The 57,671-nt window shown below is 45.0% G+C and carries 51 protein-coding genes and 2 tRNA genes (1 of these 53 running past the window's edge); 29 read left to right on the forward strand and 24 right to left on the reverse strand.

Annotated elements, in window-relative coordinates; translation table 11 throughout:
* Positions 1–296: 296 nt before the first annotated feature.
* Positions 297–1,832, forward strand: a complete 1,536-nt coding sequence (locus tag A7D14_RS05295) for a bifunctional ADP-dependent NAD(P)H-hydrate dehydratase/NAD(P)H-hydrate epimerase (protein WP_067031035.1) — start codon at positions 297–299, stop codon at positions 1,830–1,832.
* A gap of 3 nt (positions 1,833–1,835) precedes the next feature.
* On the opposite strand, the gene A7D14_RS05300 is transcribed toward A7D14_RS05295, so the two are convergent.
* Both A7D14_RS05300 and A7D14_RS05305 read right to left on the reverse strand, forming a co-directional pair.
* A complete protein-coding gene (locus A7D14_RS05300; RefSeq protein WP_067031038.1) occupies positions 1,836–2,249 on the reverse strand; it encodes a hypothetical protein in 414 nt (137 codons plus the stop codon).
* Between the two features lie 154 nt (positions 2,250–2,403).
* Entirely contained in the window at positions 2,404–4,959 is a 2,556-nt protein-coding gene (locus A7D14_RS05305; protein WP_067031041.1) for an ATP-dependent Clp protease ATP-binding subunit, read from the reverse strand.
* A gap of 262 nt (positions 4,960–5,221) precedes the next feature.
* On the opposite strand from A7D14_RS05305, the gene gyrA reads away from it, so the two are divergent.
* Positions 5,222–7,708, forward strand: coding sequence for a DNA gyrase subunit A (gyrA, locus tag A7D14_RS05310; RefSeq protein ID WP_067031044.1), 2,487 nt, complete (start codon positions 5,222–5,224; stop codon positions 7,706–7,708).
* Positions 7,709–7,780: 72 nt separating this feature from the next.
* Positions 7,781–9,043 carry a tetratricopeptide repeat protein gene (locus tag A7D14_RS05315; protein ID WP_067031046.1) on the forward strand — a complete coding sequence of 421 codons (1,263 nt, stop codon included), beginning with the start codon at positions 7,781–7,783 and terminating at the stop codon, positions 9,041–9,043.
* A 53-nt stretch (positions 9,044–9,096) separates the two neighbouring features.
* Here the strand turns inward: A7D14_RS05315 and A7D14_RS05320 are convergent, their stop codons facing one another.
* Both A7D14_RS05320 and A7D14_RS05325 read right to left on the reverse strand, forming a co-directional pair.
* On the reverse strand, positions 9,097–9,846 hold the full coding sequence (locus A7D14_RS05320; protein WP_067031048.1) for an NlpC/P60 family protein: 750 nt from the start codon (positions 9,844–9,846) through the stop codon (positions 9,097–9,099).
* Between the two features lie 20 nt (positions 9,847–9,866).
* Positions 9,867–11,042: an acetyl-CoA C-acyltransferase gene (locus A7D14_RS05325; RefSeq protein ID WP_067031051.1), complete on the reverse strand. Its 1,176-nt coding sequence runs from the start codon at positions 11,040–11,042 to the stop codon at positions 9,867–9,869.
* A gap of 113 nt (positions 11,043–11,155) precedes the next feature.
* Here A7D14_RS05325 and A7D14_RS05330 point away from each other — a divergent pair, with 113 nt between their 5' ends.
* From A7D14_RS05330 to A7D14_RS05345, 4 genes are all read left to right on the forward strand, one after another.
* Entirely contained in the window at positions 11,156–13,192 is a 2,037-nt protein-coding gene (locus tag A7D14_RS05330) for an HD family phosphohydrolase (RefSeq protein ID WP_067031054.1), read from the forward strand.
* A 114-nt stretch (positions 13,193–13,306) separates the two neighbouring features.
* Positions 13,307–13,390: transfer RNA gene (locus A7D14_RS05335), tRNA-Ser, on the forward strand.
* Between the two features lie 261 nt (positions 13,391–13,651).
* A tRNA-Pro gene (locus tag A7D14_RS05340) sits at positions 13,652–13,726 on the forward strand.
* A 227-nt stretch (positions 13,727–13,953) separates the two neighbouring features.
* A complete protein-coding gene (locus A7D14_RS05345) occupies positions 13,954–15,228 on the forward strand; it encodes a site-specific integrase (protein ID WP_067031057.1) in 1,275 nt (424 codons plus the stop codon).
* A 159-nt stretch (positions 15,229–15,387) separates the two neighbouring features.
* On the opposite strand, the gene A7D14_RS20350 is transcribed toward A7D14_RS05345, so the two are convergent.
* From A7D14_RS20350 to nirK, 4 genes are all read right to left on the reverse strand, one after another.
* Positions 15,388–15,510 (reverse strand): hypothetical protein, encoded by a 123-nt coding sequence (locus A7D14_RS20350; RefSeq protein ID WP_255307390.1) that lies wholly within the window; start codon positions 15,508–15,510, stop codon positions 15,388–15,390.
* Between the two features lie 459 nt (positions 15,511–15,969).
* Positions 15,970–16,680: an SCO family protein gene (locus A7D14_RS05350; RefSeq protein ID WP_067031060.1), complete on the reverse strand. Its 711-nt coding sequence runs from the start codon at positions 16,678–16,680 to the stop codon at positions 15,970–15,972.
* 10 nt (positions 16,681–16,690) lie between these two features.
* A complete protein-coding gene (locus tag A7D14_RS05355) occupies positions 16,691–17,470 on the reverse strand; it encodes a formylglycine-generating enzyme family protein (protein WP_067031063.1) in 780 nt (259 codons plus the stop codon).
* A gap of 14 nt (positions 17,471–17,484) precedes the next feature.
* Positions 17,485–18,924, reverse strand: coding sequence for a copper-containing nitrite reductase (nirK, locus tag A7D14_RS05360; protein WP_067031181.1), 1,440 nt, complete (start codon positions 18,922–18,924; stop codon positions 17,485–17,487).
* 406 nt (positions 18,925–19,330) lie between these two features.
* On the opposite strand from nirK, the gene A7D14_RS05365 reads away from it, so the two are divergent.
* The 5 genes from A7D14_RS05365 (at position 19,331) to A7D14_RS05385 (ending at position 25,451) form a co-directional block, all read left to right on the forward strand.
* Positions 19,331–21,532, forward strand: a complete 2,202-nt coding sequence (locus tag A7D14_RS05365; RefSeq protein WP_255307391.1) for an FUSC family protein — start codon at positions 19,331–19,333, stop codon at positions 21,530–21,532.
* Between the two features lie 185 nt (positions 21,533–21,717).
* The gene (locus A7D14_RS05370) at positions 21,718–22,329 is read left to right on the forward strand and encodes a DUF6088 family protein (RefSeq protein ID WP_067031070.1); all 612 of its coding nucleotides are present in this window, start codon (positions 21,718–21,720) and stop codon (positions 22,327–22,329) included.
* Positions 22,322–22,615 carry a nucleotidyl transferase AbiEii/AbiGii toxin family protein gene (locus A7D14_RS20195; RefSeq protein WP_255307392.1) on the forward strand — a complete coding sequence of 98 codons (294 nt, stop codon included), beginning with the start codon at positions 22,322–22,324 and terminating at the stop codon, positions 22,613–22,615. The genes A7D14_RS05370 and A7D14_RS20195 overlap by 8 nt, the downstream gene beginning before the upstream one ends.
* 79 nt (positions 22,616–22,694) lie before the next feature.
* On the forward strand, positions 22,695–23,339 hold the full coding sequence (locus A7D14_RS05375; RefSeq protein WP_255307393.1) for a nucleotidyl transferase AbiEii/AbiGii toxin family protein: 645 nt from the start codon (positions 22,695–22,697) through the stop codon (positions 23,337–23,339).
* Positions 23,340–23,654: 315 nt separating this feature from the next.
* Positions 23,655–25,451 carry a ParB/RepB/Spo0J family partition protein gene (locus A7D14_RS05385; protein ID WP_067031076.1) on the forward strand — a complete coding sequence of 599 codons (1,797 nt, stop codon included), beginning with the start codon at positions 23,655–23,657 and terminating at the stop codon, positions 25,449–25,451.
* 279 nt (positions 25,452–25,730) lie between these two features.
* On the opposite strand, the gene A7D14_RS05390 is transcribed toward A7D14_RS05385, so the two are convergent.
* The 3 genes from A7D14_RS05390 to A7D14_RS05400 all read right to left on the reverse strand — a co-directional run bounded on the left by A7D14_RS05390 (position 25,731) and on the right by A7D14_RS05400 (position 28,073).
* A complete protein-coding gene (locus A7D14_RS05390; protein ID WP_067031079.1) occupies positions 25,731–26,492 on the reverse strand; it encodes a LytR/AlgR family response regulator transcription factor in 762 nt (253 codons plus the stop codon).
* Positions 26,489–27,523 (reverse strand): sensor histidine kinase, encoded by a 1,035-nt coding sequence (locus A7D14_RS05395; RefSeq protein ID WP_176712367.1) that lies wholly within the window; start codon positions 27,521–27,523, stop codon positions 26,489–26,491. The genes A7D14_RS05390 and A7D14_RS05395 overlap by 4 nt, the downstream gene beginning before the upstream one ends.
* A gap of 136 nt (positions 27,524–27,659) precedes the next feature.
* The gene (locus A7D14_RS05400) at positions 27,660–28,073 is read right to left on the reverse strand and encodes a hypothetical protein (protein WP_141673227.1); all 414 of its coding nucleotides are present in this window, start codon (positions 28,071–28,073) and stop codon (positions 27,660–27,662) included.
* A 276-nt stretch (positions 28,074–28,349) separates the two neighbouring features.
* Here A7D14_RS05400 and A7D14_RS05405 point away from each other — a divergent pair, with 276 nt between their 5' ends.
* Positions 28,350–29,939 carry an FMN-binding glutamate synthase family protein gene (locus A7D14_RS05405; protein WP_067031087.1) on the forward strand — a complete coding sequence of 530 codons (1,590 nt, stop codon included), beginning with the start codon at positions 28,350–28,352 and terminating at the stop codon, positions 29,937–29,939.
* 634 nt (positions 29,940–30,573) lie between these two features.
* Here the strand turns inward: A7D14_RS05405 and A7D14_RS05410 are convergent.
* The gene (locus tag A7D14_RS05410; protein WP_067031184.1) at positions 30,574–31,332 is read right to left on the reverse strand and encodes an SOS response-associated peptidase; all 759 of its coding nucleotides are present in this window, start codon (positions 31,330–31,332) and stop codon (positions 30,574–30,576) included.
* Positions 31,333–31,450: 118 nt separating this feature from the next.
* Between A7D14_RS05410 and dinB the strand changes: the two genes are divergently transcribed.
* Together dinB and A7D14_RS05420 are read left to right on the forward strand one after the other, a co-directional pair.
* The gene (gene dinB / locus A7D14_RS05415; RefSeq protein WP_067031090.1) at positions 31,451–32,665 is read left to right on the forward strand and encodes a DNA polymerase IV; all 1,215 of its coding nucleotides are present in this window, start codon (positions 31,451–31,453) and stop codon (positions 32,663–32,665) included.
* 1 nt (position 32,666) lies between these two features.
* A complete protein-coding gene (locus tag A7D14_RS05420; protein WP_067031093.1) occupies positions 32,667–35,648 on the forward strand; it encodes a DNA polymerase III subunit alpha in 2,982 nt (993 codons plus the stop codon).
* A gap of 174 nt (positions 35,649–35,822) precedes the next feature.
* Here A7D14_RS05420 and A7D14_RS05425 read toward each other — a convergent pair whose 3' ends face one another.
* From A7D14_RS05425 to A7D14_RS05440, 3 genes are all read right to left on the reverse strand, one after another.
* A complete protein-coding gene (locus tag A7D14_RS05425) occupies positions 35,823–36,308 on the reverse strand; it encodes a hypothetical protein (protein ID WP_067031096.1) in 486 nt (161 codons plus the stop codon).
* Between the two features lie 103 nt (positions 36,309–36,411).
* Entirely contained in the window at positions 36,412–36,807 is a 396-nt protein-coding gene (locus A7D14_RS05430; protein WP_141673229.1) for a hypothetical protein, read from the reverse strand.
* A gap of 193 nt (positions 36,808–37,000) precedes the next feature.
* Entirely contained in the window at positions 37,001–37,228 is a 228-nt protein-coding gene (locus tag A7D14_RS05440; protein WP_067031103.1) for a hypothetical protein, read from the reverse strand.
* A 212-nt stretch (positions 37,229–37,440) separates the two neighbouring features.
* Here A7D14_RS05440 and A7D14_RS05445 point away from each other — a divergent pair, with 212 nt between their 5' ends.
* The 7 genes from A7D14_RS05445 (at position 37,441) to A7D14_RS05475 (ending at position 41,699) form a co-directional block, all read left to right on the forward strand.
* Complete coding sequence (locus tag A7D14_RS05445; RefSeq protein WP_067031187.1) at positions 37,441–37,794, forward strand: single-stranded DNA-binding protein; 354 nt, start codon at positions 37,441–37,443, stop codon at positions 37,792–37,794.
* 62 nt (positions 37,795–37,856) lie between these two features.
* Positions 37,857–38,306: a JAB domain-containing protein gene (locus A7D14_RS05450; RefSeq protein ID WP_067031105.1), complete on the forward strand. Its 450-nt coding sequence runs from the start codon at positions 37,857–37,859 to the stop codon at positions 38,304–38,306.
* A 141-nt stretch (positions 38,307–38,447) separates the two neighbouring features.
* Positions 38,448–38,603, forward strand: a complete 156-nt coding sequence (locus A7D14_RS05455) for a hypothetical protein (protein WP_255307394.1) — start codon at positions 38,448–38,450, stop codon at positions 38,601–38,603.
* A 214-nt stretch (positions 38,604–38,817) separates the two neighbouring features.
* Positions 38,818–39,048: a hypothetical protein gene (locus A7D14_RS05460; protein ID WP_141673231.1), complete on the forward strand. Its 231-nt coding sequence runs from the start codon at positions 38,818–38,820 to the stop codon at positions 39,046–39,048.
* A 24-nt stretch (positions 39,049–39,072) separates the two neighbouring features.
* On the forward strand, positions 39,073–39,657 hold the full coding sequence (locus A7D14_RS05465) for a BfmA/BtgA family mobilization protein (RefSeq protein WP_067031111.1): 585 nt from the start codon (positions 39,073–39,075) through the stop codon (positions 39,655–39,657).
* A gap of 2 nt (positions 39,658–39,659) precedes the next feature.
* A complete protein-coding gene (locus A7D14_RS05470; protein ID WP_067031114.1) occupies positions 39,660–39,989 on the forward strand; it encodes a DUF5712 family protein in 330 nt (109 codons plus the stop codon).
* Between the two features lie 429 nt (positions 39,990–40,418).
* On the forward strand, positions 40,419–41,699 hold the full coding sequence (locus A7D14_RS05475) for an NAD(P)/FAD-dependent oxidoreductase (protein ID WP_067031117.1): 1,281 nt from the start codon (positions 40,419–40,421) through the stop codon (positions 41,697–41,699).
* A gap of 89 nt (positions 41,700–41,788) precedes the next feature.
* On the opposite strand, the gene A7D14_RS05480 is transcribed toward A7D14_RS05475, so the two are convergent.
* Complete coding sequence (locus A7D14_RS05480; protein WP_067031120.1) at positions 41,789–43,057, reverse strand: chloride channel protein; 1,269 nt, start codon at positions 43,055–43,057, stop codon at positions 41,789–41,791.
* Between the two features lie 282 nt (positions 43,058–43,339).
* Between A7D14_RS05480 and A7D14_RS05485 the strand changes: the two genes are divergently transcribed.
* The 7 genes from A7D14_RS05485 (at position 43,340) to A7D14_RS05515 (ending at position 51,950) form a co-directional block, all read left to right on the forward strand.
* Positions 43,340–44,317 (forward strand): LysR family transcriptional regulator, encoded by a 978-nt coding sequence (locus A7D14_RS05485; protein ID WP_255307395.1) that lies wholly within the window; start codon positions 43,340–43,342, stop codon positions 44,315–44,317.
* A 35-nt stretch (positions 44,318–44,352) separates the two neighbouring features.
* The gene (locus A7D14_RS05490) at positions 44,353–44,988 is read left to right on the forward strand and encodes a peroxiredoxin (RefSeq protein ID WP_067031123.1); all 636 of its coding nucleotides are present in this window, start codon (positions 44,353–44,355) and stop codon (positions 44,986–44,988) included.
* On the forward strand, positions 44,985–46,778 hold the full coding sequence (locus A7D14_RS05495; protein ID WP_067031126.1) for an assimilatory sulfite reductase (NADPH) flavoprotein subunit: 1,794 nt from the start codon (positions 44,985–44,987) through the stop codon (positions 46,776–46,778). Before A7D14_RS05490 ends, A7D14_RS05495 begins: the two co-directional genes overlap by 4 nt.
* Before the next feature lie 13 nt (positions 46,779–46,791).
* Positions 46,792–48,456 (forward strand): NADPH-dependent assimilatory sulfite reductase hemoprotein subunit, encoded by a 1,665-nt coding sequence (locus tag A7D14_RS05500; RefSeq protein WP_067031194.1) that lies wholly within the window; start codon positions 46,792–46,794, stop codon positions 48,454–48,456.
* Between the two features lie 18 nt (positions 48,457–48,474).
* On the forward strand, positions 48,475–49,626 hold the full coding sequence (locus A7D14_RS05505; protein ID WP_067031129.1) for a trans-sulfuration enzyme family protein: 1,152 nt from the start codon (positions 48,475–48,477) through the stop codon (positions 49,624–49,626).
* A 90-nt stretch (positions 49,627–49,716) separates the two neighbouring features.
* Positions 49,717–51,006 (forward strand): O-acetylhomoserine aminocarboxypropyltransferase/cysteine synthase family protein, encoded by a 1,290-nt coding sequence (locus tag A7D14_RS05510; RefSeq protein ID WP_067031197.1) that lies wholly within the window; start codon positions 49,717–49,719, stop codon positions 51,004–51,006.
* Between the two features lie 11 nt (positions 51,007–51,017).
* Entirely contained in the window at positions 51,018–51,950 is a 933-nt protein-coding gene (locus tag A7D14_RS05515; protein ID WP_067031132.1) for a ketopantoate reductase family protein, read from the forward strand.
* 374 nt (positions 51,951–52,324) lie between these two features.
* Here the strand turns inward: A7D14_RS05515 and A7D14_RS05520 are convergent, their stop codons facing one another.
* The 8 genes from A7D14_RS05520 to acnA all read right to left on the reverse strand — a co-directional run.
* Positions 52,325–52,840 (reverse strand): hypothetical protein, encoded by a 516-nt coding sequence (locus tag A7D14_RS05520; RefSeq protein WP_067031135.1) that lies wholly within the window; start codon positions 52,838–52,840, stop codon positions 52,325–52,327.
* Positions 52,841–53,080: 240 nt separating this feature from the next.
* Complete coding sequence (locus tag A7D14_RS05525) at positions 53,081–53,479, reverse strand: group III truncated hemoglobin (RefSeq protein WP_067031138.1); 399 nt, start codon at positions 53,477–53,479, stop codon at positions 53,081–53,083.
* 121 nt (positions 53,480–53,600) lie between these two features.
* Positions 53,601–53,960 carry a DUF488 domain-containing protein gene (locus A7D14_RS05530; RefSeq protein ID WP_067031141.1) on the reverse strand — a complete coding sequence of 120 codons (360 nt, stop codon included), beginning with the start codon at positions 53,958–53,960 and terminating at the stop codon, positions 53,601–53,603.
* A gap of 35 nt (positions 53,961–53,995) precedes the next feature.
* Positions 53,996–54,700, reverse strand: coding sequence for an SDR family oxidoreductase (locus A7D14_RS05535; RefSeq protein ID WP_067031144.1), 705 nt, complete (start codon positions 54,698–54,700; stop codon positions 53,996–53,998).
* Positions 54,701–54,704: 4 nt separating this feature from the next.
* The gene (locus A7D14_RS05540) at positions 54,705–55,172 is read right to left on the reverse strand and encodes a carboxymuconolactone decarboxylase family protein (protein ID WP_067031147.1); all 468 of its coding nucleotides are present in this window, start codon (positions 55,170–55,172) and stop codon (positions 54,705–54,707) included.
* A gap of 11 nt (positions 55,173–55,183) precedes the next feature.
* Entirely contained in the window at positions 55,184–55,498 is a 315-nt protein-coding gene (locus A7D14_RS05545) for a carboxymuconolactone decarboxylase family protein (protein ID WP_067031150.1), read from the reverse strand.
* A gap of 24 nt (positions 55,499–55,522) precedes the next feature.
* Positions 55,523–55,939, reverse strand: coding sequence for an OsmC family protein (locus A7D14_RS05550; RefSeq protein WP_067031153.1), 417 nt, complete (start codon positions 55,937–55,939; stop codon positions 55,523–55,525).
* A gap of 60 nt (positions 55,940–55,999) precedes the next feature.
* On the reverse strand, positions 56,000–57,671 hold the 3' portion of the coding sequence (gene acnA / locus A7D14_RS05555) for an aconitate hydratase AcnA (protein WP_067031156.1). It continues 1,097 nt past the right edge of the window; 1,672 of the gene's 2,769 nt are visible here — the last part of the coding sequence; its start codon lies beyond the right edge, outside the window; its stop codon occupies positions 56,000–56,002.

The following is a 57,671-nucleotide window of genomic DNA, read 5'->3' on the forward strand; positions in this document are numbered from 1 at the left end:
TGGCCACTGAAGTGCCACCAAATTTTAAGACTTTCATGATGAAATAGTGTTGAAAAAATATTGAAAAATAGATTAAAAAAACGGACGGAAATATATAGCAGATTTACCCCAAAGGGGTGGTGGTAATCAAAGTGAAGATAGATGAAAAAGATTCCATCTGAAGAAGATTACTATCCGTTTGTTTAACTTGCATTGTTCTGTTATGAGGTGATAAAAGTAGTATTTTTGGTTACTTCATCAAATCTTACAACGTATTTTTTGCGAAATCCATACAAATAATCAAATTTTTGTGTTGAATGAAAATTTTTTCCGCCCAACAAATCTATGATGCTGACAAATTCACCATAGATAAACAGCAAATTACCAGTGATGCCCTCATGGAAAGGGCCGCCACCAAATTGTTTGAATGGATTCATGCCCGATTGCGAGGTACCAGCGTCCAAATAAAGTTGTTCTGTGGTATTGGCAACAATGGTGGGGATGGGATGGTCTTGGCCCGACTGCTGCATGAGCATGGGTATGCCATTCAGGTGCATGTGGTGAACTACAGTGAAAAACGTTCCAGAGATTTTCTTTTGAATTTGGAACGGTTGAAGGAAATGAAGGTTTGGCCGGATTTTATCAATGAGGATAGTGATTTGCCCGAGATTTCACCAAACGATATTGTGGTGGATGCCATTTTTGGAATTGGATTGAACCGTGCCCCCGCTACTTGGGTGGGGAATTTGATACAGCACATCAATACTTCCCATGCGTTTGTGTTGGCGGTGGATATCCCTTCGGGATTGCCCATGGATAGAAGCCCATGGAAGCCAGCGCATGTAATCGACGCGAGTTATGTGTTGAGTTTTCAGGTGCCCAAACTGGTGTTTTTTCTTCCAGAGACCGGGGTTTTTATCAATCAATGGGAGTTGTTGGACATTGGTTTGGATGTTGGGTTTCTGGGGAAAACCGAAACCGATTTTGAACTTATTGGTAGGCCTGAGATAGTTCCTTTGTACCGACCCCGACTTAAATTTTCACACAAAGGAACCTACGGGCATTCCATGATCATTGGGGGGAGCTATGGTAAAATTGGAGCGGTACAGTTGGCGAGCAGTGCCTGTTTGTCCACTGGCAGCGGATTGGTCACGGCCTATGTGCCTAAATGTGGGTATCAGTCACTTCAAACGGCAATCCCGGAGGTGATGGTTGTAACGGATGAGGATGAAAAGACCATTTCCCAAATAGTACTTCCTTTTGTTCCGGATGTGATAGGGATAGGTATGGGAATCGGTACCGGAGAAAAAACGGTCAAAGCTTTTGGTGCTCTTTTAAAGGAAATGAAATCTCCTATGGTCATTGATGCTGATGGGCTCAATATCCTATCTAAAAACCCTAAAATGTTGAAGGATGTTCCCAAAGATTCCATTTTAACGCCGCATCCCAAAGAATTGGAGCGACTTATTGGAAAATGGAACGATGATTTTGAGAAACTTGATAAGGCCAAAACCTTTTCTTTGAAAAACGAGGTGGTGTTGGTGATAAAAGGGGCCCACACCATAGTTTTTTATAATGGTAAAGGGTATGTGAACACCACGGGCAATCCCGGAATGGCCACGGCAGGCAGCGGCGATGTGCTTACCGGAATGATCACTGGATTGGTGGCCCAAGGATATGCACCTTTGCATGCAGCCATCTTTGGTGTGTACCTGCATGGTTTTGCTGGTGATATATGTGCCTCACAAAATGGTTATGAAGCCGTAAAAGCATCAGAAATCAGTAATAGGATAGGGCAGGGATATGTGGAAATTCTAAGCCCATCCGAAGCCGAGGAACGGGAAAAGGCCTAGATCCTATTTTTTGTTTTTGCCAGATTTTACCCTTTTTCTGACCCAAGCCAAAGCATTTTCAAACTCAATAAAGAATTCCATGTTCTTTTTGTAGAACAGTTTCTCTATTTTAAAGTTGTGCATGTCTATTTCCTTTTTGGAGACAATGGCAAATGCCTTAAGATTTTCCAAACCGCGCAAGTAATTATATATTGTTGGGTCTACGGCATAGGAGTTTTTACGTTGGCTGATATAACCAAAATTCCTGTTTCTAAAGTGTATTTCCGAAATCCCAATGATTTGATAAGCGCGCTCAAGTGTTACTGTGGCACCTTCATCAAAGGTAGCGACCATGTAATCATCAAATACCTGTACGGTTCCAATATCCAACTGGTATTCGCGTACCACGATGGTCTTCTTAGTAGAAGTAATTCTCATTCCCCAAATAGTTATAGTGTCTCGAAACGAAAATATGGCGAATGCTCAGTGAGCTGAAAAAAATTAGATTAAAAGCAATATTATCGTTTGTACTACATTTGGGATACAAAAAAAGCTGACGGATGTCAGCTTTTTTCAATCGTGTTTTTGGGTGTTATTTTTCAGTTTCAGGCGATTTTTCAATTTTCTTTATTTTGATGGTGAGCTCTTCTTTTTTCTCATCCAAGTCCATAAAGATGCTGTCACCTTCGTCTATTTTGGAGTTTACAATTTCCTCGGCCAAGGCATCCTCAATATACTTTTGAATGGCTCTTTTTAGAGGTCGTGCTCCATACTCTTTGTCAAAACCTTTTTCAGCAATATAGTCCTTGGCCTTGTCAGAAAGGTTGAGTTCATAACCAATATCCTTGATTCTGTCGTACAACTTGTCCAATTCAATATCAATGATTTTGTGGATGTCCTCCCTTTCCAAGGGGTTGAACACAATTACATCATCAATTCGGTTGAGGAATTCTGGTGCAAACGCCTTTTTAAGGGCATTTTCAATGACACTTTTCTGATGGGTATCGGCCTGCGCTTTTTTGGCCGCAGTGCCAAAACCGATGCCTTGTCCAAAATCCTTCAATTGACGTGCTCCAATGTTGGATGTCATGATAATGATGGTGTTCCTGAAATCAATTTTTCTTCCCAAACTGTCGGTAAGGAAACCATCGTCCAAAACTTGGAGCAGCATATTGAACACATCTGGGTGCGCCTTTTCAACTTCGTCCAGAAGGATTACGGAGTAGGGCTTACGGCGCACTTTTTCGGTCAATTGCCCACCTTCTTCATAGCCCACATATCCCGGAGGTGCACCCACCAGTCTGGAGATGGCGAATTTTTCCATGTATTCGCTCATGTCTATTCGGATAAGGGCATCTTCGGAATCAAAAAGCTCCTTGGCCAAAATCTTGGCCAACTGCGTTTTACCAACTCCCGTCTGACCTAGGAATATGAACGAACCAATGGGTTTGTTGGGATCCTTCAATCCGGCTCGGTTACGTTGAATGGCCTTGGCCACTTTGGCCACGGCATCATCTTGACCAATGACAAAACCTTTGATCAATTTGGGCAACTCTGCCAATTTGTTGCTTTCGGTCTGTGCAATTTTATTTACGGGAATACCGCTCATCATGGAGACCACATCGGCTACATTATCCTCGGTAACGGTTTCACGGTGAAGCCTACTTTCTTCTTCCCAAAGCTCTTGGGCAGATGCCAATTCCTTTTCAAGGCGTTTTTCATCGTCCCGGAGCTTGGCGGCCTCTTCATACTTCTGTTTTTTGACCACGCTGTTCTTTAATTCGCGCACGTCTTCCAACTGACTTTCCAACTCCAAAATCTGCTTGGGAACGTCCATGTTGACAATGTGTACGCGAGAACCAGCTTCATCCAGGGCATCGATGGCTTTATCTGGTAAAAAGCGGTCCGTCATATATCTGTTGGTCAACTTTACACAGGCCAAAATGGCCTCATCGGTATAGTTGACATTGTGGTGGTCTTCGTATTTGCCCTTGATGTTCATTAAAATTTCGATGGTTTCCTCAACTGTGGTGGGTTCTACCATCACTTTTTGGAAACGACGCTCAAGGGCACCATCTTTTTCAATGTATTGTCTGTATTCATCAAGTGTTGTAGCTCCAATACATTGGATTTCACCCCTGGCCAACGCAGGTTTGAACATGTTCGAGGCATCCAAACTGCCTGTGGCACCGCCAGCGCCCACAATGGTGTGAATCTCATCGATGAACAAAATGATGTCATCGTTCTTTTCGAGTTCGTTCATCACCGCCTTCATACGCTCCTCAAACTGACCACGATATTTGGTACCTGCGACCAACGAAGCCAAATCCAATGTGACCACACGTTTGTTGTAAAGGATGCGGGAAACTTTTTTGTTGATGATGCGCAGTGCCAGACCTTCGGCTATGGCGCTTTTACCAACACCGGGTTCACCAATGAGCAGTGGATTGTTTTTCTTTCTTCTGCTCAATATCTGGGATACACGTTCAATTTCTTTTTCACGCCCAACAACAGGATCCAGTTTGTTATCCTCGGCCAAACGGGTAAGGTCACGCCCAAAGTTGTCCAAGACCGGGGTCTTGGATTTCTTGGTCCCTTTTTGGCTTGAGCCGGAACCAAACGTACTTTCTTTGGCATCCCCAGCATCATCTGGATCGCTGGGAAACGATTCTGCCTGTGGGGAATCTATATAATCATCATCACTGGTGATCATGGATTTAAACTGTTCTTTGACGTTATCATAGTCCACTTTTAATTTGTGCAACAATTTGGTTGTGGGATCATTTTCATTTCTGAGAATGCACAACAACAGATGTGCGGTATTGATGGAGGAGCTTTGGAAAAGCTTGGCCTCCAAAAAAGTGGTCTTCAGCGCACGCTCGGCCTGCCGGGTGAGGTGAAGGTTTTTCTTATCCTTTTGCATGGTTCCCGTGTTCGGATTTGCCGGACTGAGGATTTCCACCTTTCTTCTTAGGTGGTCCAAATCCACATCCAAGGCATCCAATATGTTAATGGCCTTGCCATTTCCATCTCTTAAAAGACCGAGCATAAGGTGTTCAGTGCCAATAAAATCGTGTCCCAATCTCAAGGCTTCTTCCTTGCTATATGCTATTACGTCTTTTACTCGGGGGGAAAAATTATCATCCATACCTTTCTTTTTCAGCAATTAAAATTAATAAAAGTATTGTTACTGTGGTCAAATACCGTACCCTTATTCGATAAACTAGTATTAAATGTCGAAATAATGGACACTTTTTAGGTGGTTTAACATAGCTTTATTACAATCTGGTGATGAAGGTGGAAAATGTTGATAATTTTTTTAATAAAGTAGGCTCCAACTGTTTTGAAGGGGCTTATTTTCTGTATATTGCCATGATATTTTAACCACTAAAAAACAATAAGATTTTAGCATGGCGGAAGGAGAAAAGTTAATTCCTATCAATATAGAGGATGAGATGAAATCTGCCTACATTGATTATTCAATGTCGGTCATTGTGTCACGTGCCCTGCCAGATGTTCGTGATGGACTAAAACCAGTTCACCGAAGAGTACTTTTTGGAATGCACGAACTTGGGGTAAGATCTAACAGTTCGCACAAGAAATCTGCCCGTATTGTTGGGGAGGTATTGGGTAAGTACCACCCGCATGGTGATACATCGGTTTATGATACCATGGTACGTATGGCCCAGGAATGGAGCCTTAGGTACATGCTTGTCGATGGGCAGGGAAACTTTGGTTCCGTTGATGGAGATAGCCCAGCGGCCATGCGTTATACCGAGGCCAAAATGCGGAAAATTGCAGAGGAGATGTTGGCCGATATCGATAAGGATACGGTTGATCATCAGCTCAATTTTGACGATTCCCTGCAAGAACCTACCGTTCTTCCCACTCGGGTTCCCAATCTTTTGGTGAACGGAGCTTCGGGTATTGCCGTGGGGATGGCCACCAACATGCCGCCTCACAACCTATCCGAAGTGGTGGATGGAACCATTGCCTATATAGACAACCATGATATTGAAATAGATGAGTTGATTACCCACATCAAAGCCCCAGATTTTCCCACAGGAGGAATCATTTATGGGTATGATGGGGTAAAAGAAGCCTTCCATACAGGAAAGGGGCGCGTGGTAATGCGTGCCAAAGCTTCCTTTGAAGAAGTGCAGGGAAGGGAATGCATCATTGTTACCGAGATTCCGTATCAGGTGAACAAGGCGGATATGATCAAAAAGACCGCCGACCTTGTCAACGAAAAGAAAATAGATGGGATCGCATCCATACGGGATGAATCCGATAGAAAGGGCATGCGCATTGTGTACATCCTAAAGCGGGATGCCATTCCAAACATTGTGTTGAACACCTTGTACAAGTACACGGCGCTCCAATCTTCTTTCAGTGTCAACAATATTGCCTTGGTCAAAGGAAGACCACAGTTGTTGAACCTTAAGGAAATCATCCATCACTTTGTGGAACACAGACATGAGGTGGTGGTCCGTAGGACCAAATTTGAATTGAAGAAGGCCGAGGACCGTGCTCATATTCTTGAAGGGTTGATCATTGCTTCGGATAATATTGATGAAGTAATCGCCATTATCAGGGCATCCAATAATGTGGATGAAGCCCGCACCAGTTTAATGGAGCGTTTCAAGTTGACCGAGGTTCAGGCCAAGGCCATTGTGGAAATGCGTTTGCGTCAACTTACCGGTCTGGAACAGGACAAATTGCGTGAGGAGCATGCCGAACTTTTGAACACCATTGAGGATCTAAAAGATATTCTTGAAAAGAAGGAACGCAGAATGCAAATCATCAAAGATGAGCTTCTTGAAGTTAAAGAGAAGTATGGTGACGACAGAAGATCGGAGATCAACTACGCCGGTGGCGACTTGAGCATTGAGGACATGATTCCGGATGAACAAGTGGTCATTACCATTTCCCATGCAGGCTACATCAAAAGAACACCTTTATCTGAATACAAAACCCAAAATAGGGGAGGTGTGGGTCAAAAGGCCTCATCCACCCGAAACGAGGATTTCTTGGAACATCTTTTTGTGGGCACCAACCACCAGTACATGCTGTTCTTTACCCAAAACGGAAAATGTTTCTGGATGCGGGTGTATGAAATCCCTGAAGGAAGCCGAACTTCAAAAGGGAGAGCTATCCAGAACCTGGTCAATATAGAGATGGACGACAAAGTGAAGGCCTTTATCTGTACCCAAGACCTCAAAGATGAGGACTATGTGAACAGTCACTACGTGATTATGGCCACCAAAAAGGGTACGGTGAAGAAAACTTCATTGGAACAATATTCAAGGCCTAGACAAAATGGCATCAACGCTATTACAATTAAGGATGGCGATGAGCTTTTGGAGGCCAAATTGACCACAGGGACCAGCCAGATTTTCCTTGGATTGAAATCAGGAAAAGCCATTCGTTTTGAAGAAAGCAAAACCCGACCAATGGGTAGAAATGCCTCAGGTGTTCGTGGAATAAGATTGGCCGATGACAAAGATGAGGTAATCGGTATGATTTCCGTACACAATTTTGAAGATGATATCCTGGTCGTTTCAGAAAATGGATACGGTAAAAGATCCAATTTAGAGGACTATCGCGTAACCAATAGGGGCGGGAAGGGAGTCAAGACCATTTCCATCACTAAAAAAACAGGTGGACTGGTTGCCATTAAAAATGTAACAGATACCGATGATCTAATGATTATCAACAAATCTGGTATTGCCATTAGAATGAGTGTGGAAGACCTTCGTGTTATGGGAAGGGCCACACAGGGCGTTCGTCTCATCAACTTAAGGGATGGGGATTCCATAGCCGCAGTGGCCAAGGTCATGAAAGAAGATGAATCTCTTGATGACACCGATGTCCTTGATATAGAGGTCAATGACTAAGATGGCATGGCAATTGATATATGTAAAGAAAATAATTAATAATCCGTAAACACTAAATAATTACATTTTAACATGAAGACTAAAGTTTTAATACTATTAGCCATAGGAATTTCAACGATGGGCTTTTCCCAGAAGAGTGAGATCAGGGATGCTGAAAAAGCACTGAAAGATGGTGATGCCGCTGCGGCAAAAACAGCTTTGGAAGCTGCCTCATCTACCATTGATGCCGCTGATGAAAAATTACAGGCTCAATATTATGCCGTGAAAGGTAATATATATTCCGATTTGGCATCCAAAGGAGACGCTTCGGCTTTCCAGCCCGCTATAGATGCCTACAAAAAAGTAATTTCCGTTGAAGAGGCAAGTGGAAAAGAAAAGTACACCACTGTGGCAAGACAGAAATTATCAGAAATGACAGCCGATTTGGTAAATGCAGCAGTTGAGGACAACAACAACCAGAAATTTTCCGAAGCAGCAGAAAAATTGTACTTGAGTTACAAACTAAGCCCTGCTGACACCGTTTATCTATACTATGCCGCAAGCAGTGCCGTAAACGGCCAGGACTATGAGAAAGCCTTGCAATACTACAATGAACTCAAGGACCTGGGCTATGATGGTAGTGGGGTAACCTATACAGCGGTCAATGTGGAGACCGGCGAGGTTGAAACCATGGACAAGAGCACCAGAGATTTGTATGTAAAAGCAGGCACCCACAAAGACCCCAAAGAAGAAAAAAGTCCTTCAAAAAAACCAGAGATAGTTAAGAACGTTGCCTTGATCTACCAACAATTGGGAGATTCCGATAAGGCGCTTGAAGCCTATGCTGAAGCAAGAGAGGCCAACCCAGAGGATGTGAACCTCGTCTTGGGAGAGGCCAATTTGTACTATTCCCTTGGTGATAAGGACAAGTTTAAGGAACTTATGGCCCAAGCTTCTGAAATGGCTCCTGACAATGCCGATTTGTTGTACAATATTGGGGTCATCAATATGGAACAGGGAAATTTACAGGATGCCAGGGATGCCTACAAGAAAACCTTGGCCATCGATCCAGGATACATCAATGCCCTGTTAAACCTTTCCACAACCTATGTGAACGAAGGTAACGGACTTATCGATGAAATGAATGTCCTTGGTAGCTCCAAGGCAGATATCGCCAAATACGATGAGTTAAAGGCTAAAAAGGACAGTTTGTTCAGGGAAGGGGCAAAAGTTTTGGAAGATGCCGTAAAAACCAATCCTGATAACCAAAGTATTTTAACCCAGTTGAAAAACATCTATGGAGCTTTGGGTGATACCGAAAACTTCATGAGAGTCAAAAAACTTTTGGGGGAATAGTTTTTCCTTTGCAGAAAAAGAATAAGAAGGGCCGCAATTTGCGGCCTTTTTCTTTAGAGTATTTTTTTGATGACCCTGAGCTTGTGGGTATATAACTTCTCTTGTGTGTTGAAAATGCCTGTGTGATCTATACGATCTATGCGCACATGGCCGTGCACATGAATAATATAATTGTCTTTTAATATGATGCCCACGTGGTCAATAACACCTTCGTTGTCATCAAAAAAGGCTAAGTCGCCCGGCTCACTCTCTTCAATAAAACTGAGCGCTTCCCCTTGTTTGGATTGCCCTTCCGCATCCCGTTCCAACATATAGCCATTGATTTTGTACACCATTTGCGTAAACCCTGGGCAATCTATGCCAAAAGGGGTCTTACCGCCTTTCAAGTAAGGTGCGTTCAAATACAGGAAGGCCGTATCAACCAGATTTGACTTTGGATTTTCACCTTCCATGACCGTTCCCTCAAAAGAATGGTTCAGCAATTCGGAAGAAGAAATCATGGAGCCCAACAAAATGGGAAGCAACATGCCATTGTTGGCACAGATATGGGAAATGATATCGGAAGAAATCTTCTTATCCCCATTAGCCAATTCATCATACCCATTTTCAGTGATAAAGGTAAATTGATGATTTGAAATCCAACCCTCGCACCGATCATGCGCCACACGAATCCTGCTCCATTTTTTTCTACTTTCCAGGACCTTGAAATGTTCCCCGTACAAAAGTTGGGAAACCATTTCGGTACAATCGTCAGGCTGAACCCTAATCGGGACAATGCTCAAATGGCAGATTCCATATTGCATCTATTGGCTGAATTGGATAACTAAATTCTTTCAAGGACAATTGCAGAAGCTCCACCACCACCATTGCAAATGGCCGCAGCGCCCAGTTTGGCATTGTTCTGCTTCAATATATTGAGCAGGGTAATGGTGATCCTTGCCCCGGAACAGCCCAATGGGTGGCCCAAGGAAACTGCTCCTCCGTTCACATTTACATTGGCATCGGTAAGTCCCAAAAGTTTTGTATTGGCCAAGCCCACAACGGAAAAGGCCTCATTGAATTCAAAATAATCCACATCGGAAATGGCAACGCCTGCCCTTTCCAATGCTTTTGGCAAGGCTTTGGCCGGTGCTGTGGTGAACCATTCGGGCTCTTGGGCTGCATCAGCATACCCTTTTATAAAAGCCAAGGGCTCCAATCCCAGTTCCTGTGCTTTTTCCTCGCTCATCAATACCACCGCTGCCGCTCCATCATTTATGGTGGAAGCATTGGCGGCCGTAACGGTACCATCTTTGGTGAAAGCGGGCCGCAATGCCGGAATTTTGTCCAGCTTCACGTTCTTGTATTCCTCATCTTCATTCACAATGATGGGCTCGCCCCTACGTTGGGGAACCTCCACAGGAACCACTTCATCACTGAATTTTCCCGCTTTCCATGCTTCTGCTGATCTCTTATACGATTGAATGGCGTAGGCATCTTGGTCCTCTCTGCTAAATTTATGTTCAGTGGCACAAGCATCGGCACAAACCCCCATGGCATTTTGATCATACGCATCCACCAGTCCATCTTTTTGCATACCGTCCACCAAAGTTGCCGGACCGAATTTTACACCGTTGCGCATGTAGGCATAATGGGGAATGAGGCTCATATTTTCCATACCCCCGGCCACTACAATGGAATTTTCGCCCAAAGCAATGGACTGGGCCCCTAGCATAATGGCTTTCATTCCCGAGGCGCAAACCTTATTCACGGTTGTACAGGGAACCGTATTGGGGATACCCGCATAAATAGCGGCTTGCCGTGCAGGAGCTTGCCCCGTACCGGCCTGTACCACATTTCCCATTAAGACTTCCTCTACCAGTTCGGGCTTAAGACCTATTTTTTCCAATGCTCCCTTAATGGCAATGGAACCCAGTTTTGGGGCTGGTACAGTGGACAAAGCGCCCATAAAACTCCCAATTGGGGTCCTTGCGGCGGAAACAATAACAACTTTGTTCATATGTGCATTTTTACTGATGCGAAAATACTAAAATTAAATCCAAAAGGTCCAGAATCACCCAGAGGCCTACTTCTTATTTATATTTTCTATTTTTGATGTGAACTGCACACAGAATGGGAAAGACTTTAGACAATGTATATAAGCATCAATCGCTCGCCTACAAGTATTTTCTATATCTGATTTCTGTAGGGCTCATTGTATTCTTTTTTCCAAAAGGAGGGAAGTTCAAATATGATTTTCAAAAGGGAAAGCCTTGGCAATATGAGAATCTCTATGCTCCCATTGATTTCTCCATCAAAAAGACCCAGGATGAGATAGCCCAGGAGCAACAGTTGCTTCGCAACAGAAAGACGGATTATTACACTTTTGATGCTTCCATAGTGACCACTGTCAAGAACGATGTGGAACAAGAGTTGAATGGTCTGTTCCAATCAAACCCATTTACCCGGCAGCAACAACAAACGCTATCGAATAACGGAGAAGCCATAATTGACAGCATTTATGAGCTTGGGGTATTCCAAGACCTACCTTCATCAAACTCCATTGTATTGGTGAAGAACAACGAGGCCATACCTTTGGATCCCAATGATTTTATGGATGTTCAGGAAGCCAAGGAACGGGTCGGCAGTATTTTATCAAAAAGGAATTTTCAAGGAGCTTCAAGGCTTGGAAATATCATCCAACGAAATGTGAGGCCCAATCTCTCTTTTGATGGGGCACTTACAGAAAGGGCATTGGAAGAAGAGCTCTCCAAGATTTCATATACCAGGGGCGAAGTTTCCGAAGGAAGATTGATCATAGCCAAGGGAGAGGTTGTTGAGGCCGAAAACTTCAAAATCCTCAGTTCCTTGAAGGATGAGTATGAATCCGAATTGTGGCGGGGCAACAATTACTATTTTATTCTTTTGGGGTATACCATTTTGGTAGCCTTGGTTTTGATTATGCTATTCTTGTTTTTAAAGCGGTATCGGAACGAAATCTTTAAGAACAACAACAAGGTCACCTTTATCTTTTTCAACATCCTGCTTATGGTCTTGGCCACCACCTTGACGGTAAAGAATTATGAAAGCTATGTGTATGTAGTGCCCCTTTGTATCCTTCCCCTTGTACTGAAAAACTTTTTTGATGCCCGGTTGGGGCTGTTCGTGCATGTGCTGACCGTACTGATTCTTGGGTTTGTGGTGCCCAATAGTTTTGAGTACATCTTTTTGCAGATCATTGCAGGTATCGTTACCATTTTAACGGCATCGGAGCTCTATAAAAGGGCCAATCTTTTTATATCGGTAGGGCAGATTACCCTGATTTACATTATTGGCTATTTTGCGTTCCATGCCATCCATGAAGGAAATCTTGAAAATATAGAGTGGATATTGTTCGGGGTTTTTGTTTTGAACGGACTTTTGACCCTTTTTGCGCAACCCTTGATCTATATGTTTGAAAAGATTTTTGGTTTGGTGTCCGATGTTTCCCTGCTGGAACTTTCCGATACCAATTCCAAATTATTGAAAGAACTCTCGGATAAGGCACCGGGAACCTTTCACCATTCCTTACAAGTGGCCAATTTGGCCGAAGCAGCAGCCAATGAGATTGGGGCAAATGCCATGTTGGTCAGGGTGGGTGCCCTGTACCATGATGTCGGTAAAATGGAAAAACCGACGTACTTTACCGAAAACCAAATCACCAATGTAAACCCCCATGATGACCTTCCGCCAAGAGAAAGCGCAAAAATCATTATAGACCACGTTATCAAGGGAATTGAAATTGCCCGCAAGAACAATATACCGGATCGGGTGATAGATTTTATACGCACCCATCACGGTACTACCTTGGTATATTATTTTTTCAAGAAGCAGCAAGAGTTGGAAACCGATGTTGATCCTGAGGATTTTAAATATCCCGGACCCATTCCATTTTCCAAAGAAACAGCTGTTTTGATGATGTCAGATGCTGTAGAAGCCGCATCCAAAAGTTTAAAAAACCCAACTTTCACCATTATAGACGAATTTGTGGATAAAATAGTTAAGGGTCAGATGCAGGCCAATCAGTTTTTAAATGCCAACATTACCCTCAAAGAAATTGAGATGGTGAAGAAAGTATTGAAACAAAAGCTCACCAACATTTACCATTTGCGTGTGGAGTATCCAGAGTAGTGATGCTGGAAATCAAATGGTTTTAAAAAAAATGAAAAATAGTTGCGATCTTTCGGATGAAAAGGTACATTTGCATCCGCATTTTTAGATGCACGTTCATATAATAAATGAATAGGAGAGGTGCCGGAGTGGTAACGGAGCAGATTGCTAATCTGTCGGCGGGTAACTGTCGCCTGGGTTCGAGTCCCAGTCTCTCCGCTTTTTCCTTTTAAATATTTGGAATATTTTCAGGGAGTAGTACAGTGCCAAGCATGGTGTAGACTCCGCCCGGTTCCCGATGTAGATTATAGGATTGTTTGGAATTTGGGTATTGAAATTTAGAATATTGGCATTTATGTCATTTTTCGGGGTGTAGTACCTCGACAAGCTCGGTATAAACTCCGCCCGAGCGGGCTACTTAAACGGTAGTGCTTTTTTGGAGTTTGATATTTAGAACATTTCAGCCAATGGGCTGTATTTCGGGGTGTAGCGTAGCCCGGTTATCGCGCCTGCTTTGGGAGCAGGAGGTCGCAGGTTCGAATCCTGCCACCCCGACTTTTAGGGTTTTAGCAGAAACCTAAAAAAGGTTAATCAAATGAATTTCAGGAAATTACATATTTTTTGAATTCATTTGATTGCCTTTAAAACCAAAACAAAAGTTACCTATTCGGTTACCTGATTATAACCGATTTTTTTCACTACTTTGGTAACCCATCAGCATTTGACTTTCGTTTCGATTTGACTTTCAAAAAAAATCGAATATTCACCTAAAACGAGAGTCTATGGACACTTCAAGAACTTTCAGCATTCATTTTTGGCTGAACCTGGCCAAGAAAAACGATGATTTGGCACCCATTTATGCGCGGGTGACCGTGGATGGAAAGCGTGCCGAAATCAGTCTGAAACGCACAACAAAAGTTACCTTTTGGGATACCAAAGCAAAAAAAACCACAGCAAGGACCCCTGAGGGAAAAGAACTGAACGATTATTTGGACCAGGTCCACGCCAAGTTATTGGCCTGTTACAAGCATATGTCATCCGATTTTGAACTTATTACCGCGCAATCAATAAAAGCAAGATTTCTCGGAACGGATGAAAAACACAAAACTTTATTGGAACTTGTGAGTTATCATAACAATAATGTAGGCGGGAACATAAGGCCCGGTACCATGAAGAACTACTTCACCACGGAAAAATACATCAAAAAGTTCCTGCTACAGTCCCAAAGGACGGGTGATATCTATCTCAAGCACCTGCGTTATAGCTTTATCATCGATTTTGAACAATTCCTTAGAAAGGGGCCATCGTTGCAGAACAAAAATCCATTGAACAACAACGGGGTGATGAAACATTTGGAGCGGCTGCGCAAACTGATGAACCTTGCCCTTGATCTGGAATGGGTGGAAAAGAATCCTTTTGCCAGATATAAATTAAAGTTCCATAAGCACCAAAGCGATTTCTTATTGGAACATGAGCTTGACGCTTTCAGAAATGCAAGGACAATTGACCAGGGGCATGAGTTCGTTCGGGACGTATTTGTATTTTCTTGCTATACGGGACTGTCCTATATCGATGTCAAACGATTGGGGAGGCACAATGTGGTCTTGGGCATGGACGGTAAGTTTTGGCTATCGCTGGAAAGAACAAAGACACGACATCCCGTAAAGGTCCCCCTGTTGGAAGAGGCCATGGAAATTTTGGAACGTTACCGGGATAGGCCATGTGCAGGGGACAATACGCTATTACCGGTCTATTCAAACCAAAAGGTGAATATGTACCTCAAGGACATAGCCCAAGACCTGGGAATTGAAAAGAGACTTACCTTCCATTCGGCCAGGCATACTTTTGCCACCACGGTAACACTTTCAAATGGGGTCCCCATAGCGACCGTTTCAAAATTGTTGGGCCATACCAAGATCACAACTACCCAAATTTATGCCAGGGTACTTGAGGACAAGATCAGTGCCGATATGGAGGGGTTAAGGACTGTATTGAAAGAAGGGAAGACCAATAAGGAGAAAGAATCTTGGGTTGGTAAGAAAGGTCTGCCCCTTTGAAGAATTGATCTGAAAACCTTTAGTGCGGCCTTTTTGAACAATACAGGTCCAATGGACCACTGGGTTAATTTCTAAGTGTAATTTGGCCATGGAAGACTCTAACGGGACGCTATTTTACAGCCCAATGGGGAATGGATCGGCGATAGGCCATTCAGGTATTTACATGGGATCGATGTTCATGATAAAAAAACTTTCATCTTGAAGGGAGATATTTTCTGCCATGGAAACCACAATACAACCACTCCCAAAAGCAATGGGTTCCATATCGTTTGCCCTGCACATAACGATATGTTGACAGGATTTGACAATTAAATTGATAATATCCATAATCGCTTGAACTTTTCACCTAAGCAAACGCCTCCAGTATATCAGTTTTATCTTTCCTATAATCGGTGAATTCCTGTTAAAGATAAGTAGATAATAAATGAAATAAGGCGGCATGTCCTTGTCTTGAAACAAAGCGATGCCCAAAGAATTGCGAAAATCATAAGGTTTTACCATAAAGCTGGTTCTTTTCCAGTAGGTCATAGGGGTATTTGAAGTTTTGGGACCAAAACCATTTTATCCCCTGTTCTTTTCTAAACATAAATAATCCAATGCTGGATCTAAGATGGTCGATCAAATATCCATATCGGTGGGATAGGATTCCAACACAGGAAAAATTAATTGATACCCAGTACCAGAAGGTCCTGTAATCCTTCATTGCAGAAGACCTTGTGGGACGCGATCGATCATTGAATTTCACATAGCCTCCACAGCTGCGTTTATATGTTCTATGGTATTGTCTGAATTTACTCCCAACCCCTCCTGTTGGAAGATCATTTCCCCATTAGGGTCAAAGACACTTATGATGTTTGAATGGGAAAAATCCATTGGTGAAATTTCCTTGTAGCTCACGGACAAAACAGCGGCAAATTCACGTGTGTTTTCTTCTGTGGAACGTAAAAACAACCAAGGCTCCCCATCCATAAGGTTTTCTTGGGCAAAGGCCTTTAAGCGTTCAGGGGTATCGGTTTCAGGGTCTATACTGACAAAGATCATTTTTACATTTTTCTTGGAATGTTCGGGCAAGCGTTCCTCGATATTTCGCATATCGGCCACCAAGCGGGGGCAGGCCGCTTTGCAACTGGTATAGATCATGACCATGACCAAAACATCACCTTGAAGGTCTTTGAGCTGTATATCCGTACCATTTTGGGTTGTCCACGTAGATGGAAGATTGTAAATGGACATATCTGAATAAGGTCTAATAGCCTTTTCTTTTCTTTTGTTTTCAACTTTGACCAAATCCATTTTACAGATGGGGCAGCTCCCTTTTTGGCCATAGGTTTTGTTCCCTTCGCATTGCATTGGGCAGTGATAGGCCACATCTTTGACCACTGTCCCCGAATCATGGTTCTTGCAGGCTGCAAGAGCCAATGAAATGATCAATACAACTAAATAGGGTTTCATGTTTTGGGTATTAGAGGGTTTCCTTGCTATTTTTCGCGCACCTAAATCCAAGATTTTTAATACTGTACCTAGCTTTTATACTTCCCCTGAATGCATAGCGCATAAAGGCGGCGTAGTTCATGAGATCTGTTGCGCCAATGGCCGCGCTCCCGCAGAACAAGTTACTGTCCTTATCCACATCCTTTCTGGATTCGCCCGAAATCAGGACAGAATTAAAATCCAAGGTCCACTCCCAGACCAAACCGTGCAAATCGTAAACGCCCCAATAATTTTTAGGGGTTTGGCCTATGGACCTCTCATCGGACCTGGGCGTTTCGTACCACGACAGTATTTTTTGGTTATATGAAGCCTTCTTTCTGGCGTCGCCGGTAACTTCGTCGGCCATTGCAACATATTCCCATTCATCTATGGTGGGCAATCGTTTTCCCTGACACTCGCAATACGCTTTTGCCGCAAACCAGGATACATGGGTTACAGGACTATTGGGATTTTCGGTATCGTTGAGGGTCGTATCGTTTTTGAATTGGCGCAAATAATTTTCGTCCGCGTAAAGTTTCAATACATTGGATTTTTGCCATTTAGGATTGTCCTTCAAAAACTGTAAAAATTGGCCATTGGTCACCGGATAGGTGTCCAGCTCAAAATCTTGGACTTCAACTAAGGATGTATCCTGTCCGTACAAAGGGACGTAACGACCACCTATGATACTTGCCATACCATCCGTCTGGGCAAAACCAAACGTCTGGAAGATCAAATAGGCAAATACTGCTCTAAAGGGAATCGCAAACATGATGCTGGCTTTAGCTACTTGTTTTTTACTTTATTGACCATTTCCGAGGTAACCACTGTTTTGTTATTGTCCCAATTGTTGTACACATAGGTCAGCACATTGGCAATTTCTTCTGATGAGAGCATTTGTCTGGTCATGACACTATTGTACTTTTGACCGTTGACCGTAATCTCACCGGTTTTTCCATTCAGTACAATGTCAATGGCCCGGTTGACATCGGCATTGAGATAATCTGAATTTGCCAATGGTGGAAATGCATTGGGGATACCTTGGCCTTCCGCCTGATGACAAGCAAAACAGGTTTGCATATAGATCTGCTTGCCGAACTTCATCTGTTCTTCAAAATTTTGGGCTGGAATCTCTGATTCCACAACGCCATCAGTGGTTGGCATTTCCTGTATTCCAGGGCCTTCCGGTAGGTAAATGCCATCATATTGCTCACCGGTATAAATATTTTCGTTTTCCTCTCCTTCCACTTTTAGCATGGCCAAAGCCCCTTTGTTGAACGCCCTGAAAATGGAATGGTCCACCAAGATGAAGGTTCCGGGAACATTGACGTGAAATTCTACAATGGCGGCTCCTCCTGCGGGGATCATAGTGGTCTGTACATTTTCGTTGATCAAGTCGCCTCCTTCAATATGAACCTTATCAAATATTTCACCAATGACATGAAAGGAAGATACCAAGCCCGGACCACCATTGCCCACAAAAAGCCTAACTGTCTCCCCAACCTTTGCAGTGATGGCATTATCGCCCGTCAAGGCGCCCACATTTCCGTTAAAGACCACATAATCTGCATTTTCATCAACGGCTTTTTGCATATCAAAGGGTTGTAGACCACGCTCACCATTGGCCCCTTTGGTATAAAAGTCTCCTTGCATGATGTAGTATTCCTTATCAACAATAGGCAATCCTCCGTCAGGCTCCACTAAAATCAAGCCGTACATACCATTAGCAATGTGCATGCCCACTGGGGCGGTCGCACAGTGATAGACATAAAGCCCCGGGTTCAGGGTTTTAAAGGAAAATACTTTTTCGTGCCCTGGTGCAACAAAAGAGGATTCAGCTCCACCACCGGGACCGGTAACGGCATGAAGATCAATATTGTGGGGCAACTTATTGTCAGGGTGATTCTGTAAATGGAATTCGACCTCATCTCCGACCCTGGTCCTGATAAAGCTCCCAGGTACGGTCCCCCCAAAAGTCCAGAACACATACCTTACACCATCGGTCAATTCCCCTTCTTTTTCAAGGATTTCCATTTCAACGATGAGTTTTTTGGCCTTTCTTTCCCCTACCGGCCTGGGGACATTTGGTGGGGAGGTCAATTCTGCTTTCATTTCCCTATGAACAGGAATATCCTCTGTGTTAGTGTGCACTTTTTTTTTGCTTTTAAAGCAACCATACGCTGACAGAATTAGAGCAATTGATAGGATTTTTAGAATCGACTTCATTTTGGTTGATTTTTTTGGATATTCATTAAAACTATAAATTATCAAAGAGGAAGACAAAATTATTAATAGGATAAAGTTATCCTTTTTATAGGAAAAACCTAATCCAGTTCAGGACTGTTTCGTTCCTCTTTTGTAGTAGCCATCTTAAATTCCATTGTTGGCCTGGCCGATGAATAGGCCAAATATTTTTCCATTTTCTGTGAAGTGAAGGGGGATTGCACTTGCAGAAATTCAACATATCCATCTTATTTTTCCGTTCCTGTGATTGTTCAACGTCTTAACTGTAGCTTAAGCCCGTGCTTACTTTGGAATTGGCTTGTGGGGATGAAAGGATGAAGGTTAAGGGTTATCTTTGTCGTTTAAGAATGAAACCTTGAAGCCATTTTTTTCCACCCCTTTTGAAATCTTGAAAGAAACGAGGCAATTTTTGAACAGTACCAGCTTTTCAAGGGCCTTCCTTGTGGCCTTTTCAGTGACCCTGCCCATTATATTGGGGATGCGATTCGGATATTTTGAGATTGGTCTGGCCCTTTGTTTTGGAGCTTTGTGGAGCTCCCCAAGCGATGTAAGTGGGAGTTTTTACCAAAAAGCAATAGGCATCTTGATTTCAGCGGTATTGGTCACATTGGTCAGCTTTATAGGTGGATACCTGCATTTAGAACTTTGGCTATTGCTACCTGTATTGGGATTGCTCACATTTGCCATTGCTTTTATCTCAGTGTATGGTTTCCGGGCCTCACTTATCAGTTTTTCTGGTCTCATGGCCTTGGTCCTGAGTTTTGCCCATGATTCCAAAGAACTGGAGATATATCAGTATGCTTTACTGATAGGATTGGGAGGTATCTGGTATTTGATTTTGGCAAAGCTTTGGAGTATCATACATCCAAGGGCTGAGACTGAGGAGTATCTTTCCCAAACCTACCTTCTCACCGCTGAATTTTTGGAAATACGGGGAAAACTGGTAGATCCCACAGCAGACCGAAAACGGTTGCAATCAAGACTACTTGAACTCCAGGGTGAGCTTACGGAAAACCATGGGATCTTACGTGAAATATTGATCCTTTCCCGTAGAAGTTCGGGTAGATCCAACTATCTGGACAAACGGCTGTTGATCTTCACCGAATTGGTCGGGATGTTGGAAACGGCGATTTCCAATCCAGTCAATTATGATCAGGTGGACAAGCTCTTTAAGGACTATCCCCAATACATTACGGCCTTACAGGAATTGATTTTTCAAATGTCCCTACAATTAAAATTAATTGATCAGGCAGGGAACGACAGGAGCAAACTACCCAAGAATAATGTATTGAGGCAATCTTTTGACGATATCTCACAAAAGATTTCAGAATGGGGAGATCTAGGGGATTATGAAGAATTTTTAATGCTCCAAAACATATTGGCCTATCACAAGGAGCAATTTGAAAAATTGAAACGAATCAAAAGATTATTGGGGGCTACGGATGCATCGGAATTCGAGCTCATCGATAGAAAGGAGGCCAAACGCTTTGTTGAATCGCAGGATTATGATCCTAAATTATTGGTAAGAAATCTCAGTTTTAAGTCCATGATATTCAGGCATTCCTTGCGATTGTCCGTTGCTGTAATGGTTGGTTATGCATTGGGCTCCTTCTTTACATTCCAAAATCCGTATTGGATATTATTGACGATCATCGTGATCATGAGGCCGAGTTATGGCCTTACAAAGACCCGCGCCAAGGATCGGATCATAGGAACACTTATCGGCGGTACCTTTGCTTTGGGCCTCATTTTTTTGGTGACAAACCCCTATGCATATGGTGCCATGGGCGTTGTATCGTTGATCATAGCCCTTGCCATGGTACAAAGGAATTATAGGACTTCAGCCGTTTTTATTACCTTGAGCGTGGTGTTTATCTATGCCATTCTTACACCTGATATCCTGTCAGTTGTACAATTCCGGATACTGGATACCTTGGTTGGAGCCGGTCTTTCTTATCTGTCCATGTTGACGTTGTGGCCCAGCTGGGAATATGTGGAAATGAGGGAGAGTGTCGAAAAAAGTGTCAACGCCATCAAAGCGTTTTTAACTTCTATTGAAACGTACTATATACAGAAGGGGGATGTGCCTACTTCTTATAAGATTGCCCGGAAGGATGCTTTTTTGGAAACCTCCAATCTGAGTTCAGCTTTTCAGCGCATGACGCAAGAACCCAAATCCAAACAAAGGGAAATGGACAAAATATATGAGTTGGTCGTCCTGAACCATACTTTCTTGGCTTCCCTGGCTTCCTTGAGCACCTACATCCAACATCATGGCACTACAGAGGCATCCGAAGAGTTCAAGGCTGCTACGAATGCAATAAAACAGAACTTGGAACAAGTGCTCAATTCCCTAAAGGGAGAAAAACAGGACATTTTGAACCCTAACGGAAAAACCATGCCGAATTTTGGGAAACAATCCCCCATTTCCAATCTTTTACAAGATAAGACCCCAATGCCCATGGAAATAGGGGTCCAACGTAATCTTCAAGAGGCCCATTTGGTTTGGGGGCAGCTTGAATGGCTGTTTTCCATTAGTGATAAAATGTTGCAACTGACGGTTGATATTAATTGGGAAAGATACCATTGAACATGGCACACTAAAAAAGCAGGAATTCATTGGTTGGAAGTAATCGAATCGGATACTAAGAGGGAGCGGTAGGGTCTGGATAGGAAATCTTACATATCTGTTCAGTGTTGGTTTGATTCATGTTCAACAACATTAATGTGTCGCAAATATTTACTAAATTTGCGACAAAATATCTTCATGTAAACATGAAATCAATTGATGATTATGTTCTTGGAAAAATGAATAATGCCGAGAAGGGAACCATATTCTTTTCTGAGGATTTTCTTGATTTTGGTTCAGCAAAAGCCGTCGGCAAAGCTTTGGAACGACTCTTCAATAGAGGTCAGATCAGCCGTGTTGCCAGAGGGATGTATGCCTCTCTTGAAAAACACGAATTATTTGGCGAAATTCAACCAACTACAGAGGAAATAGCCACGGCAATTGCAAAACGGGACAAGGCGAGGATTCTTCCAACCGGTGCATTGGCATTGAATGTATTGGGTCTCTCCACTCAGGTTCCATTAAATGCGGTGTATCTAACCGATGGCTCGGCCCGTACCATTAAGGTAGGCAAACGTACCATCAAGTTTAAAAAGACCGCTCCAAAAAATCTATCCGTAATTGGGCCTATCAGTAGTCTGGTGATCCAAGCATTAAAAAATATTGGAAAGGACAATGTTACTGAAAAAGAAATTGGCATTGTTTTGAAACACCTGAAGAAGGAGGATCCTGTTCGTTTAGAGCATGATATAAATCTGGCCCCTGAATGGATACGGGTCATCATGCGGAATGCTCTTAACAAGCGAAATAATGGATAGATGGTACCATGTTCCCGCCAGGGATAAGAGAATAGCATATGATCAAATAGGGGAACAAACCAACTTACCGGCATTTGCCGTTGAAAAGGATTGGTGGGTCGTTCAGACATTGACCATACTATTTGAATTGGAGATTGGAAACCATTTGGTGTTCAAGGGCGGTACATCCTTAAGTAAGGCATGGAAGATCATAGAAAGGTTCTCGGAGGATATAGATCTAGCGGTCGATCGTTCCTATTTTGGGTTTCAGGGTGATTTAAAAAAAAAACCAACGTACCAAACTTAGAAAAACGGCCCAAACCTACATCATCGATAACGTATTACCGGAGTTACAAGGGTCTTTTAAAACGAAAGGTCTTATCGATGTGCGTATTGAACCGGAAGAAATTGTTTCAAGTGACCAGGACCCTATAATTCTTAGTGTTTATTATCCCAATGTTATTGAAACACCTGGCTATATACAACCGAGGGTCCAGATTGAAATTGGTTGTCGGTCCCTTAGGGAGCCTTTTGAGAACAGACCAATACTTTCAATGGTCGATGAAATATATCAAAAATCCAATTTTGCCCAAGCAGCCATAGAAATTCCTACGGTATTGCCAGAGCGCACTTTTTTGGAAAAGATGTTTTTGTTGCATGAGGAATTTCAAAGACCAAAGGATAAGATACGGGTCGATAGATTGAGCAGACATTTATATGATATTTTCCAAATGTCTAAAAAAGGTCATGGCCAGAACGCAATTGAAAACATGGATTTATATGAGACCATTGTTAAGCATCGTCATAGTTTTACACGATTAGCTGGTGTGGATTACAACTTGCATCAACCACAAACCATCGATTTTATACCCCCAGAGTATTTGCATCGAGCATGGGAGAACGATTATATTAAAATGCAAGAACAGATGATCTATGGGGACTCTCCCAAGTTCTCCGAATTAATGGAATACTTGAGTACGTTACGGCAGAATATCAATACCATTTCATGGAAAATGGATTGTAGATTTTAAAATCCAATCCAACCAACGAGAAGTCAACAGCCACTTTTTGAGTATTCACCGATCTTATTTCGTTTTAAAAATAGACCTTTTGTATTTGGAAATGAATTTAGTCGCTTGCCAATACAAGGCAGGCCAATGTCTCTTGGCACATATTTTTTACCTATCAATCTTTTTCGAAAGTTAAGCTCGCAAAATATCCTCGGACAAGGGACGGCATAAAGCCGTTTCTTGGGGTCACTTTTTATTCCGTTTCCTTGCCACTCCAAAATTTTGTCTTCCGCTTGGTGTCCGCTCAAATATTGTTTAATCAAAAATCTAAAAATCATGGAAACAAAAACAAAAAAGAGAGCGACACGCAAAGTGAACAATGGACAAGTATCCAAACCAGGGAAGTCCAAGATCCATGGGGAGGCAACAACCATCCCACAAATCCAAATGTTGGATATCGAATCGGTTTCCCCGGATACAGCCCAACCTCGGAAAACCTTTGATGATCAAAGTCTGAACCAGCTGGCACAGAGCATTGCCCAACATGGGGTCTTGCAGCCTATCACGGTGCGAAAATCTGATGACGGCTATATCATTGTCATGGGTGAAAGGCGGTTTCGTGCGAGTAAATTAGCAGGATTGACTACTATCCCGGCCATGGTAAGGGACTATGTCGATACGGAAGTACTGGAAGTCCAGATCATTGAGAACTTGCAACGGAAGGATGTGGAACCCACAGAGGAGGCCGAGGCCATCCAGTTTCTCTTGGACCGATATGAACCTACTGAGATCGCCCAGCGCTTGGGCCGTTCTGAAAATTATGTTCGGCAACGGGTCAAATTGGCAGGATTGATTGAAGGTTTCAAGACCTTTGTCAGAAGAGGGGAGATGACCCTGGGCCTTGGTGTGGCCGTGGCCCTTTTCGAGTCGGAAGAGCAAAAATTAATGCTGGAAAGCATGGAAGGGGATTTTCAGGAACATCGGGTCAAGCGGATGATTGATAACCGGAGCTTTGATTTGACCCAAGCTTGTTTTGATGTGAACGACAAGACCTTGGTACCCAAAGCCGGTGCATGTAATGTCTGCCCTTTTAATGCGGCCAACCAAGGGAACCTATTCGGGGAAGGAAAGATGATCTGTACCCGGGCATCCTGCTTTGAGAACAAAAAGACCAAGACTTTTATGAAACTCTTGAAAAGAGTGAAAAAGGAGGAATTGAAACTAGTGCCCAACATTAGCAAATACTGGGCGGACGAGGAGCGCAATCAATGGGTTATGGCCCAAATGGAAAAAGAGGGTCTTGAGGTGCATTTGACCAATGAACTGGACATTTTAAAGGAGCCAATTGAGCCTACCATGGAAAGCATTAAAGAAGAGCACCGGCACTATGAATACACAGAAGAAGAATTGGCGGAATTCCTGACTGAGGCCCTGGAATCCTTTACAGAGGAAAAACAGGAATGGGAAAATGCCATGGATCATGGGTTTGAAAAGGGTGTCCTCTTGGATACGGGAACCTATCTGACCCAGACCATTCATGTAAAGGTCAGAGAAGAAGATGCTGGTGGAAGTCCAGGCGCCAAGTCCTTGGAAAAACGAAAGATGTCCGAGTGTACCCCCGAGGAACAGATTATCAAGATCAATGTCAGGGAACTGCGGAAAAAGGAGATTGAGGACAACAACCAGTTCAAGGATGTGGTGGAGATGATTCGGGAGACCGATTATATTGACCAAAAGAAGGCATTATCGACTGATGAAATGGTGGCCATCTCAATCTCCTTGTTCGAAAACAATCTGGGCTGGCATGACCAAAGGGAACATTTTGAGGATTTTTTTGGGGATGATTCCCAGTTGTCCCGAGAGGAACTGGTGGTGAAATTCAAAAAGGACTTCAAGAAGGAAACGTTAAATAAACTACTCCGGTTCCTGTTGACCCGTCAGGTGCACTTCGGGGAGAGCAACCACACCAATGACCTGACCAACCAATCCTTCTATGTGGCGATGCAATCCTTTTACAGGGACAAGATCGCAGTCATTGAGGACACTTATGCCGGAAAGCGTCAAAAGCGTGAAGCACGGATCAAGGAAAGGATTATGCTTCTGGAACAGCAGGCCAAGGTATTGAAGGATTGATTCGTATAAACGGAGGGATCTGGAAACAGGTCCCTCCTTTTTTTATCAAGAGGAATCTTCTTTTTTTGAAACTACGCGTCTTCACCTAAAATGGTTGTTTCGGGTACTTGTGATCCGATTGCGCATATCGGTTCGGGAGCCATTTGATATTGTTAAATCCTTTGGTGTTTTTCTTTTCGATTGTTTAAAAGATTCCAGAGGGCATGCGAATAGCTGATAGGTAGGCGAAGCTTGGGCTTGGTCCAAAAGGACAGGCGACCTTTGGGAGGGAGCCGTGAATCAAGAACCCACCCATGTTTTAAATCCGATTGCCTTCGCCTTGCTTACTACAATCCGCTTATCACAAACAGGATTCACAACAACAATGAGCTTGCCGTTGAAGTATTGTTTGATGTTCACAATGGCCTCACGGTTTATGATGAACTGCCTACTTGCCCTATAAAAGAGTTCGGGATCCAATTCCTCCTCGATGTCTTCCAGGTTACTGTCCATACTGTACGATTTATTATCGAAAGTAATCCCTTTTACAATTCCCGTGTCAATTCTGAAATATGCTATTTTTTCGATTTTAAGGGGGATCATTTCGTCACGGTTGTGGACCAAAAAAGTAGATCGATATGTCTTGGTCTTCCTGCCGACCAAATCAATCAGGTCTTTTATTTGGTGGTCGGTGATCCCTTTCTGTTTGTTCTGCACCTTGAACTGTTCCAATGCATCCGAAAGCTCGTCCCTGTCTATAGGTTTTAACAAATAATCGATACTGTTGAACTTGAATGCTTTCAAGGCATATTTGTTATAGGCAGTTGTGAAAATTACGGGGACATTTAGGGTTACCCTATCAAAAATTTCGAACGAGACACCATCGGCAAGATGGATGTCCATGAAGATCAATTCCAGATCATGGGGCTTTGAAAAATATTCCACCGAAGATTTTACCGAATCAAGTACTTTAAGAATTTCAATATCATCATCTATGGCGTGTAGCAGATAGGCAAGATTATCGCTTGCTGCCAATTCGTCTTCTACGATTACTACCTTCATGCTGCTGTTTTTACAGGGAGTTCCACACTAAAGATATTGTTTTCGGTGCGTACGGTGATTTCTTTGTGGCAGACAAGAATGTACCTTTTCTTAAGGTTCAAGAGTCCATGTTTGGTGCCTTCGCCAATAGTGGTGCGCGGTCTCATGATGTTTTCAACGAATATCGAGCCTTCCTTTGAATAAATTTTCACTTCCAAAGGATTTGTTTCCGAGATCTCGTTGTGCTTTACCGCATTTTCGACCAACAATTGCAGGGCCAATGGCGGAATCTCCTCTTGTAGAAATATATCCTCTATTTGTATATCGATGCTGAAGCGGTCACGGTACCTTGTGCGAATCAGATAGGTATAGCTTTCCAGAAACTTAAGTTCTTCCCTAAGGCTTACAAGATCGCTTTCACCGCTCTTTAAAATATAACGGTACATAAAGGATAACTTCCGAACGAATTGTGTGGCCTTTTCGTTATCGCGGATAAGTGAAGTCAACGAATTGAGGGAGTTGAACAAAAAGTGCGGATCGATTTGGTTTTTCAAAGCCATTAGTTCGTTCTGGAGGCTCTGTTGTTTAAGATGTTCGTTCTCGATCCTACTTTCTTGCTTGTCGGCCTGCAGGCGTAGGATCCTTCCAATAAAGAACAGTGCGATCAACAAATTACCAAAGGTAAAGTTTAAAAAGCCTTTGTCCCTGGTCGTCATTTCTGTGCCCAATAGAATTGGATATAGAACCTTGAACATGGTAAGGGCCATCAAAAAGATGGCAATATTTGCCAAGAACAGGACACTTATTCGCACCGGTGTCGACCACTTGAACCTGGCATAGCTTATGTTGGCGTTCAACTCCAAAATGGCCCAGGAGAACAGGAAGATAAAAACAAGACGGTAAGGCAGATCTTTGATCTGTAACCCCGAAAAGTCAAGATTGCCCTGACTGATCATGTCGTATAGGAAGATGGTCTTAGGAAGGGATGCCAATATCGCAAGCAATAGGGCTATCTTGATTATGGTGGCTTGTTTGACATGTTTTAAGGCCATGGAAATCATTGTTGTTCGGAACGATTCAAATTTACGGCAATTTTAGCTTGAAGGTTTACCGGGTCTTGGCCCTCAGGTCAAAAAAGCCTTCAATGTACATTGAAGGCCTTGGATGGATTTGACCATTTTTATATTCTTATTTAGCAAGGGCGTTGAAACCTTTAGGGAGATACTTTTGGATATCAAAATCCAACTCTATGTTTTCCTCCATTTCCACTACCTCTATTTCGTCGATGTCGAACACCATTCCTTTGTAGGGGTTAAACCCTTCAGGCAAATAGGGGGCGGTATCAAAGCCAAGATGGATTTCCACTTCTTCTTCGATAAATGGAATCCTGTCCACAACGGTCCCCATACCCGCGTAGGGGTCAAAACCTTCGGGCAGGTACAGCGCAGTGTCAAAACCAAGATGGATTTCTTCTTCTGTTTCGATGAAGGTTATATCTTGCATCGATAGGGTGGTGCATCCCTTGTTGCATTCGGATTTACCTACATGTGCCATTAACGTCGTGGACAAGAGTACCAAACTTAGAAATGCTGTTGTTTTCATGATTTTATTTTTTGTTTAATTATTTCTGATTTCGTTGGCAAAGGTAAAAATGTAACATTCTTTAAATCAGTAATTTAAAGTGAAACATCCAAAAAGATAGGTGAAATGACCTTATTGGGAAGTGAAATTGGCACGGGTATCAAAATGGTTAAAGCAAACCATACAAAGTCAGGTTCACCCCACTGCAATTAACTTTAATACTTCCTTACTATGTGAAACACATTAACTTTCTTGTCTATCCAGTCTATTCATATCTTTGATGCAAACAAAAAAACAATGAAAGTCCGTGAACTGTTTATTCTTGTCTCGAGTTTGGTTGTTATTGTCATCGTAGGTACCGCACTTTTTTGGCCTCCTATTTTATGGATATTCATATTCGTGGCCCCCTTGATTGTGATGGGTATCTTTGATATTGTCCAAAAGAACCATACCATTCGACGCAACTTTCCTTTGATTGGCAGGTTCAGATATGTGCTGGAGTCCATACGACCCGAAATACAGCAGTATTTTGTGGAGACCGATACCGAGGGAAGGCCGCTCAATCGTATTTTGAGGTCATTGGTATATCGAAGGGCCAAGGGCACGACCGATACGGAACCATTTGGTACACAAATGGATCTATACCACTCAGGGTATGAATGGATGGAACATTCGATGTACGCCAAGCATAATCCCAAGGATATAGGGGAGTTTCCTAGGTTATTGATCGGGGGCAAGGATTGCAAACAACCTTATGCCTCAAGTCTGTTGAATATTTCGGCGATGAGTTTCGGTTCATTGAGCGATCGTGCGATCATGGCAATGAACAAAGGTGCCAAGATGGCGAATTTTGCCCACAACACTGGTGAGGGGGGTATCAGCGATTATCATCTGAAATATGGTGGCGACCTGATTTGGCAGATCGGTACGGGTTATTTTGGTTGTAGAAACGATGATGGTACTTTTAATGAAGAAACATTTCGGGAAAATGCCCTGAAGCCGGAAGTAAAAATGATCGAGATTAAACTCTCACAAGGAGCAAAACCTGGGCACGGCGGCATATTGCCCGCAATAAAAAATACAGATGAAATAGCAAGGGTTAGGCATATTGAACCAGGTATCGCCGTACATTCACCTCCTTCGCATTCCGCTTTTTCAGACCCGATACAATTTATGTATTTTATCAAAAAACTGCGCGACCTCTCCGAAGGAAAACCGATTGGGTTTAAACTGTGCATCGGTAGAAAGCAAGAATTTATGGATTTCTGCGAAGCAATGATATATACGGGCATAACACCAGATTTTATTACAGTCGATGGTGGTGAAGGCGGTACGGGCGCAGCTCCAGTCGAATTTTCCAACACCATGGGAATGCCCTTGCGTGAGGGACTGGTTTTTGTGCACGATGTTTTGGTCGGCTTTGGATTGCGGAAAGAGATAAAAGTGATCGTTGCGGGCAAAATCATTTCCGGCTTCCATATGGCCAGGGCAATAGCACTAGGTGCCGATGGCTGCAACAGCGCTCGTGCCATGATGTTGGCGGTTGGGTGTATTCAGGCCTTGCAGTGCAATATGAATACTTGTCCAACAGGCGTGGCCACACAGAACAGGTCTTTGGTAAAAGGGTTGGTGGTGGAAGACAAGGCTGAACGCGTAAAAAAATATCATGAAGCCACCATTCATAGTTTATTGGAACTAGTGGCCGCAGCAGGTCTTAATGGTCCCGATGAACTCGATCGTTCCTATATCAGTAAGCGGGTTGGCTTGTACAATGTACAGACCTACGAAGAAATTTACCCTTATACGAAAGAAGGGTGTCTGTTGGATATTGCGGACATCCCAGAAAACTATAAACGGTATTTTCAATTAACGAGGATTATGAAATAAGATCTTTTTAAGAAGTATGAGACCTTCAAATAGGCTCTTAAGCATTCAAGATGTCCAATTGCTTCAGTACCTGTTCTAGTGTTGTACGTATCGTTTCGTGCTCATCATTACTATTGGCATCTACCTCCTGAACATTAATTTTTATTCCAGTACTATTTTCTGTGCATTTCACAATTTTATTCTTTAAATCACTTTATCACGAATTTTTTGGGATTATAATTTAACATTTTTATGAGTAGTTGGTATCAACTCATATCTTTACTTCCGAAGGGTCTTCAAGTACTTATGCCGATCAGAAGATTTGGATCTTTGGGAAATGTCGACCCTTCCCCGAGCGACCAAGGAGAATTGTTATGGGCAGATGATAAAGAGCAATCCATTGCCGTTGTACCTTGAGCCTTGGTGTATTTTCAATCGGAATGGTGGAACAATAAACCCTTAAAAGCAATAAGGAAACCGTCCAGATGGATTTTGATGTGCCCTTCCTTTGCAAACCCTTCTTGTGGATTTGCCTAGGAAGACCACAAATCCGTCCGTCCGCCCAACAAATTTTAAGGGATCCATAATAAAAGAAGCCCTTTTTTAATTGTGCTGCATACATAAGAGGCAGACAAATGCCTCTTTTTTTTAATGATTATCCAAAGGAAATGGACACCTCTTCGTAGTCCACTTTATCAATAATCCCGGAATAATTGGAATCGATGGTCCTGCTGTACAGGTCCTTGGTGACGGGATAGGCTTTCAGATCCTCTTCCCAGAGGTCGTCATCGATGAGATCTTGAACGTCCGATTCATTGTTGCCGTTATGTAACCAAGCATCTAAATTTTCGTCGTCGATGATCACGGGACGTCGTTTCTTTTCATTGTGGATCTCGGCGAACATGGGGGTGGCGTCCTTGGTGAGCACGGCAAAGGTCCTCCGTCCATCAGCAGTGTTGGTATAGATGCCCGCTAGGTATAGTGGGTCACCGTTCTTTCTATGGAAGTAAAAAGGCACCTTGAAATCCTTGCCCTTGACCTTCACTTGGGTGTTGTGGGGCTCAAAGAAACCGTCCACCGGAATGATGCAGCGTTGGTTTTCCCAACAATAGCGGTACATGAAGTGGTCAAAGAGGTTTTCCGATTTGGCATTCAGCCCCCCAAAGGTCTTCGGGTTCTTGAAATACTCCATATAGTTTTCCTGCCTTTCCTTGGGGGGCATGATGCCCCACATGGCAGGGAGCAGGTTGTTGGGCTCTTCTTGCCCCAAGGTCCACATCACCGGATGGCTCCAGCCGTTGGCATGGAAATAAATAAGCTCCAAGTCGGTATCGATGTCACCGTACATGGCCTTGACGGATAGCAGTTTTTCCAGCTCCTTCCGTTCCCGGGTCTGTCTGGTCGAGTAGCACATCTTGAGGTTGGATTTTGCAACTATAAGATAGGCAAAATTGTTAAAGTTTTGAAACCGATCCCCGCTTTCTGTAATTTTGGATATATTCCAAACAATAGGAAATAATCCAATATATTTTATGAAGCCCACCATCCTCCATCTCGATTTGGATACTTTCTTCGTCTCCTGTGAGCGGCTGTTGGACAGCCGTCTGATGAAGCGGCCCCTCTTGGTCGGTGGGTTGGGGGACAGAGGGGTGGTCGCGGCCTGTAGCTATGAGACACGTCGCTTCGGGGTGCACTCGGGCATGTCCATGAAAGTGGCCCGTAGGTTGTGCCCGGAGGCCACGGTCATCAAGGGCAATGCGGGGACCTATATGAAGTTTTCCGATACTGTGACCGAGATCATCAAGGAGAGCGTCCCGGTCTTTGAAAAGGCCAGTGTGGATGAGTTCTATGCCGACCTCTCCGGGATGGACCGCTTCTTTGGCTGCTACAAATACGCCTCGGAAATGCGGCAACGGATCTTGAGGGAAACGGGATTGCCCATTTCCTTTGGACTGTCCCGGAACAAGGTGGTCTCCAAAGTGGCCACTGGGGAGGCCAAGCCCAACAACCAGATGAAGATCGATCTGGGCCTCGAAAAGGAGTTCTTGGCGCCACTGCATATCCGTAAACTGCCCTCGGTGGGGGAAAAGACCTATGGGCTTTTGTCCAATATGGGTGTGACCACCATCCGGACGGTACAGGAACTGCCTCTGGAACTATTGGAGAGTGCCTTTGGGCTGCACGGACGGACCATCTGGATGCGGGCCCAAGGGCTGGACAATTCTCCCTTGATCCCTTTCCATGAACGGAAGTCCATTTCCACGGAACGTACCTATGGAAAGGATACGACCGATATGGTCAAATTGGAGACCACCTTGTTCGCCATGGCGGAAAACCTGGCCTACCAACTCCGTCGGGCCGACAAGATGACGGGTTGTGTGAGCGTGAAGATCCGGTACAGTGATTTCAAGACCTATACGAAACAGAAACGGATACCCTATACCTCTGCGGACCACATTTTGGTGCCCTTGGTAAAGGAACTATTTACTTCCCTCTATGACCGGAGGATGCTCATCCGACTCGTGGGGGTCAACTACAGCCATATCGTTGGGGGGCATTATCAGATCGACCTGTTCGCCGATGATGAAAAACTGCTGAACCTCTACCAGGCCATGGACCGGGTGCGCAGCCGCTTTGGGGAATCCAGTCTGATGCGGGCCTCGGCCCTGGGGGCCCATAGCATAGGAAGGGGCGGGAACCCCTTTGACGGACAACCACCCATTTTATTGGCCCATAGACAGCAATAATATGTACCTGAACTGCCATACCTACTATTCCCTGAACTACGGGGTGCTCTCCGAAACGGAACTCTTGGAACTGGCCCGTTCCCATGGGGTGGAGGTGCTGGCCCTGACCGATATCAACAACAGTTCGGTGGGCATGAACTTTGTGCGCTTGGCCAATGAGCAGGGGATCCGTCCCATTCTGGGGATTGATTTTAGGAACGGGAACGTGCAGGAGTTTGTGGGCCTGGCCCAAAACAATGAGGGGTTTCGGGAAATCAATGCCTTTCTTTCCGAGCATCTTCATAAGGGAACGCCCATTCCGGCTGTGGCCCCAGTTTTTGAGCATGTCCATATTATCTATCCCTTTGAGAAAATCCAGGAAGAGGAACGGACGGATTTCAGGGCCTATGAGCATATCGGGGTGTCGGTGGAGGAACTCCGGAAACTGCGGTTCTCCCAGTATCGGGATTATACCGACAGATTGGTGCTGTTACAGCCCGTAAGCTTTCGCAGCAAAAAAGATTTCAATACGCATCGCTTGCTTCGGGCCATAGGGTTGAACACCTTGTTGAGCAAACTCCCTCAGTCGGAGGAGGCCAAGCCTACCGATACCCTTCAGCCCATGAAGGAACTGAAAAAAGCTTTGGTTGATTTTCCGCATATCTGGGAGAATACCGAGCGGTTGATGGACTCCTGTACCATTGCCTTTGGGTTTGGAAGTGAGCGGGTTTCCCAGAACCAGTCCCGTTTTTTGGAGTCCAAAGCATTTGATGTGGAGCGGTTGCGGGAATTGGCCCTGGAAGGGTTGCCCCGGCGCTATGCCCATCCTACGGAAAAGGTCAGGGAGCGTATGTTCCGGGAACTTCGGACCATCCAAGAACTGGATTTCGTGTCCTATTTTTTGATCAACCACGATATTGTCTCTTATGCCAAGTCCAAGGGGTACCCTTACGTGGGCAGGGGCAGTGGGGCCAACAGTCTGGTGGCTTACCTGATCGGGATCACCGATGTGGATCCCATTGAACTGGACCTGTATTTCGAACGGTTCATCAATCCCTTTCGGGCTTCGCCCCCTGATTTTGACATTGATTTCTCCACTTGGGACCGTGATGATGTCACGGCCTATATTTTTGAGCGATTCGAGCATGTGGCCCTTTTGGGCACCTACAACACCTTTAAGTACCGGGCCGCCGTTCGGGAACTGGGCAAGGTGTTCGGCCTGCCCACCGAGGAAATCGATAAGCTCAGTGCGGGTCGGTACGAACAGGGTACATTGGACGAACTGGCCCGATTGGTGCTGAAATACGCCACCTATATCCATGGGATGCCCAATTACATCAGTGTGCATTCCTCAGGGATATTGATCTTGAACCGTTCCGAACATTATTATTCGGCCACGACCCTTCCGCCCAAAGGGTTCCCGACGGTACAGTTCGATATGATCATTGCAGAGGATGTAGGGCTGTTCAAGTTTGATATTTTGGGACAACGGGGCTTGGCCAAGATCAAGGAAGCGGTAGAGGTCATTAAGAAAAATCAACCGGATGCCCCCCTTTTGGACATCAAGAGCGTGGAGGCCATGAAGCAGGATGCCAACATCAACCGGCTGTTGAGCGAGGGGAGGGCCATTGGGGCCTATTATGTGGAATCCCCTGCCATGCGGGGGCTGATGAAAAAACTGCGGACCCATGATTACCTTGGTTTGGTGGCGGCCAGTTCCGTGATCCGTCCAGGGGTCTCCTCCTCAGGGATGAAGGACGAATACATCCGTATGGAAAGGGAACCGCAGCGGCGTAAGGAGGCCAATCCCATCCTTTTGGAGATCATGCCCGAGACCCATGGGATCATGGTCTACCAAGAGGATGTACTGAAAGTGGCGCACCTCTTTGCAGGATTGGACCTTGGGGAGGCCGATGTCCTGAGACGGGGGATGAGCGGAAAGTTCCGTTCCCGGGAGGAGTTTCAGGCGGTGAAATTGAAGTTTTTTGAAAACTGCAAGCAAAGGGGGCACGATGCCAGCCTGACCCAAATGGTATGGGAACAGATCGAGAGTTTTGCGGGCTATGCCTTTGCCAAGGGACATTCCGCTTCCTATGCCGTGGAAAGCTACCAGAGCCTGTATCTGAAATGCTATTTCCCCTTGGAGTTCATGGTGGCCGTGCTCAACAATGGGGGTGGGTTCTATGATACCGAACTCTATGTCCATGAGGCCAAGATGTGGGGAGGCATCATCCATCCGCCCTGTATCAACCGCAGTGGCCATGTCAATGCCATTTATGGGAAGCACATCTATCTGGGACTGGGACAGCTCAAAAGCTTGGAACGTCTGGTCATCCAACGCATTTTGAACGAAAGGCAGCTTTATGGCAAGTTCAGGGACTTTGATGATTTTATAGACCGTGTCCCGATTGCCATCGAACAGTTGACCATTCTGGTGCGCATCGATGCCTTTCGTGTCTTTGGAGTGCCCAAGAAGCAGCTGCTCTGGCAGGCCGTGTTCAAGACCAAGGCCCATCGAAAGGATACGGTGCAGAAACTGCTGTTCAAGCCCAACCACAGGCATTTTACATTGCCGCATCTACCTTCCCATCCCATTGAGGATGCCTATGACCAATTGGAGCTTTTGGGCTTTCCGCTATGCGGGTATTATGAGCTCATGGACAGTAAAGTGAAAAGCCGGTTGGTCGCCAGTGATTTTGAGGACCATGTCAACCAGAAAATTTGGATCTATGGCTCCATGGTCCATACCCGATTGAACACCACCACCAAAGGGGACACCATGCGCTTTACCACCATGCTCGATCTTAAAGGTCACTTTTTTGACTGTGTCCACTTTCCCCAAACAATGGCATCCACACACATTCATGGAAAGGGCATCTATCTGTGCCACGGAACGGTGACCGAAGAGTTCGGGCATTTCAGTCTGGAGGTGATCTCGACCCTCAAACAACCTTTAAAACCTGACCCGAGGCAGGTGGGAACTGGAGCATTGATGGCCAAATAAAAGCGTATAGGAATTTATTCCGATCAATACTGCCCACCTTTATAAAAGGAAGAAGTAGGGTTTTCAAGGAGTCTATTTGATGCTGACTTAAGCTGTCCATGTTTTGAATTGAGATAACTTAAATACGGAAGGCCCCAGAATTTTCCCAGGACCTTTTTAACTTACAAAACCTGCCTAGTTTGGATAGAACTCCATGGCCTGCTTAATATTGGTCTCCCATTGCCTTATCAAGGACAGTTCCCCATTGGGCTGGAAATGTTCATCCGTATCAAAGAAAACTAGAGTGCAAGGGGTACTTTCCTTGTCAAGAAAGGTAATGACCAGCTCTAATTTTTGGAGTATAGCTTCTGATCCTGCCCCTTGTTTGCTCTCAAGAATCTTACAATTCTTGATTGTGTTGATCGGGATACATATGGAAATGGGTTGTCCATTTTTAAGGTTCTTGTAGAAAAAGACATAGTTTTTGGCACTTGAGAGCCCTATGGCAAACTCCATTCCGAAATCATGAATGCCTAAATGGCTTTGTTGGGTTGTGGCAATGGTATTCAATCCATTCAACAATTCCTTTTGTTTTTTCTTTCGATTATTTGCCGTTGCAATAAACGGCATGGCACATAGGGCGATGACAGTCGCGCCAATGGCAATTACTCCTAATTCCATGGTTTAATTTATTTAATGATGTAATACAATTTTTGGCAAAACTTGCCGGATGCTTAATGGATAGGCATCGAGAGTTTTGTGGATGCCCAATGGAATGGAGGAGTCAAAGGAAAAAGTGGAAGGGATAGAGGAGTTTGGCTATCTGTTGTGCTACCCTATTATTGGTTTTATCAGCAAAGGACAACAGTTTATGGGTTCCCGAAGAAAAGCAAACATCCTGTAACCAAGCTAGAGTCGGTGTGAAAGGGAAAATGTCTTTCGTTGAGGGTCGTGATTCCGATACCGCCCTGGAATAGTGGTCCGGTGCCAAGTGAACGGAACCATCCGTCCGACCATTCAATTGGAACCATGCGAATCCCTTTTCGGTCTTTTCCTCCGTCTCCAACTGCGGTGACCAATAGCCCAAAGCCATAGTCCAAACATAGAGGAGGGCCAGGGAAATAAGGGTAGTTATGGTTTTAATGCGTTTCAATCGGTCTTCGATAGGGATAAAATGCAAAAGTACACTTTTTTGTGAAGTATGTGCTCAAAATAGGGACCAAGGGGTACCAAAAATGATGTATAAGTATTCCTCCAATAGTGAAGTCGTCCAAACGGATTTTTGGTGCGCCCTTCCTTTGCAAACCCTTCTTGGGGCTTTGCCGTGCAAGGCCGCAAATCCGTCCGTCCGCCCATCAAATTTTAAGGGGTCCTTAATAAAAGAAGCCCTGGTTGTTTTTCGGGGCATCGAAAAACGGGGCAGTGCCCAAGGACTTCCCATCAGGACACCATCGCCCGCAGTCGCTTAACTTCCCGTACGCTCCCTTGACAATGGGTCGGATGGAATTCCTAAGGCCCTTATCGAACCTGTCAAGGCCAAGGCAGGTTTTGTCCACAAATAGGGTTTCCACTTCCTTGAAAACCTTGCCTGCCGTAGGCACGACCAAAGGTTTTGCTACGTCGCGGAGCCTCCCGATTTCTGTCCAAAAGCCTTGACAGAACCCCCTTCTTTTATGGTGCTGCGCACGTAAGAAGCAAACAAACGCCCCTTAAAATTTGGGAAACAAAATCCAAAAAAATAGAGGGGAAATTTTTAACCCTGTTTGCTGATCTGTCCATAATGGAGGACGGCAGGCCTTTAAAACTTTTTATCATGAGTACATTGAGAAACAAAGTGCAGTTGATCGGAAACGTGGGACAAGACCCTACCATCACAGACCTTGACAAAGGCAAGCGAGTGGCACGGTTCACCATGGCCACCAACGAACATTACAAGAACTCCGAAGGGGAACGGGTGACCAATACCGAATGGCATACCGTGATCGGTTGGGGCAAGTTGGCCGACATCATCGAAGGATTCGTGACCAAGGGCAAGGAAGTTGCCATCGAAGGGAAATTGACCTCCCGTTCCTATGAGGACAAAGAGGGCAATAAAAAGTATGTGACCGAAGTAGTGGCCAGTGAGATCCTATTGTTGGGCGGTGGTGATAACAATACCACTGAGTAAGATGGATAGGGGTGTCCAGTCTTTGGGCATCCCTTTCTTTTTTCATCATTAAAACATTTGAAATGGAACACCGTGTCAATGAAATACAGATCAGTTATCGGGAAAAACTCAGTACCTTGAAATCCCTGTCCGTGACCAACTCCAACGAGGTGGCGAACCTTTTGTTCCAAAATTGGGACAACAAGACCATAGGCCTGCACGAGACCTTTAAGATCGTGCTGCTCAACCAGTCCAACAAGGTCAAGGGCATTTATCCGCTCTCCCATGGGGGCATCACGGGAACCTTGGTGGATGTGCGCATCCTTTTTGCCATAACCCTAAAGACCCTTTCGGTGGGGATCATCCTCGCCCATAACCACCCCTCTGGGCAGCTAAAGGCCAGTTATCAGGACAAACAATTGACCCAAAAGATCAAAGCGGCGGCCCAGCTCTTTGACATCAAAGTGTTGGATCATATCATCCTTGCCCCTGATGGACGCTACTACAGTTTTGCAGATAATGAGATTCTATAATGCAATAAGCATGGAAGCAGATACAGAGATGACCGAATTTGAGGAATGGTTGGAAGTACAAAACGACCCTAGGTAATATCCCGATGGGTTCGATCCAAGCCTTTATGATCTGTGAACAATGAACTATCCAAAATTTGAATAATGATCTATTTGAACTTTACAAACCTTGATAATGAAACCCAGGAACGATTGCTTTCCGTATCCAAAGAAGATGTGGAAAGCCGTTCCGGGACCGAATTGCACCAATTTGCCCAAGCCCATGATAAGGACTATGAAGCCCTCTTGGGCCTGCCCTGAGCGGAGTCGAAGGGAAGCCATGCGAAATCTATACAATTATGATTTTGTATTCAATATGTAAACCACAAAACACACCATCGAAGCCCATCCATTATGATGGGCTTTTTTTATGGGTTCATGGTTGGTTTTTCTATCTTTAAAGGGTTGGTTTACAACAGAATTTAAGTACGGGTTATGCTTTGATTCGCAGTTGCGAAACGGTTTGACTTTCCTTATGTCCGTACCCATCGATTTGACTTTCAAAGAACAGGCAACTGACCCTTGGGTCATGTTGTGCGATACGATTTTGTCCCTGCGGGACAAATCGGAGAAGCAAGAGGGTAGCACGCTCGCGCGTCCTACCGATCATAGTGGCTCCGCAAGGCCCCTGTTTATGGGGGTTTGGGGTATTTTAAAAAATAGGGCCCTTGGCGTTTTTAGCGTAAAAATGCGCTGGGCCCAATAAAACCAAGGAATTTTTAAGCTAAAAATGGATAAGGGATACGAAAAGGAAGCATTTCGGACCGTGTGCATCAAAATATCGATACTCGCCAAGTTCAAAGGCTTTTCCAAACGGCAAGGGAAATCACATTCCATGACCCTCTTGGCCATGGTGGAGTTTTTTGAGCACAACGGGATCTCACCTGATGAGCGGATGCACGAGACCATCGCCAGTCTCAAATACCTGATCAAACACCGCTTTAATGCCATGATCGCCATCATGCGCAGCATCGAAAAGGAACAGACCCTGCCCACGGTGAGCATGATCCAAGCCCTCTTTGAGCAGGAACTAGAATCCAATGACGATGAATGGGACAGCGATTTTGACTTTATCGAACAGCAATTGACCGAGACCAAGAAACCCTCGCAACCAGAACCCTTTGATGGGGAGGTCACCGTGCCCAAGATCCGTTATGACCGCCTAGTGGAACAAATGGAGGAGCTCAAGGAGGATTTTAAATATGTGTTGGACCATGTGAGCCTGTTCCATAACCGATTCGGAAAGGACCATCTCAAATTGGACCTCAATCCTGAGGCCATTGAAAAATACCGCACAAAACTTAAAAAACCATAAACATGTACATCGCCATCACACGCCAACAACTGGGGGACAATTTTAAGGGCAGTGCTCGGGATTTTGTCAATTATCTCGGAAAGGAGAACGAAGGGAAGGAACCGGAACAGCAGGAAGGGTATTTCAACCAAGAAGAGAACAGCATTGATGCCGAGCGGGTCATTGCAGAGATCGATGCCAATACCGCCAAGCTCAAAAAACGGGAGCCCAAGTTCTATTCCCTGGTGGTGAGTCCCTCCCAAAGGGAACTCCAGCATATCGGAAACGACCCGGAGAAATTACGGCGGTACACCCAGGAGGTCATGAAGAGCACACGGGAACCGAGTGCTTAAGATCATAAAATAGGACACATGCACGGTTATTTGCCTGTTAGAATTTGATAGCTGGCTTCTACACGCTGTAGGAACAATTTAAGGAGAAGTTTAGGATAGGTTATATCATAAACATAACGGCCTTTGACCCATCCTTGAATGGACGGGTTCGTCTTTACCGTGATATTTTGGTTGCCAAAGGGATACGTTCGCGGGAGACCGTTGGGATGACCTATCGTGCAATCCTTATGCTTTCAGTGTACCTGCTTTTTGGCCACCTTAATCGCCTTGATCCTTTTTGCAATGGTAAATAAATTTAGAGCAATGGGAAAACCTATCAGGGCCAGGGCGTCTTCGGAAGGTTGATGGGACCGTGTGTTGGTACGATTATTAAACACGTTTAAGAGAAATGGGACCGGATACCCCTAACTTTGAAGAAAAGTTGATGTTATGGATGGTAAGCAAAGTGTCATTGTCATCGGAGGTGGTTTCGCAGGACTTGAATTGATCAAGGGATTGGGTAACTCCAGAAAATATGAAGTCATATTGGTGGATGTGAACAACTATAATTTTTTTCCTCCGCTGATATATCAGGTTTCTACCGGTTTCATGGAGCCATCCGCTATTAGCTACCCCTTCCGTAGGATCCTCCGAAAAAGGGAAAGTGTCCGCTTTCGGTTGGGCAGTCTGGAAAGGGTCGTGCCCGAAGAGAACAAAGTCATTTTGAGCAATGGGGAGCTGGCCTATGATATTCTGGTGATGGCCACCGGAGCGGAAAGCAATTTTTTTGGCAATAAAAACATTGAAAGGTACAGCCTTCCGATGAAGACCATAAGTGATGCCCTTTCCCTACGGAACACCATATTGGCCCGGTTGGACCGGGCCACCCGTCTCCCCAATATAGAGGACCGAAAACATTTGTTGACCTTTGTGATCGCCGGTGCAGGCCCTACCGGAGTGGAACTGTCAGGGATCTTGGCGGAGATGAGCACCTCCATCTTGAAGAAGGACTATCCTGAACTGGGCCAAGAGGACCTCGGGGGGATATATCTGATCGATGGCCAGGATGCCGTATTGGCCGCCATGTCACCAAAATCCCAGGCCTATACGTTCAAAAAGCTGAAACGGTACGGGGTGGAGATCAAACTGAACACTTTTGTCAAGGACTTTGATAATGAAAAGGTCCAGTTGTCCGATGGGACCGAGATTCGGACCAAAAACCTTATTTGGGCCGCAGGGGTCTCCGCCAAGACCTTTGAGGGGTTCCATAAAGAGAGTTTTGGAAAAGGTAATCGATTAAGAACAAATGCCCATAATAGGGTGGAGGGCTATGATACTATTTATGCCCTCGGGGACTGTGCCCTGGTATCCGGGGATGATGCCTATCCCAACGGGCATCCACAATTGGCACAACCGGCTTTGCAACAAGCGCGGAATCTCGCCAAGAACTTGGAAGGAAAGCATGGAAGTTGGAAGGCTTTCAGGTATAAGGACAAGGGATCTCTGGCCATTATTGGTAGGAATAAAGCGGTATTGGACCTTCCCGGGCAGAACTATTTTGTGAAAGGATTTCCGGCATGGCTCATCTGGATTTTTGTCCATATCATGGGCCTGGTCAATTTTAAGAACAGGACACGGGCATTATTTAATTGGATCGGTTATTATATCTATAGGGACCAATATTTCAGAATGATCATTAAGCCCAAGGAACGGGAAAACAAAAGCTTTTGAGCAATATCCGAAAAGGAATTTTATATGATCCGACCCCGTTCAAGGTAAACCACTTTGGGGAACGTTTCAAAAAATTGGATAGAATGCGCCTATTCCCTTTCCATTTGGGAACCGATAAAAGGAATTCTCGGGGCGAGGAAATAGCCGGTCAGACTGGCGAACAAAATGGGAATGAAATGCCCGAAGCCTGTCAAGGTGGCCAATAATATGGTCGTGCTCATGGGCGTTCTGGTCACACAGGCGTTGATGGCCGCCATGCAGCTCACAATGGCCAAATTGAGCTTGATCTCCGGAAACAGTTGGTGGGCTATCAGGCCCAAGGTCGCCCCCACAAAAAATAAAGGAATGATAAATCCGCCCCTCCAACCCGAAGTGACCGTTACGGAGATGGCGATAATTTTAAAGGCCAAAACCAAAAACAATACGGAAAGGGAGTAATCACTGGTCAATAACCTGCTTATTTCGTGATGACCAAAGTATCGTGTAATGGGAAGATAATAAGCGATGATTCCCAGCATGATCCCACCGATGAGTGTTTTGATATAAATGGGAAGGGGGCGTCTTTCAAACAGGGTCTTGAAAAATTTGGTCACAAAAATGAAGACCCATCCAAAAAAGGCCCCGATCATGGCAAATAGGACAGCATAACCAAAATCAAAAACCCCCGAATATTCATAGGATGAAAGATCCCATATCGGACCGAGCCCCAAATGGATGATCAATGCGAACACCAAATAACTGAAACAACTGGACACAAAGGCGGGAATAATGGCCTTGTAATACTCCACCGCATGTTTGTGGTGGAGAATCTCCAATGCAAATAGACTGCCCCCCAACGGGGCTCCGAACAGTGCAGTAAAACCCGAAGCCATCCCAGCGATACTGAGGGATCTTAGTTCCTCCCCCTTGAGACGGAACAGTTTTCCTATCCAAGTGCCCGTTGAACCTGTCACCTGTACCAAAGGCGCCTCAGGACCTAAACTGCCACCGGATGCCACGCACAATAAGGATGAGAGAATCATGGACGGATTGTTCTTCGGATTGAGCTTTCCCTTGTTGAAACGGATGTTGTTCACGATCAGATGTATCTCACCGGGATCCCCTATGAAATGTATGGTCAAACCGGCCAATAGCCCCGAGATGCCCATTAATGGAATCACCTGCCATCCCGTAAAAAAAGCCAGTTCATGGGTCAGAAACTGTAGGACAATCCAATAGATTCCGGCAGTCATGCCACCGACCAATCCGAGAAAGGCCCATAACAAAAAGGTCCGGCTAAAGACAAATGGGTTAAACCGTACAGGTTGATCCAAGATGTTCAAATACGTCACCAATTTTCTTTTCTGTCTTAACTTCACTTGATGGCTATTTTTTAAGTGGACAGGGTAATCGATTCCCTTGGGCTAAAATAATGGTCTTGCAGTTTATTACCTAGTACTTTCAAAGTTCCATGTGTAAGCAACTCCTTGACCCCTTTGTGCAATATTATCATATTCTCGCCACACCACGATAAACTCCATGGTCGGAAACAGATTCCCTTTTATGTCCAGCTCCCTGGTCCAGCATCCGCATATCAAGAAGACCAGTGGGTTGGGCAAGGCAATCCGTGATCTACCATAAAAATCATCCAACTATATTTTATGGAAACCATTGAATATTTTCATGCAATTTTCAGGGTTTCCCCCTGGATAGGGTTTAATTTTGGGCAGAAGAGTTGTGAAATGGAAATCAGATACTTGAGATTGATAAAGGCGATTGTGGAAGAAGGGGGGATAACCCGCGCCATGGATGTGCTCCATCTGTCCCAAAGTGCCCTGAGCTATCAATTGAAGGAAGCAGAACTCCAAGTTGGCACACAATTGTTTTACCGCCGGAACAAGAAGCTCATTTTGACCCCTGTGGGCAAAAAGCTGTACAACAGTGCGATTAAAATACTTGCCGAGGTGGACAGGACCGATGAGGAGATCAAACGAATGGTCAATGGGGAGAGTGGCGTCATCCGGGTAAGCACGGAATGCTATACCAGTTACCACTGGTTGCCCGCCGTTCTGAAAAAGTTCAATGGCGAGTTCCCGAACGTGAAAATTGAAATTGTCTTTGAGGCCACCCACCACCCAGTCGAGAATTTGGTCTCGGGTAACCTTGATATTGCCATCACCAGTAATCTGGAACAGACCGATCAGGTGGATTTTATAAAACTGTTCTCCGATGAGATGCTGGCCGTGGTGAGCAAGAGCCATCCCTGGGCAAAAAGATCGTTCATCGAGGCCGAGGATTTTCAGGATGTCGACCTGATCATACATTCACTGCCCTTGGAAACGGTATCCATTTTCAGATCGGAACTGATACCCAAGGGCATCAATCCAAAAAAGATTATCGTGCTGCCCCTGACCGAGGCCTCCATTGAATTGGTGAAGGCCAATCTGGGTGTGATCGTTATGGCCAATTGGGCCCTTGCGCCTTATTTGGACCAATCCATCAAGACCATCAAGGTAACCTCCAAAGGATTCCAACGCCAACAATATGTGGCTCGGATGAAGGATAGAAAGTACCCAATGTACTTTGATTACTTTATAAAATTTCTACGCGAGGAGATCAAATTGGATGCCGAGTCTTAACGGCCGGCCCTATTAAAAACAATAAAAACAAAAATATGAGTTTAAAGATAGGAGACACTGCTCCTGATTTCAGTGCGGAAACAACTTTGGGAAATATTAATTTTTATGATTGGACGAATGGACGTTGGGTCATTCTGTATTCACATCCTGCGGATTATACCCCCATTTGTACCACAGAATTGGGCCGCACCGCCCAACTGAAAGATGAATTTGAAAAAAGGAACACCTCGGTGTTGGCCCTTAGTGTGGATGATGTGGAATCCCATAAAGGATGGATAAAGGACATCAATGAAACCGCCAATACCCAAGTGGAATTCCCGATTATAGCAGATTCGGACAAGACCATCGCGAATGCATACCAAATGATCCATGAAAATGCATCAAGTTCCGTTACGGTACGCACCGTGTATTTCATTGGACCCGATAAAAAAATAAAGGCGACCATAACCTATCCAGCATCCACTGGACGAAATTTTACAGAAATCCTGAGGGTTTTGGACTCCCTTCAACTGACCTCCGAATTCAGTGTGGGGACCCCAGTGGATTGGGAAGACGGACAAGAGGTTGTAATATCCCCATCCGTGGGGAATGAGGAGATCCCAGAAAAATTCCCAAAAGGGCACCGTGAAGTGAAACCGTATTTGAGGTATACCCCGCAGCCGAATAAATGAAGAATGGATTGCTAAAAGGAGGTTTGGAAAAAGGTCCTTTTTCCAAAGAACAGCTCACACCCCTGGATACTTCCCTTAAAGGTCTGAATTCAGATCAGTTGCAATGGCTGGCCGGGTTTCTTACCTCATTTTCTGAAATGAAAAGGGAGAATAAGACCGAATCCAAATCCGGTGACCCTGTGTGGGTGCTCTATGGTACCCAAACGGGAAATAGTGAAAGACTTGCAAAGTTGACCGCTGAGCGGTTGGATGGACTGGGAATCGCCAATATGCTGTGCAACATGGGATCCTTTAACCATCGGGAACTCAGAAAAATAAAGCGGTTGTTGGTGATCGTAAGTACCCAAGGCCTTGGAGAGCCACCCATTGAAGCGGAATCATTCCATAATTACCTCCATGGCAAAAGGGCACCATCGCTCAAGCATTTGGAGTATTCGGTCCTAGCTCTTGGAGATAGCAGCTATGCGGATTTTTGCCAGACCGGGAAGGATTTTGACAGGGTCCTTGAACGCCTTGGCGGAAAAAGGCTTTTTGAAAGGGTGGATTGTGATGTTGATTTTGAGGACGGTCACGAAGAGTGGCTCGGAGGCGTTCTCAATGAGGTGTCGCAATCCAATGCCCTTTCCACAGATATCGAAGTAAAAGATACCGTGGGGTCTTTCAAAATTGAACCCAGCGGTTATGATCGGAAAACACCGTATGAGGCGGAGGTCCTGCAAAAAATCAACCTAAATGGGAGAAATTCGTCCAAGGAGACCCTTCACATTGAATTGGATTTGGGAGAGTCCTCCCTACAATACCAGCCCGGGGACGCCCTGGGGGTCTATGCCCATAACCCCGATGAACTCATCGTGGAGGTACTGGGGACATTGGGACTGACCGGTTCGGAACGGATCAAATCCCACCATGGGGAAAAAACACTCCATGAGGCCTTGAAGACGGATTATGAACTGACACCATTGACAGGGGCCAATGTGATCAGGTATGCAAAATTGACCAAAGATCCCCGTTTGGAAAAAATGGTCGATGATAATATGGAACTGATGGAATATCTGCGTGGTAGGGATATTTTGGATATGATCAGAGAGACGCCGTTTAAAATGTCAGCTGAAACATTTATAACGCTCCTGAGAAAGAACAGTTCCCGTTTATATTCGATAGCGTCTTCCAGCGAAGTGTATGGAAATGAAGTCCATATCCTTGTGTCCACCGTCAGGTACGAGGCCCATGGTCGCAGCAGGGGCGGACATTGCTCCACCTATATGGCGGATCGCGTACAGGAAGGAGATCGCATCAGTGTGTTCGTAGAGCACAACAGTAGGTTCAAACCCCCAGTGGAATTGGATGTGCCCATGATCATGGTGGGTGCCGGAACCGGGGTTGCCCCCTATAGATCTTTTATACAACAGCGACAATCGGATACGGCCCATGGTAAGACTTGGTTGTTTTTTGGAGACCGCAACTTCAGTACGGATTTTCTGTACCAGACCGAATGGCTCGAATATTTGAAAAATGGGATACTGGCACGTGCCGACGTAGCCTTTTCCAGGGATCAAGAGGAAAAGGTCTATGTCCAGGATCGATTGATGGAAAAGGGAAAGGAAGTATACCAGTGGTTGGAGGATGGTGCCCATTTCTATGTGTGCGGGGATGCCCAAAAAATGGCCAAGGATGTGAACCATGCCTTGAGGTCCATCATTATGCTGCATGGGGGGATGACCGAAGAAAAAGCCAAGGAGTATATGGATTACCTAAGGGCCGCCGACCGCTATCAAACCGATGTTTATTAATGAAATCTATGCTATGAGAGAGAATTTAGTGGAAAAACTTTCCAAAGAGGAAGGTGTAAAGGAAAATAGTGATTATTTGCGGGGTACCATTGCCAAGGGATTGGGGAATCCACTCACAGGGGCCATTGCCGAGGACGATGCCAAATTACTGAAATTTCATGGTTCCTATCAACAACATGACCGTGACCTTGAAAAAGAACGAAGACAACAGAAACTGGAACCCCTGTATCAATTTATGTTGCGTGTAAGGATTGCGGGAGGGGTCACGACCCCGGAACAGTGGTTGGTCATGGATGAACTTGCCGATCGCTATGGCAATGGTACCCTTAAATTGACCACAAGACAATCCTTTCAGATGCACGGTATCTTAAAGGGAAATCTAAAGCCGACGATCAAGACCATCAATGAGGCCCTGATGACCACCATTGCCACATGCGGGGACGTCAACCGAAATGTGATGTGCAATCCCAATCCCTATCAATCCAAAATACACGGACAGGTATATGGCTTGGCCCAAGAGGTGAGCGATTATTTTCAGCCCAAGACAAAAGCCTATTATGAACTGTGGTTGGACCACAAACGGGAAATCGAGGTTCCCGACCAGGAACCATTGTATAAGAAAACATATTTACCGAGAAAGTTTAAAATAGCCTTCTGTATCCCTCCCCACAATGATGTGGATATCTATGCCAATGACCTGGGTTTTGTGGCCATAGTGGAAGAGGGAAGGTTACAGGGCTTTAATGTCATAGTTGGGGGAGGCATGGGGATGACCTTTGGCGACGACAGCACTTATCCAAGATTGGGTACCCCAATTGGATTTGTTGCTCCCGATCAGGTACTCCCCGTCGCGGAGGCCATTGTGTCCATACAAAGGGACTTTGGGAACCGCGTAAACCGAAAACAGGCCAGGTTCAAGTATACCATCGACAAATATGGGATCGATTGGTTAAAAAATGAACTTCCCCAGCGTTTTGACGGCAAATTGGAAGATACAAAACCCTTCAGATTGACCACCAATGGCGATCAGTACGGTTGGGTAAGGGGAATCGATGGTCATTGGTTCCATACCCTGTTTGTTGAAAATGGAAGGATCAAGGATGCCGAAGGGCATTTCCTGAAAACGGCCATCCGTAAAATAGCAGAACTCGGAATAGGTGATTTGAGACTGACCGGCAACCAAAATTTGATCATTGGCTCCATTCCCGAAAATGACAAGTCCAAAATAGAGGAGGTGTTGAAGGAATACCACGTGCATGAAAAAAAGCACATGACGGGACTGCGTTTGGGTTCCATGGCATGTGTTGCCCTGAATACTTGTGGCTTGGCCTTTGCGGAATCAGAAAGATATCTGCCCTCCCTTTTGGATAAAATCGATGTGCTCTTGCGGGAGAATGATTTGGAGGACAGGGCCATCAATATACGAATGACAGGCTGTCCCAATGGGTGCGCCCGTTCGGCATTGGCGGAGATCGGTTTTATCGGTAGGGCACCGGGAAGGTACAATATGTATTTGGGTGCCAGTCACAATGGGGATCGGTTGAACCGATTATATAGGGAAATGCTCTCTGAAGGGGAGATCCTGGCCGAACTTGCCCAACTTTTAAAAGATTATGCTAAAACCGGACTTCCTTCAGAACACTTTGGCGATTATGTGGTCCGAATGAAAATTGTTTGATTTAATCAGAAAAGATATATGATGGAGACCCTATGCGTGCATCCAATATATGACCTTCAAGGAGGAGGAAATTCCTTGGTTCCAGATATCAGACCATCGACTGCTTATAGGTATTTGGAGTCCGAAACATTGCAATATCCTGGTTTCCACACCACCTATAACCAAATCCGCCTAGGAGAGGTCATGGCCAAGCTCGAACACGGATCATGGGGATTGGCCCTGAGTTCGGGAATGGCCGCTATAACCACCGCCATCCTCGGATTGGTCAAGGAGGGGGACCATATCATATGTACCCGGGAACTATACGGGGGGACCCGAAAGTTTGCCGAACATGAACTGCCAAGAAGGGGAATCGAAGTGAGTTATGTAGGCAGTTCCCCTGTAGAATTGGAAAATGCCATTACCGATAGGACCAAAATCATTTTTATGGAGACCCCTTCCAACCCCTTATTGGATATTTTTCCTTTGAAGGCATTTACAAAAGTGGCCAAGCAGTATGGTTTGACTACTATCGTGGACAATACATTTGCTACCCCGATCAACCAGTTGCCACTTTCACTGGGCGTGGATATCGTGGTTCACTCGGGAACTAAGTTTCTGGGGGGACACAACGACCTCTTTTTTGGAGTACTTGTGGGAAACCGGGACTCCGATCGGGAACCCATTTTTGGGACGGCCAAGTTATACGGGGGTGCACTGGCAGCCCAGGAGTGTTACCAAGCTGAACGGAGTATCAAGACCTTGGCCCTTAGGGTGGAAAGACAAAATACCAATGCCATGGCCGTGGCCCAATTCCTTTATGGGCACCCACTGGTGGAAGCGGTTTACTATCCGGGCCTGGAATCCCATTCGGGGCATAAGGTGGCCAAAACCCAGATGACAGGTTATGGGGGCATTCTTTCCTTTACGTTAAAGGCCACGGACAAACAAGTGGACAATTTTCTCAGGGGCCTTACCATTATTCAGCCAACATTGAGCTTGGGAGGTGTGGAGAGTATAATATGTGCTCCAAGTACCACCTCGCACAGGGATTTGGCACCGGACCAGCGACTGGCTTCGGGGATTACCGGTAATCTTCTGCGGTTGTCCGTCGGCATCGAGGACAGGGAAGATCTAAAAAGGGACCTGGGACAAGCCATGGAGGCTTCGTTGGGCCATCCCAATACATAACCTACAATGAGTAGATAAGAAACAAAAAGAACTGGATTACAGCGTTAGCCATATGATTTACAATTAATATTCATTTATAAAATAATGACCATGAACGATTCCAACATTCAAAAATTTTCCACAAGATCGATACACTCCGGACATGATGTCCAAGCTACTGCGGGTACCAGGGCGGTCCCGATCTATCAATCCACTTCCTATGTGTTCCATGACTGTGACCATGCGGCCAATTTGTTCAATCTATCCGAACCTGGTTATATCTATACAAGACTGAACAATCCCACAACCGATATCTTGGAAAAACGGATGGCAGACCTAGAGGGAGGAATTGGTGCCCTGTGCACTTCCTCGGGAATGTCTGCGATCTCCACAACAATTCTCACCCTTTTGAAATCAGGGGACCACATTGTTGCCTCCAATAGTCTTTACGGCGGAACGTTTAACCTTTTCAATGTGACCCTACCGAGATTCGGGATCAGCACCACATTTGTGGACGCCTCCAATCCGGAAAGCTTTAAAAATGCCACTAGGGTCAATACTAAGGCCTATTTTCTGGAATCCTTGGGCAATCCCAAATTGGATGTTCCGGATATTAAAAAAATAGCGGATGTGGCCAAGGGCCTAGATATCCCGCTTATCGTGGACAACACGGTGGCCACTCCATACTTATTGAGACCTATTGAATATGGGGCCAATATCGTGGTGCATTCGTTGACCAAGTATATCAATGGAAATGGAACTTCCATTGGGGGTATCATAATCGATGCAGGAACGTTCAATTGGAACAATGAAAAATTCCCAGAGTTCAATGAACCTTCTCCTGGATACCATGGACTGGTCTATAATGAGCAAATTGGACAAGCGGCCTTTATTGCCAAGGCCAGGCTGGAAGGGTTAAGGGATTTTGGTGCAGCTTTGAGCCCGTTCAATGCATTTCAGATCCTTCAGGGATTGGAGACCTTGGAGATAAGGGTTAAAAAACATTCCGAGAACAGTCTTGTCTTGGCCAAATGGTTGGAGGCCCAAGAAGAGGTGCAATGGGTCAATTATCCAGGTCTGGAAAGTAGCCCATATTTTGAAGTGGCTTCCGAATACATGCCTAATGGTCAGAGCGGTATTGTCACTTTTGGTGTCAAAGGAGGGTTTGATGCGGCAAAAGTGGTGGTGGACGGGACGAAATTGTTCTCACTTTTGGTCAATATTGGCGATACCAAGTCCTTGATCGTACACCCTGCCAGTACCACGCACCAACAACTTCAAAAAGAAGAGCAGGAACTGGCCGGTGTTACTGAGGATATGATACGGTTGTCTGTTGGTCTTGAAGATGTGGAGGACCTTAAAAAGGATTTAAGACAGGCTTTTGACCTGGTCAACCATTAAAAACACGTGTTTTGAATATCCTTGTTTATGGCGTAGGGGGAATTGGTGGTTATTTTGGTGGTAAATTGGCACTTACCGACCATCATGTCACGTTTTTGGCCAGGGGAAAACATTTTGAGGCAATACATGAAAAGGGTCTGTTGGTCAAGAGTTGGCAAGGTGACTTTACTGTTCGCCCCAATATGGTCACAGATGACGTTGCTTCCATTGAAGTGCCCGACCTGGTGTTGTTGGGTGTAAAGAACTGGCAGGTCCCCGAGGCCATTGAGCATCTGCGGCCCCGTCTTTTGGCGCACACAATAATCTTACCACTGCAAAATGGTGTGGACAATACCCAAAGAATCACCAAGTTGTTGACATCCGGCCACGTACTGGCCGGGTGTTGCAATCTTATCAGTTACATTGAGGCTCCCGGGATCATTAGGCATGCCCATTTTATCCCCAGTATTACCTTCGGGGAAGTTGATGATAAATTGACCCAACAGGTATTGGATGTCAAGGAATTGTTTGAAGAGGCAGGAATAGCCAATAATATTGCATTTGATATTGAAAAGGAGCTCTGGAAGAAATTCCTGTTCATTTGCCCGATCAGTGGGGTGGGGGCCTTGACTCGATTGCAGATAGATACCATTTGTGCTGCTCCCTATCTATTCAAAATGGTTCGGAATGCTGCTTATGAAATATTGGAGTTGGCCCAGACCATGGGAATTGCATTGTCCCAAAGGGATGTGGAAAGGACACTGGAAACACTAAAAAGCCAAAAGCAAATGAACACCACGTCCATGCAGAGGGACATCATCCATGGCAGACCCTCCGAGCTGGAACATTTGACCGGATATGTGGTGCACCAAGCCGGAAAAAGAGGCATCTTCGCGCCCACAAATAGATTGATCTATGAATGTCTCTTGCCGTCTGAGCTAAAGGCGCGTAGATCTTCCGATTAAAACCATGCATTCTGATTGTGATAGGGCCCATAATATTGAATTTCAATATTCATGTGCTCAATGCAACATCTTCGGAATATAAAATTGGGAAAGTAAGTCTTGCCAAATTGCATGAATTATATAAGAATAAAATCTGGGGGTGGTATTTTGTAATTATAAATATACGCCCTGTTAGGATGAAAATTTCCCTCGATGGGGATTTGAACTACTTATTGGGTTAGATTTCCAACACCTAAAGGAATGCTGGAATTCCAGTTGAAAGTGCATAAGACTTGCCCTACCATGGAGTTTTACTCAACCTGGATGTATGAAATTGTGACGATCAATATGATTTTAAAGGATAATGTTGGTTATGAAGACTTTTTGTTTGCTGATTAATGTTTGTTTTTATCATGGCAATTTTTATAAAATTCAAGAGCCAAATCAATCCCAAGTATCATAAACGATCCGAAACCAAAGATGGATGCGAGACAATAGGATAGGATTCTTTGACCTTGGGTAATATTTACAAAATCCAGATTGAACTTGTATATGGTGATGAACAAAATAAAATACAGGCCAATAAACTTATAGGCAAACAATCTTTCCTTCAATGTACGGGAGGTTTCTGTAAACCCATAGATCAAAAGGAAGGATAGGGTGGTATAGACCATTACATATAACAATTCAAAAATACCCAACCAGTTGAACAGACCTTCCCAATCCACCCAATCGTAAGGTTGAAGGACCTTAAAAGAAAAGACAGCCAAAAAGAAGGGTATAAAATGCCCTATATCGGTTTTGGACAACTTACCATAAAGCCCCCGTTTCAATAAGATGTTGATAAAAGGACAAAGGAGCAGTGCAAAAAATAAGAGTACTTTACTGAAACCTATGCTTATGAAGCCCATGCTATACTAAAATTCCTATCAAGATATTGGTCGCCCATGGAAGCAATATGAGAACATCCAAGGCGCTTTAAAAAATGTATGCTGTTTCACACTCAAATAAAAATATCCCCCAGTTTCGTAGGGACACCAAAAGATTACGTCCATTGAACGTTGGATGATTTTAAAGGGAATCGGTTACAAAACTTTAAAGGATTTAATGTCAACACTATGGAATATGGTGAAAGCAAAGGCATATGATCCTTATCTCATTCGGTTTTCAAAAATGTTTACATAAAGCATTGTGGCGATCTTTCTAGCCCGGTTTTTTGCGATCCATGCCCTTTCTCCCTCGAAAAGCTGGTCCAAGGTCTGGAGCCATAGATTGAGCCATTGGCCAAAGTGTTCCATCGTCAGGGTTCCATTTATCCTTTTATCGACAGCCTGATGTACCTTAATGGGGTTGCCTTTGTATTTTTTGGCCAGAAATAACTGGGACTCCCAAAAATCGGTCAACAGTTCGAAGTGACTTTCCCAGTCCATGACCATTTGATCGAATATGGGACCAAGCGTCTCGTGTTCCCGTATCTTGCCATAGAAGGTGCGGACCAGAAGATCAATATCGTTTCTATCCAAAATATCATGCTTAATTTCTTTTTCCATGGCTTTTATGCATAATGATCGTTAAACTTGGTAAGGATCCTACATGGGTTGTCCATGTATCACAATGAATTCCTATTTAACCATCCCATTACTTTTCATAGGTGAATGGATAACCAACAGATCAATAGCTTACTCTTCCCTCCAAGACACACTGTAATACCAGGGCATGGTTGTGTTTGGTGTCCTTCGCACCATAAAGCAAGGTCACATTTTGCTTTTTGGCCTTTCTGGCAATTTTATCCAATACCTCTTGTTTGTCTTCGAGCTCGATTAGGTATTTTTTTGCAAATTCCCAAAATCTATCAGGGTCATGGTCAAACCATTTTCTCAAGTTTTCCGAAGGGGCGATCTCTTTCTTCCAACTATCGATCTTTGCTTTTCCTTTCGACACTCCCCTGGGCCAGATCCGATCTACCAGTATACGGTAGCCATCTCTGTTGGATGAGGCTTCATATATCCGTTTGATCTTGATTTTTGACATTTTAATGTGTGCTGAAACTTATTTTCAAGTGGGAATCATTTGGGAGACATGGGACGTATGGTCAATTCGTCGATCAATAGCGTATCCGGGGTCTCCAGAATATAGATTGCCAAATCGGCAAGTGCTTGTGGCTCGATCATGCTATCATTGGGAAGGATACCGGAGTCCTCAAAGAACCTTGTTGCAATGGACCCTGGATTTAAACAGCTTACCCTGATGTTATGGGAGCGCAACTCCTTGAACAGGGCCGAACTAAATCCCTGTATCCCATATTTGGTCAGACAATAAACCGCTGCTTCCTGTCTTGTGGTCTTTCCCAATATGGAACCAATATTGATGATATGACACGTTTCCTTTTGCTTTATCATCAAAGGGACCAGCCCGGCCGTCATATAAAAAAGGCCGTTGAGGTTGGTCCCGATCATTTCATCCCACTGTTCATATGACAGTGCATCGATTTTTGCAAAATATCCCGCTCCTGCATTGTTGATCAGGATTTGCGGGGGCCGTATCCCTGAAAATGTTGCCGCTATCCACCCCATGACTTGTTCCCGATTCGAAATATCAAGGGGTACCGGGACGAAATGGCTCCCTAGTGTGGTGTGCAGTGCGATTAGGTCAGCTTCGGTACGGGCCAACCCATAGACCAACGCCCCTTTGTTTACAAGGGAGGTCGAAATGGCGTTTCCCAAGCCCTTGCTGGCCCCGGTAACCACGGCTATCTTGTTCTTGAGTTCCATAGGTTTAAGTGGTATTGTTTTTTTCTCGGTCGGTACCGCTGCACGCTGTATGGAAACATTTGGACAAACGGTTCCAACCATTGGTGGCAATGATGCAAAAGGTCAGTGCGACAAGATCTTCTTCGGAAAAATAACCCCGCGTGGTCCTATACAGGTCATCCGGGATTTCATGGGCCGAAATCAGGGTCAATGCCTCTGTCCATGCCAAAGCGGCCCTTTCCCGTTCTGAAAAAAGGGCAGAGCCTTCCCACTTGCCCAAGGCGACTAAACGCTGCTCGCTTTCACCTGTGGCCAGGGCATTCCTAACGTGCATACCCAAACATTTGTCACATCCGTTAATCTGGGTGACCCTCAACTTTACCAGTTCACATAGGGAAGGCTTAAGATTTGAAATGGAAGCGCACCTTTCCATTTCTAACAGCCCTTTTAAGGCCGTGGAGTTCGATTTCAGTATGTCCAGTCGTTCTTTCATCTTGTATGGTTTCACGGATTCTTTTCCATTTCCTCCATGGCGATATTGGCATGGGAGTAGGCGGCCCCGGCCCGCATTTCGGCGGCCACCCAAATGGCTTCCATAATCTCTTCCTTACTTGCCCCTCTGCGCAATGCCAATGGTGTGTGCGCCTTGATACACCAAGGACATTGTGTGACATGGGCCACCGCCACCGCTATGAGTTGTTTTGTCTTTTCGTCCAGGACCCCCTCCTTAAAGACCGTTCGACTGAACTTGCGCCAAGCTTCAACCTGGTTCGGGGCAAGATCGGCCTTTTTTTGTGCCAATTCTGTTTCTTTGCTCATCGTATTTCTGTTTTGTAGGAATGGTTATTGTAATTCCGCATCCAAGGTTATTTCAACATCCAAGGCTTTGCTGACAGGGCAATTGTCTTTGGCCTCATGGGCGCACTCCATAAAGGTTTCTTGGTCGATGTCGGGTATGACGGCCCGTAGGGTCAAATGGGATTTGGTGAGCTCAAGGGAATCCACATCCATGGAGACCATGCTGGTGACATCCAGGGATTCTGCCGTAAACCCGGCTTCGTTGAGGAAAAGACTCAAGGCCATGGCAAAACAACCGGCATGTGCCGCGGCAAGCAATTCATCGGGATTAGTGGCCTTACCATCCCCGAACCGGGAATTGAAGCAATATTTGTGGTTGTCCAACACCTTGCTCTGGGTAGTGATGACACCTTCCCCTTCCATTAAGGAGCCGTTCCAAACAGCATTCGCGTTACGTTTCATAAGTTTTTGTTTTAAAGATTAGTATACTATTGAAGGGACCCTTGTAGGTCTTCCTTGATTTTATTGATTTAAATATTGGCGCAGTACATACTGTAATATGCCACCATGACGATAGTAGGCAATTTCAATATCCGAATCCAATCGGACCGTTGCCTTGAACCTTACTTGGGTTCCATTTTGTTTTTGGGCAATCACCTCAAGGTCTTTCAAGGGTTTCAAAACTTCTGTTATGCCGGTAATGGTAAAAGTTTCATTACCATCGAGATTTAATTTTTTTGCTGTATCACCCTGTTGGTATTGGATGGGCAAAACGCCCATGCCTATAAGGTTGCTCCTGTGGATCCGTTCAAAACTTTCGGCCAATACACATTGGACCCCTAAAAGAAAAGTGCCCTTGGCCGCCCAATCCCTGGAAGAACCACTACCATATTCCTTACCGGCCAGAACGACCAAGGGTGTTTGATCTGACTTGTATTTCATGGCGGCATCAAAGACCGACATCACCTCACCTGTGGGCAAAAACCGGGTGTATCCCCCTTCTTGGTCCACAAGCCCGTTCTTGATACGGACATTGGCAAAGGTGCCCCGAACCATGACCGCATCATTGCCCCGACGGCTCCCATAGGAATTGAAATCCCTTGGGCTTACCCCACAACTGACCAAATAACGGCCCGCAGCCGAATTTTCATCAAAAGAGCCCGCCGGGGAAATATGGTCTGTGGTAATACTGTCCCCCAATACCAGTAAGGCCCTTGCATTTTTGATGTCCAGTGTTTCCGGTACCGCTGTTGGAAGGTCATTGAAGAAGGGTGCCTCCTTAATGTAGGTGGAACCCCCGTCCCAATGGTACAGTTCTCCGGTTGGGGACTCGAGGGCCTTCCAGCTCTTGTTACCCGCAAAGATTTCCCCGTAGTTTTTGGCGAAGTCCTTAGGGGAAAGCACATCGGCCAAAATGGAATTGATCTCGTAATCCGTTGGCCAGATGTCCTTGAGATACACGGCTTGTCCGTTCCTATCATGGCTTATGGGCTCCTGGTTCATGTCAATATCGACTCTTCCCGCCAGGGCGTAGGCGACCACAAGCATGGGGGACATTAAAAAGTTCATTTTTACCTGGGGGTGTACCCGGGCCTCAAAATTTCTATTGCCCGACAATACCGAGGCGGCCACCAATTGGTGTTGGTCGATCGCTTGGGCAATGGGAGGGGGCAAGGGCCCCGAATTTCCTATGCATGAAGTACACCCATAACCGACCAAATGGAATTGTAGGGCCTCCAGATCCTTCATCAAATCCGCTCTTTCCAAATAATCGGTGACCACTTTGGAACCGGGGGCAAGGGAAGTCTTTACCCATGGCCTGACATCAATGCCCCGCTCCCGGGCCTTTTTGGCCACAAGGCCCGCCCCGATCATCACGTAGGGGTTGGAGGTGTTGGTACAGGAGGTAATGGCCGCAATGACGACCGAACCATCCGCAAGCATGAACCCATCATTACCCTTGTCGATCCAAGCCGTTCTGAGCGCTTTCCTTTCCTTGGTGCCCAAATGCTCCGAACCGGAAGGAGAAGATTGGTGACCTTGCTTAGGGGATGGGGATCCTAAGGTGGGCATTGTCCTATGGTCAGGGGATACATAGTCCCTGTGATGGGATTGGGAGAGGAAATCTATAAACGTGGATTTTAGATTTTTCAGTAAAATTTTGTCCTGAGGTCTCTTGGGACCCGCCACTGTG

It is taken from the genome of Allomuricauda sp. CP2A (assembly GCF_001683915.1).
Classification (GTDB): Bacteria; Bacteroidota; Bacteroidia; order Flavobacteriales; family Flavobacteriaceae; genus Flagellimonas.

What these genes read in the sequence shown, in the direction of transcription:
- A7D14_RS05465 (WP_067031111.1), top strand. Translation starts at nt 39,073, where the DNA reads ATGGATAAGGGATACGAAAAGGAAGCATTTCGGACCGTGTGCATCAAA.
- A7D14_RS05370 (WP_067031070.1), top strand. Translation starts at nt 21,718, where the DNA reads ATGAAATCAATTGATGATTATGTTCTTGGAAAAATGAATAATGCCGAG.
- A7D14_RS05355 (WP_067031063.1), bottom strand. Translation starts at nt 17,470, where the DNA reads ATGTTTGCGATTCCCTTTAGAGCAGTATTTGCCTATTTGATCTTCCAG.
- A7D14_RS05400 (WP_141673227.1), bottom strand. Translation starts at nt 28,073, where the DNA reads ATGAAAACAACAGCATTTCTAAGTTTGGTACTCTTGTCCACGACGTTA.
- A7D14_RS05395 (WP_176712367.1), bottom strand. Translation starts at nt 27,523, where the DNA reads ATGGCCTTAAAACATGTCAAACAAGCCACCATAATCAAGATAGCCCTA.
- A7D14_RS05345 (WP_067031057.1), top strand. Translation starts at nt 13,954, where the DNA reads ATGGACACTTCAAGAACTTTCAGCATTCATTTTTGGCTGAACCTGGCC.
- A7D14_RS05530 (WP_067031141.1), bottom strand. Translation starts at nt 53,960, where the DNA reads ATGTCAAAAATCAAGATCAAACGGATATATGAAGCCTCATCCAACAGA.
- A7D14_RS05330 (WP_067031054.1), top strand. Translation starts at nt 11,156, where the DNA reads ATGGGAAAGACTTTAGACAATGTATATAAGCATCAATCGCTCGCCTAC.
- A7D14_RS20350 (WP_255307390.1), bottom strand. Translation starts at nt 15,510, where the DNA reads ATGTGCAGGGCAAACGATATGGAACCCATTGCTTTTGGGAGTGGTTGT.
- A7D14_RS05385 (WP_067031076.1), top strand. Translation starts at nt 23,655, where the DNA reads ATGGAAACAAAAACAAAAAAGAGAGCGACACGCAAAGTGAACAATGGA.
- A7D14_RS05420 (WP_067031093.1), top strand. Translation starts at nt 32,667, where the DNA reads ATGTACCTGAACTGCCATACCTACTATTCCCTGAACTACGGGGTGCTC.
- A7D14_RS05315 (WP_067031046.1), top strand. Translation starts at nt 7,781, where the DNA reads ATGAAGACTAAAGTTTTAATACTATTAGCCATAGGAATTTCAACGATG.
- A7D14_RS05475 (WP_067031117.1), top strand. Translation starts at nt 40,419, where the DNA reads ATGGATGGTAAGCAAAGTGTCATTGTCATCGGAGGTGGTTTCGCAGGA.
- A7D14_RS05510 (WP_067031197.1), top strand. Translation starts at nt 49,717, where the DNA reads ATGAACGATTCCAACATTCAAAAATTTTCCACAAGATCGATACACTCC.
- A7D14_RS05550 (WP_067031153.1), bottom strand. Translation starts at nt 55,939, where the DNA reads ATGAAACGTAACGCGAATGCTGTTTGGAACGGCTCCTTAATGGAAGGG.
- A7D14_RS05495 (WP_067031126.1), top strand. Translation starts at nt 44,985, where the DNA reads ATGAAGAATGGATTGCTAAAAGGAGGTTTGGAAAAAGGTCCTTTTTCC.
- A7D14_RS05545 (WP_067031150.1), bottom strand. Translation starts at nt 55,498, where the DNA reads ATGAGCAAAGAAACAGAATTGGCACAAAAAAAGGCCGATCTTGCCCCG.
- A7D14_RS05405 (WP_067031087.1), top strand. Translation starts at nt 28,350, where the DNA reads ATGAAAGTCCGTGAACTGTTTATTCTTGTCTCGAGTTTGGTTGTTATT.
- A7D14_RS05350 (WP_067031060.1), bottom strand. Translation starts at nt 16,680, where the DNA reads ATGAAACCCTATTTAGTTGTATTGATCATTTCATTGGCTCTTGCAGCC.
- A7D14_RS05485 (WP_255307395.1), top strand. Translation starts at nt 43,340, where the DNA reads ATGGAAACCATTGAATATTTTCATGCAATTTTCAGGGTTTCCCCCTGG.
- A7D14_RS05455 (WP_255307394.1), top strand. Translation starts at nt 38,448, where the DNA reads ATGATCTATTTGAACTTTACAAACCTTGATAATGAAACCCAGGAACGA.
- A7D14_RS05305 (WP_067031041.1), bottom strand. Translation starts at nt 4,959, where the DNA reads ATGGATGATAATTTTTCCCCCCGAGTAAAAGACGTAATAGCATATAGC.
- nirK (WP_067031181.1), bottom strand. Translation starts at nt 18,924, where the DNA reads ATGAAGTCGATTCTAAAAATCCTATCAATTGCTCTAATTCTGTCAGCG.
- dinB (WP_067031090.1), top strand. Translation starts at nt 31,451, where the DNA reads ATGAAGCCCACCATCCTCCATCTCGATTTGGATACTTTCTTCGTCTCC.
- A7D14_RS05520 (WP_067031135.1), bottom strand. Translation starts at nt 52,840, where the DNA reads ATGGGCTTCATAAGCATAGGTTTCAGTAAAGTACTCTTATTTTTTGCA.
- A7D14_RS05470 (WP_067031114.1), top strand. Translation starts at nt 39,660, where the DNA reads ATGTACATCGCCATCACACGCCAACAACTGGGGGACAATTTTAAGGGC.
- A7D14_RS05410 (WP_067031184.1), bottom strand. Translation starts at nt 31,332, where the DNA reads ATGTGCTACTCGACCAGACAGACCCGGGAACGGAAGGAGCTGGAAAAA.
- A7D14_RS05450 (WP_067031105.1), top strand. Translation starts at nt 37,857, where the DNA reads ATGGAACACCGTGTCAATGAAATACAGATCAGTTATCGGGAAAAACTC.
- A7D14_RS05500 (WP_067031194.1), top strand. Translation starts at nt 46,792, where the DNA reads ATGAGAGAGAATTTAGTGGAAAAACTTTCCAAAGAGGAAGGTGTAAAG.
- A7D14_RS05390 (WP_067031079.1), bottom strand. Translation starts at nt 26,492, where the DNA reads ATGAAGGTAGTAATCGTAGAAGACGAATTGGCAGCAAGCGATAATCTT.
- A7D14_RS05320 (WP_067031048.1), bottom strand. Translation starts at nt 9,846, where the DNA reads ATGCAATATGGAATCTGCCATTTGAGCATTGTCCCGATTAGGGTTCAG.
- A7D14_RS05460 (WP_141673231.1), top strand. Translation starts at nt 38,818, where the DNA reads ATGTCCGTACCCATCGATTTGACTTTCAAAGAACAGGCAACTGACCCT.
- gyrA (WP_067031044.1), top strand. Translation starts at nt 5,222, where the DNA reads ATGGCGGAAGGAGAAAAGTTAATTCCTATCAATATAGAGGATGAGATG.
- A7D14_RS05300 (WP_067031038.1), bottom strand. Translation starts at nt 2,249, where the DNA reads ATGAGAATTACTTCTACTAAGAAGACCATCGTGGTACGCGAATACCAG.
- A7D14_RS05540 (WP_067031147.1), bottom strand. Translation starts at nt 55,172, where the DNA reads ATGAAAGAACGACTGGACATACTGAAATCGAACTCCACGGCCTTAAAA.
- A7D14_RS05525 (WP_067031138.1), bottom strand. Translation starts at nt 53,479, where the DNA reads ATGGAAAAAGAAATTAAGCATGATATTTTGGATAGAAACGATATTGAT.
- A7D14_RS05505 (WP_067031129.1), top strand. Translation starts at nt 48,475, where the DNA reads ATGATGGAGACCCTATGCGTGCATCCAATATATGACCTTCAAGGAGGA.
- A7D14_RS20195 (WP_255307392.1), top strand. Translation starts at nt 22,322, where the DNA reads ATGGATAGATGGTACCATGTTCCCGCCAGGGATAAGAGAATAGCATAT.
- A7D14_RS05535 (WP_067031144.1), bottom strand. Translation starts at nt 54,700, where the DNA reads ATGGAACTCAAGAACAAGATAGCCGTGGTTACCGGGGCCAGCAAGGGC.
- A7D14_RS05445 (WP_067031187.1), top strand. Translation starts at nt 37,441, where the DNA reads ATGAGTACATTGAGAAACAAAGTGCAGTTGATCGGAAACGTGGGACAA.
- A7D14_RS05295 (WP_067031035.1), top strand. Translation starts at nt 297, where the DNA reads ATGAAAATTTTTTCCGCCCAACAAATCTATGATGCTGACAAATTCACC.
- A7D14_RS05490 (WP_067031123.1), top strand. Translation starts at nt 44,353, where the DNA reads ATGAGTTTAAAGATAGGAGACACTGCTCCTGATTTCAGTGCGGAAACA.
- A7D14_RS05325 (WP_067031051.1), bottom strand. Translation starts at nt 11,042, where the DNA reads ATGAACAAAGTTGTTATTGTTTCCGCCGCAAGGACCCCAATTGGGAGT.
- A7D14_RS05425 (WP_067031096.1), bottom strand. Translation starts at nt 36,308, where the DNA reads ATGGAATTAGGAGTAATTGCCATTGGCGCGACTGTCATCGCCCTATGT.